We start from the raw sequence: 57325 nt of genomic DNA, 5'->3' as shown, positions 1-57325 counted from the left end.
TGCAATGACTTCACATCCCAACTCTCTCGGCAGGAAACCTGTACATGACCACTCAATGCCCACGCTGTCACTCCACCGCTGTCATCACCAAGGATTTAGCCAGGAAAGTCGGCGCCCTCATCGGCGGATTAGCCGGTGCGGCGACCGGCTGCATCGCGGGCGCCAAACTCGGCGAAGTCATCGATGAGCGGGTTTTGGACAATTACACTTGTCTCGACTGCGGACTGTCGTTTAGCGACCGTCATTCCGCTTGAACTGCTCATCTCCCGCTTGACGCTGCCACTGCCACTGCCACTGCCCATCTGATCCATCGCTAACCCCCTCACTGTCAACACCCCGCACGCCGACTGATCCCTGCTGAGCACTCAGCGGCTTCGCCGTGCGCAAATGAAAAGGAAGCTCTCCATGGCACACCTCGTTGAACAAATGGCTTACGTCGGTACAACGCCCTGGCATGGCCTGGGCAATCAGCTCTCGCCCAAACAACCACTGGAAGTCTGGCAACAAGAAGCCGGCATGAACTGGCAGATCCAGGAGTCACCTGTGCGCTTCATGGCTGATTCCGTCGACCATCTCTGCACCATCCATTCGTTTCCCGAACAGAAGGTGCTCTACCGTTCGGATAATAAGGAAGCCCTGTCAGTCGTCTCGCAACGCTACCAGGTGGTCCAGCCGCGTGAGGTCCTAGAGTTTTACCGGGACCTGACCGAGCGTTCGGGTTATGAGCTGGAAACCGCCGGCGTGCTGAAGGGCGGGCGCAAACTCTGGGCGCTGGCGCGGACCGGACAGTCGACCGCCCTCAAAGGCAATGACGTGGTGAATGGCTATTTGCTGCTGGCAACTTCCTGTGACGGTACGTTGGCTACCACGGCAACACCGACCACCATTCGCGTGGTCTGCAACAACACCCTGACGATTGCGGTCAATGGCGCCAGCCAGGCGATCAAGGTCCCGCACAGCACCCGTTTCAACCCACAAGCCGTTAAACAGCAGTTGGGCATCACCGTTTCCCAGTGGGACGACTTCATGTACCGCATGCGCACACTCGCCGCACGTCCAGTGAAAGCCCATGAAGCAAAGGACTATCTACTGAGCGTGCTGTGTGAGACCCAAACGGGTAACCCAGAGCGGACCGGCACCTCGAATGAACGAGCCTTAACCAAGGTGCTGAGTATGTATGACGGTCATGGTCGAGGGGCGGAACTGGAAGCGGCCAATGGTACGGCTTGGGGCTTGCTCAACGCGGTCACCGAGTATGTCGACCACGAGCGCCGCGCCCGCAGCAACGAATACCGCATGGACACCGCCTGGTTCGGCCAAGGTGCCGCTATCAAACAACGAGCGCTCAACTCCGCCCTGCAACTGGTGGCCTGAAGAGTTCACAGCATAAAGGGAGGCTCACGCCTCCCTCGTGCAATGCGTTATCTCAGTGGTTAACCCTTTCACGGAGCTCCACCATGCCCCTATGCTGCCTGATCTGCGAGTCCAAGGCTGTACTGTCCAAGGAGGCCGCCAACGCGGCCGTCCTGCTCATCGGAACCATAGATAGCTTTCTGCTCGGCGTTCGCCAGGCACACATCCAGGACTCTGGAGTCGACTCGGAAATCAAACATGAAAGCCTGCTCATGCAGTTGCTTGACCTGATCGGCGAGAGCGTTTCCAGCGCGACATCTGGCTACACCGCCATGACGGCCTTTGCCAGGGACGTGCAGAAATATCAGTTCAGCCACTATGACTATCTCTGCTTACGCTGTGGGGCCAAGTTCGATCAGAACGCCAATACCTGAAAGCACCACAGCCCAATCATGCCTTTCCTAGGCGTTCGGCCAGGCGCTCAACCAGATCGAGGATCAGCTGTCGATCATCATGATTCAGAGGGATTAATAACCGACTGATCCGGTTGGCCTGGTCGTCCGGACGCGAACTCGCCTCGGTCAACAGTTCTGCCGCTTCGCAGTCAAAAATTCCTGCGAACTCCAGCAAGCGCCCAATGTTGGGAATCACGATACCGCGCTCAATGCGGGAAACGGCTTCGTTGCCGATTCCCAGACGCTCGGCCACTTCCTCCTGCGTCAAGCCACTGCGAATGCGTTGCTTGGCAATCGCACGGCCCACCACACCCGCCAAATACTTCTGATCAGTCTCTTTCACAACGCCCCCCATCTCGACCTAGATGGTTGGGCATCGCCTCATTGACATGAAGAACTCAAAAGGTTGAAAATCACCCTTAAAGGTTGCTTGTCATTCATTTATACCCGCAGTAAAAAAAAGGAATTTTTCATGCTGGAAATGAAAGGCAGTTACCAATGGTTTTACGAAGAAAAAGGCGAACGTAAAAGAGGGATGGATACGCAGCAGATCATCTGCGCTCATTCAGAACGGCAAGCTGATCTATGGCGGCTTGGTCTGGAGGAACGGAATGCCAGGCTGGGTACGGATCGAAAAGATGGAACTAGGACACCACCTGGCAGTGCTCTCACCACCGCCACTAACAGGAGCTGGTGTCAGCAACACCCTCGCCTGGCTGCTGGCTTTCGCACCTATCATCGGTTATCTGCTGGAGGCGTTTGTCGCCAGCTTGATGGGTAACAGTGGGGCGCAATTGAATCACGCCTTGGCAGACAACCGTTACTGGTACGTCAGCCTGATCCTGAACATCTCATTGTCTCTATTCGATGAAATGCGCCTGAAGCAAACTGGGCACGACACCAGCCGCTTCAAGAGCTGGGCATTTATCGTACCGGTCTATCTGTACCAACGCGCCAAGATGCTGAATCAAAAACTTGGCGTACTTTATCGTGTGGATAGCCGGTTGGGCACTTACGTTGTTTGTCTGACGCCAGCAAACTAAATGTAGTTTTCGATACAGCCATCTAAACTATTATTATCTCCCTTAAGGATCTCGAATGAAACTTCTAACCAACGCCTCATTGCTCGCCGCGTTCGCGCTGATTTCTGCGTGTGGCCGGAGCGAAACCTCACCCATTGAAGTATCTCTTGGCCAGAGCATGGGCCTCCCTGACGTTTACTTACAAGCCATTACTGACAAAGTAACAATTAAAGGCCTTAAGATAAATCGAGGAAGTTGCATGGGTATGGGCCCAAGCCTGCCAGCAGACTTAGTGTTTGGTGAGCGGCGAACAATATCGGTATATGGATGTACTGTGAAAGAAGTTTCAGTTGAAACTGACCATGGAAACTTCACGTATTCTTTCTAGTTTTTTAATATACAGTAAAGAATTCAACCAATGTGCCGACATCCAAGGCAATAGATCAAAAGTTATAACCTAGCGACTTTACTCGCTTAAAAATCAGGTGCTGCCGGAAAGTTCAGGGACTTTACTGGGCATAAGAGAGCACCTTCGCCACAGTTCATCGATATCTAATCGAAAAGGCTTGCAAACCATGCGCAGCGATACTGCAACAATAACGGACGCTCTCGAGGAAGCGATTCTTAACGTCATAGAGGGCGTAGGAAACATCAACATCATCGTTGCAGGAAAAACCGGCGTTGGAAAAAGCACGCTGATCAACTGCGTATTCCGTGGCGAGCTTGCAAAAACTGGCTCTGGTAAACCGGTGACGCAACAAATTGAAGAAATCACGAAGGAAGGCCATCCGCTAACCATCATCGATAGCAAAGGCATGGAGCTTAAGGACTACCAAAAAATCTCCGCCGACCTTGAGTTTTTCATCAAAAAACGCTCCATCAGCGGTGACGAAAACAAGCATATTCATGCGGCATGGCTGTGTATTCAGGAAAGTAGCAATCGAGTCGAAGATGCTGAAATAGAGTTGTGCAATATGCTCAAAAAACTGTCGATACCGGTCATTGTGGTGATTACCCAGAGCATGTTTGGCAAGGAAAATGATTTTATCACCAAGGTCAAGAAAGACCTGAACGCTGCGACTGCTTTCGTACAGGTAAGAGCACTCGCTGGGGAGTTTGAGGATGACGACGGTGAACTTTATAAATTTAAAGAAAAAAACATCAACGCTTTGATTACCGAGACAGCGGGGCTAATACCTGAAGCAAAAAAGCGCGCATTTGCTAACGCCCTTAACTCGCGGCATCAATCGTCGATGAAAATCAAGATTGAACAGGCCGGAAAAGAAGTTTTGGCCGCTAGCACGCTTGCAGCAGTAGCCGCTGCCTCGCCGATTCCGTTCTCCGATGCCATTTTGCTGGTTCCGATTCAGGTAGGAATGCTGGCAAAAGTTGGCGTCACGTTCGGTATGGATGTCAGCACCAGCGCTTTGACAACGTTGGTAATGTCCGCTGTTGGTTCAGGTGCAGTAACCGTGGTGGGGAGAGTGCTAGTAACCGGACTCCTGAAAATGATTCCGGGAGTAGGAACTGTCGTTGGCGGTGTTATTGCAGCAACGACTGCGGCCGCATTGACAAAAGCATTGGGTGCTAGATATATCGCTGTACTGACTGACTTCTGCGAAAAAAACCCAGGCAAAGATCTCGATATAGCTTTGATCGGTGCAGAACTGAAGAGGAAGATGAGTTTCTCTTGACCGTAAGGGATCCCCGTCCATGACCGCTGGAAAATCAGCTCAATAGGTTGATTTTCCAGCCCTCCTTTCCAACCACCACAACTCCACCTACTAGCCAGAAGGAAACGTCTGCATGAACAAGAAATTTTTATTGGCCTTAGTCCTTGGCGGGATGACAATCAATACCGCATGGGCTGGAACTTACGAATGGACATCGGGCTGGGCTCAAGGTAATACAGAGAGCTCGGTCGATGACGGCAATGGCAATACGCTGAACATCACCTGTCCTGGTGAAGATGAGGACGAAGGCGACGTCAGAGCTTACGCGAGCATTGCAGGCCAAGAGTACTCATCCAAAGATACTTCAGGCGCAGACTTCGACGTGATCGTTGACGGCATCCACTACAGCAACCCCTTTGAAACCAACTGCGACGCCTGCTCCTCCATCTTTCCAGCGTTCTGGAAAGCGCTGCGTAATGCCAACAATCTGCAAATCAGCGCCGCAGGCAGAACCGTTAAATTGCCCACCAAAAATATGAAAAAGGTACTGCTTCCCCTCGATAATAAGGAAAATACTTGCCGTTCCACATGGTAACAGTCGCCCATGAACTTCATCGCACGCCGTAAGGTAGATAACTTCGCCGTACGCTTGCCTATGCCGGTGTCGAGCGCCGCAGTTTGCTCAGAGTTCAGTTGCAGTCCCATACAGCTCGATCCATTCCTTTGCACATAAAGAGGGAGGCAGTCGTAGGAGCTGCGGAGCACCACGAAAGCATCTAAACCTTGCACCTAACCGAGCTTCTAGCAGACCAAACTCCACTCACGTCCTAGTAGAACCCCGCAACTGCGCCCCGGCATCCTTCTTCAGCAACTCATACACCACCGTCAGGAAAAATCCCGCGTCGCCTCGTCGCCATCAAAACGATCGAGCAACAGGATATCATCCGGGCCGGCTTAATCGAACAGCGGACGGCCAAAGCCAATCAGATCCGTGGGCTTGTCGCCGAGTGCGGTCTCGTTGCACCGAAGGAATTGCTGATGCTGCGTCGCGCAATACCATACTGGCTAGAAGATGCGGATAACGGTTTGACGGCACGCTTTCGTCGTCTACTGGATGGTTTGTGGGACTACCTTCGTACGCTGGATGGGCGCATATGCAAGCTTGACGGCGAGATCACTGCGTGACGGTGCAACGCCCTTTGAAAATCACCGTACAGAGAATCAGATGCGGCCATTGATGTGAATTAACAAGAATTGGCTCTTTGCAGATCCACTGCACAGCGTAAAACTGACGGAAAAATAAGAGTTAGGTCCAGCACGGCTCAAAAAGCACGGTCCGTATGCCGATCTGAAGGACGTCCTCTCGCACAGCATGTCGTTTTTCAATTCAGTTCAACGCGTTTTTATAATCTCAGGCGCAGACTCGATCACTGCGAGGTTGCATTCTAATTCGACCCCGGTCTTAGGCAACCAAACGCCCACCGTGAATCCACCCCATGCTTGTAGACGCAGCTGAGCACGATTTCCTCGAAACGTGACTTAGATTGCCGACGGCGAGAATGTTGGATGAAGTAGGAACCACGCAAAATCGCCGATCCCGATCATCGCCGACCGTTCGGCTTCCAACGTAAGTATGATCGTGACCCAATCACGGGGTTCCGTCGGTTCAAATGTCGCAGTCAGATGAAATCCGTCGAGACTTGACTGCCCGCCAAACCTACCCAGGTTCGGATCATCGTCAGGACCCAAAATTCGGCCGAGCGATGGCATCTGCGATAGTTGATACTCAGGTTCTACGACAGAGGAAAGAAAAGTGTCGTCATCCGATAATGGTTGAAAGGAGTTAGGACCTCCTCCGATTATCTCGATATTGCCGGCACTCACCTGCCCTTCAAATATTATCGCGGTGTGACTCTGCCGCAGTCTTCCGGACACATCCCGTTTCGGAACAAGGAGCTTGTCACTTTTTAAGACATCAAGATCGCGTGCTAACCAAGTGAATGTCAACCCCGCCCCACGCTGAAGTGGAAGCTCTCGATGCCAGCGGCTATAAAGGCGGTCGAATTTGTTCACAGTAGCCGGCTGGAACCGCGCCTTACTCTCTCTGAAATATTCAGCGATGCCTACTACCACCTCTGCGAATAACTGGTTGGTGTAACTGTAGTAGGGCGAGCCAGCAACTTGCGCTTTGGAAAGATAAGCTACCGCGGCTGCGACGGCTTCGTCCTGTAATTTCTGCGCATCCCGGGTCTCAACAGCAGATATTTTGGCTGCAGTAATTACATAGTAAGCCCGAACTACAAATGCGTCGAAAGTCCAGCCAGCCCGCTCTACAAGTTTTTCTACCCCCCCCGGTGTCAGAATAGTTGGCACATCTGCGAATTTTCCTGAAAAGTCATATCGGGGGCGGAAAGAGATTGGCCGTGGCCATGTCGGGCGCGTAATGGGAAGATCAGAACATGCTTCTTCTCAGAAGCATCGTAACGTCATTGCCATTCAAGCTTCGGCATCGACGACGACCAACGTCGCCGCTGGGGATCTTCCTCTTTTGGCCGCTCTCAGCCCGTCATCATCGACGAGGCTGGGTCGAGGCTTTGTGAAAACGTTTAAAACAGGTTTGACGGTCAGACCTGGAACGAAAATCGCGTTCCTATGCAAATTGCAGATCTAGCTGATTAACCAAACGCTTGCAGATTTTACGTAGCAACGCAGACTTCAAAACGATGGCTGCGTTTCCACAGAGCCTGGCCCCAAAAGAGACCGTTGTGCCAGTGTGTACGACGTGCGCTGGCCTCGGTAGCTATATGGAATGGGTCCGCTATAGGTGCGTGAGAAAGTCACACAAAGGTCACGCACGCTTAATCCCCCTCCTCAGCGCTCTGCCGACCGAAACAATCCACGTTTCTGTATCAAGCTAATTGGCGGATCGAGGAAACGTGGCAGTGAGCGTCGTTCCGCTTCCGATCGAAGACGTCACTGTCACATCACCGTGATGCGCTCTTGCGATCTCTCGAACAATGAATAGACCAAGCCCGAGACTGTGCAGCTCAGCATTGTCATGACTGCCGCGAATCATCGGCTCGAACAGGTTGTCGAGCAGCGCCGGGCGTATTGGCGTGCCAACGTTGTGCACGACAATACTTACTGCGTGGTCCTCACAGAGCGACGAGACGGTTACCCCACCATCCGCAGAGCCGTAGGAGATTGCATTGGCAACGAGGTTGCCTATAAGCTGATAAAGCCGGTCACTGTCCGCGGTGAACTCGCAGTGTCCAACACGCAAGTGGGACAGCTCATGTCCGGGGAAGGTCCGTCTTAACTCGTCCAAGCATCCCGCCACAAGTTCGTGCAGGTCGACCGGCTTGGGGGAAACCGCGATACCTCGTCCAACTTGAGTCAAAGTGAAGTCAAGAAGGTCTGCGACCAAACGCTGTGCCCTCTGCGCCGAGTGAGTGATATGACCGAGTACTTGCCTCTGTTTGGCATCAAGCTCCCCGCGGCCCAGCATATCCGTTGCCATTATTATCGCCGACAGCGGGTTTCGCAGATCGTGGCTGACGATACCAATCATCTGTTCGGCGAAAAGGGCCCTGTCTTCTGCCGCAGCGTAGGTAACACGCAATTTGTCCTGGGCAGCATTCTGAGCGCGTTGAGCCTTGAGGTGTTTTGCCAGATGCCTTTCGGCGACCATCCGCGCATTGAGTAGGTCACGTTCGTATCGATGTCGCTCTTCGGCCCTGAACAATGACAACTCGTGAAAAATACCGGTGGAGTGCTCACACCTGATTGCGCTGAAAATCATCGGGGTTGCACAGCCATTATGATGAACGAGGTCGAATTTCACATCAGCGACCTCCTCCTGAATTTGCATTAGGGATACCCAGTTCTGATAGAAGCTTCTCCCCGTGAGCCTCATAAGGCTCTGAATCTGACGACCGAGTAGTTCCTCTCGGCTGTAACCGATCCAGTGACAGAAGGTGAGGTTAACCCGTTTAATCTGACCGTCTTCTGCGGTGAGCAGCAATCCACGATCCGCATCATCGAAGAGCATTTCGGAATCTGGCAGCGATTCGTTATCTGCTTGCATTTTTTCCTGCTCACAAAGAAGGGGCTGAATTACTGGAAGTAACTATAGTCACCACACTAGGAATTGACCATTCCCTGAGCACTTTTCCGTGTACGGGCGGTGTCCGTGCGCCTGGACTGAGTGGCGGCTAACTTAACTGAGCAATCAAAACCACATTGGTGTAGATCAAGCTGCCATCACTGGTCCGATGCCCGACCAAATGGAACTGGCCGCGTTGGTCGTCGCTCAAATAGACGCGTAATTGGCAATCGGATAGGGGGCCGTATCCCTCAGGCATGATCAAGTCCATTGACTTCATATCGACATCGACCATGACTTCTGACTCATGGCCATTCTGCAGGCGTTCTTCGGCCTGCTCCAGACGCAAATGGACAGGGCCTTCGATGTTAAAATGGACGTCCCCCACCGGGGTGGACTTTTGGTCGTCGCTAATTTTGCACCAGCCTTCGATCGTCAGGGTACTCATGGCAAAACCTCTGATGTAGATTGTTAGACTCTGTAACCCTAGCTTGTTTTTAATTTCATATCTAAACGTTCAATTCAAGGCACGCAACCCAAACGGCCGGTTTTCCGTGTTTTATCAGGGAAATCTTCGTTCCTTCGATGCTGACCCCGGCCATTAATCCTTGTTGGACGAATGTGAACGCGCAGGTATCGTCCTTCAGCGTCGAGCGGGACAGATTCTTAGCGCCCCTTCGTCAACCACAACAACGGTTGGTCCTATACCGATTTCCCAGCCCTTGGTTTCGCGTAAACAATTCACGGCTTTTTCGATCATCAGGAAAGTTGCATAGTCATACGACCGGACACCTGCCTGCAGCTCCCATGACCCGGTTCTGGCGTTGTAATAACCCTTTACTTTCGAGCCCTTAAATAATTCGCCTTGGCGATAGCTGCCACCAAACGCAAAGCCCGCCTTGATGATTTTCGCGATGACGATCGATAGGAAGAACTCCACTGACTGAGTCATTTTGTACTCCGATGCGGCAGACCGGATGTTACCAACGGTCAGTGTCTGCACCAGACAGGATCCGTATCTACTGGAAGTTCTCCGGCTCACCCTAAAATGTGGGAGTTACAGGCTCCGATGGACCAGAAACACCATGAACACTACGACCCGCAGAATGTGAGTGAGTCCACCCATTAAGTATAGCCGTGGCCAGTGCCAGCGGATATTCGGATGCGCCAATGAAACCAACGGTGATCCCATGATTGTCATTCCACATATCTAGACATAAAGCTCATCACGGAATCGTCGTCAGAGGCTGCTTTTGGCCGTTGGTTGCCTGTCGTGAGCGGCCGGTTCGGGTCACCACCTGCCTTCCGTGACAGGCAGGAGTCGGTCAATAGCGAGCGATTCTTGTAGACTGAGTTCCAGTCTCCAAAGGTTCTTAGCAAGGCTCGCGAGGGACAGCCCACGCGCATTCGGTAGAGCATCCCCTCAACCGTCACTCGCAGATCAGGCTTATGGTAAATGGCTTGTTGAAGCAGAATTTTTTCCAGCGTCGACCAAAGCTCGTTACTGAGCATCACATCAATCGGGACATTGCAAACTCGCAGGGTTGTCGGCGTAGGAACCTTAATTCTGCGGTTTTGCTCTTCTTTCTCAGCCTCCCTAGCGCGAAACGTCAACAGCCCCTAGGCTGAATGATCTCTTTGACGGCTCAGCCTGAGGTCAGGGGATCAATGAATACTCAGCGGATTCTCTCCTTTTTTCGGTTGCGTCGACTTGAAACAGGGTTTCGTCTGTGGCGAGACTCGACTCGCAAGTTCGAGTACGAGCCTGCCTTGCGCGCCGAGTTGTTCAGCACCGAGCAGATGGCAAACCATGGCACTCAACTGGCTCGCGAACACATCTTGAGTCCGCGCTCGGCGGCGGACCCGCTACTGGCGCGACTGAGCGATAACGAAGCCCTGCTGGTCAGCAGCTGTGAAACCCTGACCACAGCGACGTTGTCCAGTCGACGCGTCATGCCCGCCGCAGAATGGTTGCTCGACAACTTCTATCTGATCGAGGAACAAATTCGAATCGCGCAAAGGCACCTACCCAAGGGCTACAGCCGTGAATTGCCGCGGCTGGCGAATGGCCCATCGACCGGGCTGCCGAGGATCTACGACACCGCGCTGGAGATTATTTCACACGGCGATGGCCGGGTTGACAGCGAGATCCTGGACCGTTTTGTTGCGGCCTATCAGGCAGTAACGCCGCTCACACTCGGCGAATTGTGGGCGATCCCCATCATGCTGCGGCTGGCGTTGATCGAGAATCTGCGCCGCGTTGCTTCGCGGGTCATGGCGAAATGGAATGATCGTTGTCTGGCCGACGACTGGGCCGACCGGATGACCGAAACTGTCGAGTGCGACCCGAAGAATGTCGTGCTCAGTGTGGCCGATATGGCACGCTCGAAGCCGCCGATGACCAGTTCATTCGTCGCCGAGCTGGTGCGGCGACTACAGGGACAGAGTTCGGCACTGGCACTGCCGTTGACCTGGGTCGAGCAAAACCTGGCTGAGGCAGGACAAACCATCGAGCACATGGTGCAAATGGATGCGCAGCAACAGGCGGCCGACCAGGTTTCCATCGGCAATAGCATCGGTAGCCTGCGCCTGCTGTCGACGACAGACTGGCGCGAATTCGTCGAGAGCTTGAGTATCGTCGAGCAAGTGCTGCGCGAAGATCCATCGGGGGTCTATGTCAGCATGGACTTCGCGACGCGTGACAATTACCGCCATGTCGTTGAGCGCCTTGCGAGAAATAGTACGCACTCCGAGAAAAACGTGGCGCGGGCAGCGATCAAGTTGGCACAGGCCAACGCCGGGGCTGATCACGTCGGAGCTGTTACCAGTCACGTGGGTTTCTACTTGATCGGCAAGGGACTGCCTGCGTTGGAGCAACACCTCGGCGCACACTGCACCTTGGGTGAACGATACCAACGGCTGCTGGGCCGCTCGCCGCTATCCTTTTACCTCGGTTTGAACACGGTGCTGATGTTCCTGTTCGCTGTACCGTTCTTCGCCGCGGCGCAGGCCAACGGCTGGCATGGGCTACTGTTGGTATTGCTCACAATTCCCGCGCTGCTGACTACCAGCCGCTTGGCGCTGGCTCTGGTGAACTGGCTGGTGACCCTCTCTGTGCCGCCGAGCATGCTGCCGCGCCTGGACTTTAGCGCGGGCATCCCCGCCAAGGCGCGCACGCTGGTGGTAGTTCCGACGCTCATAGCCCGTGCGAAGGACATCGAGGAGCTGACCGAGGGGCTGGAGGTGCGCTTCCTGGCCAACCGCGACGAGCACTTGCATTTCGCGCTGCTTACCGACTTCATGGATGCCTCGACCGAAGTTCTGGAGCAGGACGCAGCCTTGTTGGCGCTGGCTCGTGAGCGCATCGATGCGTTGAACCGAAAATATCCCGACAGCAATCACTTTTTCCTGTTCCATCGCGCGCGATACTGGAATTCGGCTGAGCAGGTGTGGATGGGCCACGAGCGCAAGCGGGGCAAGCTTGCCGAACTCAATGCACTGCTGCGCGGCACCGGGCAGGAGCGCTTTGCGCTGATTGTCGGCAACCTCGCAGGGCTGCAGCAGGTGCGTTACGTCATCACCCTCGACACCGATACCCAGCTGCCGCGGGATACGGCACGACAGTTCATTGGCGCCATGGAGCATCCACTCAACTGTGCCGTCTACGATCCGCAGCAGCGTCGCATCAGCGCCGGCTACGCGATCCTGCAACCACGGGTCGGCATCAGCCTGCCCAGCACGGCACGATCCGCCTATACCTGCCTGTTCGGTAGCGAGGCAGGGATCGATCCCTATACGCGCGCCGTCTCGGACGTCTATCAGGATCTGTTCCAGCAAGGCTCGTTTATCGGCAAGGGCATCTATGCGGTGGATGCGTTCGAGCAGGCCGTCGCCGGTTGCTTCCCCGACAACCGCATTCTCAGCCATGACCTGATCGAAGGCTGCTACGCCCGCACGAGCCTGCTCAGCGATGTGCAGTTGTTCGAGGAGTACCCCTCGAGCTACAGCGCTGACAGCCAGCGCCGACATCGCTGGATTCGCGGCGACTGGCAGCTATTGCCCTGGATTCTGCCGCAGGTGCCAACCCAGTGCGCCGGCTTCGAAGCCAATCGCCTGTGCGCGCTAGCGCGCTGGAAGATATTCGACAACCTGCGCCGCAGCCTGGAGCCCGCGGCACTGCTGGCGATGCTGCTGGCAGGCTGGTTCGGCCTGGCGCAGCCGGCAGGCTGGACCCTGACGATCCTCGCCCTGCTACTGATCCCATCGCTGCTTCCGCCGATACAGGCGATGTTCCAGAAGCCCCACGACGTGCCACTCGACCAGCACCTGGCGGTGGTGCTGCGCGCAGCCGGCCAGGATGTCCTGCGCACGGCACTGACTCTTGCCTGGCTGCCGTGCGAGGCGCTGAGCAGCCTGGATGCAATCGCCAGCACGCTGTGGCGGATACTGGTCAGCCATCGCCGATTGCTGCAGTGGAACCCCTCTTGCGAAGTAGAGCGCACCAGTGCCCACGACCTGCCGGAACTCTACCGGCTGATGTGGGCAAGTCCGCTGCTGAGTGGGCTAGTGATCCTGGCGTTGCTCCCTAGCCCCGGCGCATTAGCGCTCGCCGCTCCGCTGGTGTTGCTTTGGATGGCATCGCCGGCCATCGCTTGGTGGCTGAGTAAGCCGGCCACCCGCGCGGCATTCACCCCGACGAACGTCGAACTGCGCTTTCTGCGGAACTTGTCGCGTCGGACCTGGGCTTTCTTCGACAGCCACGTCAGCCAGCAAGGCAACTGGCTTCCTCCGGATAATATCCAAGAAGAGTCCACCGCCGTCATCGCCCACCGAACCTCGCCAACCAACATGGGCATGTCCCTGCTGGCGCATCTGGCCGCTTATGACTTCGGCTATCTGAGTGCCGGGCGACTACTGGAGCGCCTAGACCAGTCGTTCGCGGTCATGAGCCGACTGGAACGGCATCGCAACCATTTCTACAACTGGTACGACACCCTGTCGTTGCAACCCCTGCACCCGCGCTATGTCTCGACGGTGGACAGCGGCAATCTAGCCGGGTTGCTTCTGACCCTGCGCCCTGGCCTGCTTGCATTGGCCGACGATCCGCTATTCGACGCGCGCCAGTTGACAGGCCTGAGCGATACCCTTCATGTACTGCGCGACACACTCCCGGCCGCTGCGCTCGACAGCCGCGAGATGCACGCGTTGCAGGCCGATCTGCGCGCGGCGCTGGCCACTGTGCCGCAATCGCTGCCAGACGCAGCGGACTGCATGCACGGGTTACTCGATCGTGCCGTGGCGCTGGCCGCCGTGCTCAATGCCACACCGGAGAGCGACGTCGCCTTCTGGCTGGCGGCGCTGATCACCCAATGCGGCGACCAGCAGGCCGAGCTGTATCGTTTCATGCTCCCATCGACCATGAATGGCGCGGGAGGTGATGCTGTTACGCCGCTGCCGACCTGGCGCCACTTGGCGCAGCTCAATGCCGATCTGTGGCCCCAGGCCCTGCGTGGGCAGGTCGCCGAAGTGCAGCGTGATGCCAGCCAGCGCATCGCCACCGCCACACGGCTGGCGAAGCTGGCCGAGGACCTGGCGACGATGGATTTCAGCTTTCTGTACGACACACGCTGTAACCTGTTCGCGATCGGCTTCAACGTCGACGAGCATCTGCGGGATGCGGGTTACTACGACCTGCTGGCCTCGGAGGCGCGCCTCACCAACTTCGTGACCATCGCCCTGGGCCAGTCGCCACAGCAAAGCTGGTTCACACTCGGCCGACTACTCACCAGCAACGGCGGCGTGCCGGTATTGCTGTCCTGGTCTGGGTCGATGTTCGAGTACCTGATGCCGCTGCTGGTGATGCCGAGCCCCGAGGGTACCCTACTAGACCAGACCTGCCGCGCGGCGGTGGCCCGGCAGATCGAATACGGCCGCCAGCTGGGGCTGCCGTGGGGCGTATCCGAATCGGCCTACAACACGCGGGACATCAACTTCAATTACCAGTACCGCGCCTTCGGGGTACCGGGACTCGGGCTCCAGCGAGGGCTAGGCGAGGACATGGTGGTGGCGCCATATGCCTCGGCGCTAGCGTTGATGGTGGCTCCGCAGGCTGCCTGCCGGAATCTACAGCGGCTCGCCACCCAAGGCTTGGCTGGACGCTACGGCCTGCACGAGGCCATCGACTACACCGCGGCACGCTTGCCGCGCGGACATGACTCGGTGGTGGTCCGCTCTTTCATGGCGCATCACCAGGGCATGAGCCTGCTGGCACTTGCCAGCGTACTGCTGGACCGGCCGATGCAGCGACGTTTCGAGTCCGAACCGCAGTTCCGGGCCAACGCCTTGCTGTTGCAGGAGCGGATACCGAAAACGGCAGCCGAGTACCTGCATGCTTCCGGCCTTACCACCCCCGATGTGGGGGCACAGCTGGCGACAGCCCAGCTGCGCATCTTCACTGACCCCGACCGTCGCCGGCCCGCTGTGAAACTGCTGTCCAACGGCCGCTATCATGTGATGGTGAGCAGTGCCGGTGGTGGCTACAGTCGTTGCCGTGAACTGGCGGTGACCCGTTGGCACGAGGACATCACCTGCGACAACTGGGGCATGTTCTGCTATCTGCGTGATGTCGCCAGTGGCACCTTCTGGTCCAGTGCCCATCAGCCAACACTGAGGCGCCTGGAAAGTTACGAGGCGATCTTCTCAGAGGCGCGCGCTGAGTTCCGCATACGCGAACGTGACTTCGATACTCATACCGAGATCGTGGTATCGCCGGAGGACGACATCGAGCTGCGGCGCATCCATGTTACTAACCGTGCACGGGTGCGACGCACAATCGAGCTCACCAGCTACGCCGAGGTGGTGCTGGCTCCCGCGATCAGCGATGCGATACATCCGGCCTTCAGCAATTTGTTCGTGCAGACCGAGCTGCTGCAGCCGCTGCAGGCGATCCTTTGCACGCGCCGGTCGCGCTCCAGCGAGGAAGTAGCGCCCTGGATGTGTCATCTGCTGGCGGTGCACCAGGTCGATATCGACTCGATCTCTTACGAAACGGACCGCCGGCGCTTCATCGGTCGCGGCCGCAGTATCGTCCAGCCAGCGGCGATGGACGCCACGCCCGACGATCAGGGTCTGCTCTCCAACAGCGCCGGAGCGGTGCTCGATCCGATCGTGGCGATCCGCTGCCGTATCACCCTCGATCCCGACCAGTCGGCGACGATCGATCTGGTGACCGGCGTCAGCGACAGTCGCGAAGGCTGCCTGCAACTGATCGACAAATATCGCGACCGCCATCTGGCCGACCGCGTGTTCGACCTGGCGTGGACCCATAGTCAGGTGTTACGCCGCCAGTTCAATATCTCGCAGGTCGATGCGCAGCTGTATGAACACCTGGCCACCTCGGTCATCTACGCGAATGCCGCCTATCGGGCAGAGGCCGGCGTGCTGGCCGCCAATCAGCGGAACCAGTCCGGCTTGTGGGGGCATGGTGTCTCCGGTGACCTACCGATCGTGCTGCTGCAGATCCATGCGGCAGAGAATATCGAGCTGGTCCGCCAATCGGTGCAAGCGCATACCTACTGGCGGATGAAGGGCTTGGCGGTGGATCTGGTGATATGGAACGAGGATCGTGCCGGCTACCGGCAACACCTGCATGATCTGATCATGGGCCTGATTGCCTCGGGTATTGATGCCAGCCTGATCGACCGGCCGGGCAGAGTCTTCGTGCGCTTGGCTCAGCAGCTCTCGAACGAGGATCGGACTCTGATGCAGTCGGTCGCCCGCATCATCCTCAGCGACGACCATGGCAGCCTGGCCGAGCAGGTGCACCGGCGTCGCGTGGATCCGCCGCTGCCGCAGTTCGAACAGAACCTCCCGCGCCTGTTCGAAACGACCCCACCGCAGCCCGCCCCCAAGCAGGGAGAGCTGATCTTGTGTAATCCGTACGGCGGCTTTACGGCAGACGGCCGCGAATATTCGATAACTCTCATGCCGGGAGAGGCGACACCGGCGCCCTGGGTCAACGTGCTGGCCAACCCAGGGTTCGGCACGGTCATTTCCGAGAGCGGCAGCGCCTATACGTGGAGCGAGAACGCCCATGAGTTCCGGCTGACGCCCTGGCAGAACGATCCTGTCGGCGATGCCTGCGGCGAGGCGTTGTACCTGCGCGACGAGGTGACCGGGCACTACTGGTCGCCTACGCTGCTACCGCGGCGCGGCCATGGCGCGTACATGACCCGCCACGGCTTTGGTTACAGTGTTTTCGAGCACAACGAAGACAGCATCCACACCGAGCTGTGGGTCTACGTGGCGCTGGATGCGCCGATCAAGTTTTACCGGCTTAGGATACGCAATGACTCAGGGCGCCTGCGCCGCCTGTCCGCAACGGGTTATGTCGAATGGGTGCTGGGCGATTTGCGCGAGAAGTCGGCGATGCACGTGGTCACCGAGTTCGACCCGCTCAGCGGCGCCCTACTGGCGCACAACACCTATTCGATCGAGTTTCCAGGCCGGGTGGCATTCTTCGATGTCGACTCGCCAAGTCTAAGTGTCACCGCCGATCGCAGCGAGTTTCTCGGCCGCAACGGCAACCTCGGGGCACCAGCAGCGATGACACAGGCGCGACTGTCTGGCCGCACCGGAGGTGGTCTTGACCCGTGCGGAGCGATCCAGGTCGGCCTCGAACTGGGCGCTGGTGGCAGCCACGAACTGGTGTTCCGTCTGGGCGCAGAGCGCGATGCCTCGACGGCGAGCGCCTTGCGCCTGCGCTACCGTGGCAGCATGGGGGCGGTCGAGGCACTCGACGCCGTGCAGGCCCACTGGCGTGAGACGCTGGGCCGGGTGCAGGTGGAAACGCCCGATCCGTCGATCGATGTACTGGTCAACGGCTGGTTGATGTATCAGGTCATTGTCTGCCGCTTCTGGGCTCGCAGCGGTTATTACCAGTCAGGCGGGGCGTTCGGCTTCCGTGATCAGTTGCAGGACGTCATGGCCATGCTCCACGCCGCCCCGCACGCCGCACGCCAGCATCTGCTGCTCTGCGCCTCACGCCAGTTCCCCGAAGGCGATGTGCAGCACTGGTGGCATCCGCCGCTGGGGCGAGGCGTGCGTACACTGTGCTCTGACGATTACCTGTGGCTGGCCCTGGCAACCAGCCACTATGTGCGGGTCACTGCGGATCACAGCGTGCTCGACGAACCGGTGGGCTATATCGAAGGCCGCCCGCTGGACGCAGGCGAAGAGTCCTACTATGACCTGCCTACGTGCGCGCCGCTGGACGAAACGCTGTATCGGCACTGCGTGCGGGCCATCGAGCACAGCATGGGGCGCGGCGTCCATGGCCTGCCACTGATCGGTGCCGGCGACTGGAACGATGGCATGAACAGGGTCGGCGAGCAGGGGCGTGGCGAAAGCGTGTGGTTGGGCTTCTTCCTGTACGAGGTATTGCAGCACTTTGCCAAGACCGCACGCGGCTATGGTGACGAGCCGTTCGCCCGGCGCTGCGAGGAGCAGGCGGGCACGCTGCAGGACAGCTTAGAAGTGCATGGTTGGGATGGCGCATGGTACCGCCGGGCGTATTTCGACGACGGCACACCGCTAGGTTCGGCAAGCAACGACGAATGTCGGATCGACTCAATCTCACAGAGCTGGGCGGTACTCTCCGGCGCCGCACCAGACGGACGAAGGCGCCAGGCTATGGACGAGCTTGATCGCCATCTGGTGCGCCGCGATGTCGGGTTGATCCAGTTGCTCGATCCACCCTTCGACCGCTCGGCGCTCGACCCCGGCTACATCAAGGGCTACGTGCCCGGCGTGCGAGAGAACGGTGGCCAGTACACCCATGCAGCCGTGTGGGCAACCATGGCCTTCGCCGCACTGGGCGACAGTGCACGAACGTGGGAGCTGCTGCGCATGATTAATCCGGTTAACCATGGCTGCAGCGCTGAGGCGATAGAGGTTTACAAAGTCGAGCCGTATGTGGTGGCCGCTGATGTGTACGGGGTGTTTCCGCATGCCGGACGCGGCGGCTGGAGCTGGTATACCGGCTCAGCAGGCTGGATGTACCGGCTGATGGTGGAGTCCCTGCTGGGCCTGCAGCGTGAAGGCGAGCGACTCCGCATACGGCCGGTGCTCCCGGCGCACTGGCCTAGCTTCACGTTGCATTACCGGTTTGGTGAAACCATTTACCATATCAGGGTGCGACAAACCGCCGTCGGCGAGGGCCTGTCGCAATTCAGTCTAGACGGCACGCTGCACAGCGGCGAGGACATTCCGCTGATCGACGATGGCCGCGATCATCAGGTAGAGATCAGGCATCCATCGGAAGTTTCCGAAACCTCAGTAACCAAATGAGCTGGTGCTGAATCATCTTCAGATCAGGCTAGTTGACTACTACAACCTGCGCTCAAAAACGGGGTTATGCCGAGATAAGGGAGAAGTTGGATCGAATCCAACTACGTCAGCTCAAAAAGCTAGAGTTGCTCATGACCCCCTTGGATGGCGCGATTCAAATTCTCAGCCAAGAACCAATTGATCAGGAAGCCGGCAGCTAAATCTTCGAGTATCTGTCTCCCCAAGGTTGCCGAGGTAGCGCAGATGCATGCAGTCATCCCTTAGCCATTGGCATTGCCATCAAGGACGACTGCTGATCCATCATCTTCATCATCCCTCCCATGCCCGCGGAGGCCAAAAACTCATCCTTTTCGACGCTAAGCATTTCAATTAACCGCTCGTCAGCCATTCGGCTCAACTGACTGAACATATGTTGCTTTTCCCTGACAGATAAGTGGTGAGCAGACGAAATATTCCTTTCGTTTTGCTAATGGGAGAACAACATGAAAGCAATCGTTTACAACGGCCCGCGTGACGTGAGCGTGCAAAATGTCCCGGATGCCAAAATCGAAAAACCTACTGATGCCTTGGTTCGAGTCACTGCCACCAACATCTGTGGTTCAGATCTGCACATGTACGAGGGTCGGACTTCGTTTGAGACTGGGCGCGTATTTGGACACGAGAATCTCGGTGAGGTGATTGAGGTCGGGGCCGGTGTTGATCGGGTAAAGGTGGGGGATCGCGTTTGTCTGCCGTTCAATATTGGCTGCGGGTTCTGCGAAAACTGCGAGAAGGGCCTGACGGGGTTTTGTCTGACCGCCAATCCTGGTAATGCGGGCGCTGCTTATGGATTCGCAGAAATGGGGCCATATCAAGGAGGGCAGGCTGAATTGCTTCGCGTACCCTACGCCGACTTCAACTGCCTGGTGCTGCCCGAAGACGCGCAAGAGCGTGAAGATGACTACGTGATGCTGTCTGACATCTTTCCTACCGGTTGGCATGCGACTGAATTAGCCGGCCTATTACCCGGTGAGAGCATCGCGATTTACGGTGCCGGCCCGGTCGGATTGATGGCTGCCCACTCCGCCATGATCAAAGGTGCCTCCCAAGTATTCGTGGTCGACAATCATCCAGATCGTCTGAAGCTGGCGGCTCAAATGGGTGCCACACCGATAAACTCCCTGGAGAAAGAAGCGGTGGATCAGATACTCAATCTGACTCATGGCAAAGGCACTGATCGTGGTTGCGAATGTGTGGGTTATCAGTGCTGCGACCGCCATGGGCATGAAGCCAATCACCTGACGATGAACAACCTCGTTGCCTCGACAAAGGCTACCGGTGGAATAGGAGTCGTCGGCGTATTCATACCGAAAGACCCTGGTGCAAAAAACGAACTCGCAAAGGAAGGCAAGATGGCCTTCGACTTCGGTGCATTCTGGTTCAAGGGGCAGCAAATTCGCACGGGCCAGGCCAACGTCAAAGTCTACAACCGCAGGTTGGCACAACTCATTCACCACGGGCGAGCTAACCCCGCGCAGATCATTTCTCACCGCTTGAAGCTCGCTGAAGGGCCAGACGCCTATAAGCACTTCGATGCGCGTGACAATGGCTGGACAAAGGTTGTGCTCAAACCGGCTGATTGAGTGGATGAACCTGATGCCTTCGCTTGCTCCGAAAATACCGAGTAGGTCATAAACCGTGATAGCTAAGCACCGAAAAGGCACGCCCGTGGCGCAGTGCGCGATTAAGGCGGGCTGTCGGTGTGAGGAAAAAATAATGATTACAAAACATCGCAAACTGGTCATCGTACTTTCAGCAATCGGAGTCGTTACCTTCTTGAGCGGATGTGTTCGAGACCCTGACAAACCTTCAGTTTCTCAGCTTGCTGTCAGCGGTACCAAAAGCATGCTGCGCACTGATTCGGACATGCACAAAGTGCTGAATAAATTTGCCAGCTTCGATGGCAAAGCAGTTGAGAAGATCACACCAGCCGAAGCTCGCCAGCAACCGACCATGGCCGACGCCGTTAAAGGGGTACTGGCTGACCAGAAACGCGACAGCACGCCCACGACACTTGTGCCAGGCGTCACCACTCGCGAGATCCAAGTGCCGGGCGCTGCAGGCTCGATGCCCGCGACTGTGTATACACCAGACGGCACAGGGCCGTTTCCGGTAGTGTTGTACTTCCACGGAGGCGGGTGGGTTTTCGCCGACCGCAAAGTTTATGACGGCGGCGCACGAGGTCTAGCGAAGCAGGCTAACGCTGTCGTTGTTTCCGTGGACTATCGACTCGCCCCGGAGAACAAATTCCCCGCCGCACATGAAGATGCCCTAGCTGCTTACCGTTGGCTGACAACCAAAGCGTCTTCGGTGAATGGTGATCCGAAGCGTCTTGCGCTTGCTGGCGAGAGCGCAGGTGGGAACCTTGCCGTTGCGACGGCGGTAGCGGCTCATAAGGCGGGGTTGACTGCTCCGAAGCATGTGCTGTCGGTTTATCCAGTAGCCCAGTCAAATACCGACACTGAGTCGTATTTGAAATACGCCGATGCGATTCCCCTCAACCGTCCAATGATGCTGTGGTTCATTTCGCAAGTCATTACCAGCCAAGCTGATGCCAAAGATCCGCGCATCGATCTTGTGCATGCCAATCTACAAGGTCTGCCTCCGGTCACATTGATCAACGCCGAGATTGACCCGTTACGTGACGACGGTGCTCAGCTGGAACAGGCGCTGCGAAGCGCAGGAGTGAGCGTTGAACGCAGGCTCTATCCAGGAGTAACCCACGAGTTCTTTGGTACTGCAGCTGTGGTGCAAAAAGCCCAGGAAGCTCAGATCTATGCCGGCGAGCGTTTGAAGGTTGACTTGGAGAAGTAGTGCGTTAAAAAACTTCATTGATCGGCGCAAAGTCCACCTGACATAGGCAGCTTTGCGTTCGAGCAATTCAAATTAGAAAAGTGCTTTCGCCTCTGCGGATTTTCCTGAAAAGTCATATCGGGGGCGGAAAGAGATTCACCGTGGCGTACTATTCATCCGAACGAAGAGCCGCATTGCTCAAGATGTTGCCACCTCCGCTTAACCTGTCGATAGCCAAGGTTTCCCGGCGCGAAGGGGTGAGCGAAATGTCTTTGTACAACTGGCGCAAGCAGGTCAGTTCAGAAGGAAACGTAGTGCCCGAAAACAAGCAATTGGCCCAGAACTGGTCAGCCGAAAAGAAGTTTGCTGTTGTCCTTGAGGCCGCCGGTTTGTCCGAGATCGACCTGGGAGAGTATTGCCGACGCCAAGGCCTTTACCCGGAGCAAATCCTCGTCTGGCGGCAAGCGTTTATCAGCGGCCAGAAGTCTGAACAGGACCAGCAAAAAGACGACCGCGAACAAGCACGTAAAGACAAGAAATGCATCCAGGAACTTGAGCGTGAACTGCGCAGCAAAGACAAGGCGCTGGCCGAAGCCGCCGCGCTGTTGGTGCTGCGAAAAAAGCTCAATGCCTACTGGGGGTTCGACAACGAGGACAACTGACGCCCTTGCCAGACCGGCACTTGCTTGTGCACACACATGACAGGTAGCCCACTGAACGTGTGGCCGTAATGTATGCGCGAGAGTGCGGAAGGAGGGGTGGCGCTGGAGTCAGTGAATTGTTTCATAACGGATCAACCTGCTGGATTGGGTCATATCTATCTCAATAGGCTTTTTTTAACTGATCTACCTGGGGCTGGCACTGATCAGGGTCATAGCCTTGATTGTCAGCAAGGCTATGTGACTGCCCCATATAGACTTTTCGGTCTATATGGGAGCGTACTGATAGCGTCGATCAAATGCCCTCTGGCTTCATTTGAGGGCCAACGAGCACGCTCAAATCCGACTGACGCCACAGCCATGACTGCCATCCCCAAAGACTTTAGTAGCTGCTTTGCAGAGATAGCTGCTGCAGGTTAGCCGGGAGGGGGGCTATCCCCTACTGCAACCAAACACATGGCATCGATTGCCGTACACCTTGGTCGCGGCCTTGCAGAGGTAGCTCACGCGAAGGAAGTACCGATCCATCTCCTCTGGATCATCCTGAGAGAGGTGGTGCCCAGCGTTATCGGGGATATGCACCAAGCCATAGGCATCGTCGACAGGAATTCTCAACGCACTGGCCCAGGCAGCATTTAGGCGGCTGTATGTATTCTGCTGTGCCGAGTGAAAGCGTCCCACGGTGTGGTACGCATCCCAGTTGAGCAGTAAGACGAAGTGATAATGCAGTCGACCCTCTTGCCCAATCTCCCTGACCCAGCACCAGCGCACCTCTGTCTGATGAGCAGTATCGTTCAGGCGCACGGAGCGCCCCCGTGCTGATTGAATTCTGTGGGTCAAGGAGTCGACGTATTTGGAGATGACTGATTACGCTGCCTTATTCAGATAGCAGATAACCGCTTGGGCAAATCAGAGCCAGCACGATGGTGCTGATCCGTAGACTTTTCAAACCGTTGCTCTGTGAATACGACCAGTGCGGTAGGCTCTCGCCCCAACAGGCTTCATGCGCAGATATTGGTTGTCCTTGGTCAGGTAACTCACGGCATTGATGACCTTTCGACATGCCTCGCTGTCAGCTCGCTTGATCACCCCGATTCCGAGCTCGTCACCATATCTGTCCTTGTCATCGTTGCAGCTGAAGAAGTAACCCAGGCCACAAGTGATCTGCTCCCACAACTCGCCAATCTTTCTCGCTTTAGCAAAATCGCTGCGTACCCCAGCACCGTTGAAGAAGAAGGCTGCATGGATATGAAAGCCTTTATCCTCTCCGTGCTCAACTGAGCAGATATAGCCTGTCTCATGCTCGAAGATGGGATTACGCTCCCGCGCACGAATGAGCTTATCCAAGTCATTGAACACATGCTCAATGCGCAAGCGTGGCCAAGCCATCGCTCGATAATGCAGATCAACACGGACGACCACCGTGCGTGAGTAACGATCAAGCACCTGGCTGACGTACTCGCTGAGCGTGGCTTGCTTGCGACTAGCCTCGTAGCGGCGGTCATCCGCCTTGCGCTTGTACCTCTTGCTGCTGATTAGCTGACGAATCCGAGCAACCAGTACGTTCATGGCATGATAGAAATCCAGATAGGCCGTCCCTTGCACATTCAGGCAGGTCACTCCAGCAGGACTACGCTCCAAGCCAATGTCCTGACAGGCTTCCCAGAAGGCTTGCAGGTGCTCGCTATAGCCGTAGGGGTGACGATCATCGAAGAGATCGAACATCTGCTGCATGGAGTCGACGTATTTGGAAATCCTGGTCCGTTGTACACGTTCGTATCCAGATTGAGTTTGGATGATCTCGAAAGCCGGCTTGTCAGTACGCTCAATGGACTGAACGAGTCGTTCGATCCTGATCGAGGCTTGAGACTGGGAGAAGCTGGCGAAAACGGTAGTGTTGAATGAGTACATGATTGAGTACCTGGTTGGTTGGATGCACACCAGATACTTAGTGAGTGTGTTTTAACTGCTGAGACGTTCTCTGCTTGAGACTATTGAAAGGGGGTAGCTTATTGGATATGGCTATAGTTGACTGTAGATATGCCTATGCCTATATCAATAAAACCAGCTTTGTCAAGGGAGGTACTGCCCGGAGAAGCCGGGCAATGGAAAGCGATAGAGCCCTGCCTATCGAGACTTTTTGCTATGAGTCGACCGAGGGTGTTGTCTGAGATGCCACCATGGCAGCCGGCTGATGTGGCATATAGGCCATGACCGGGGAAGCCCCAGTCATGGCCTATTGAGACTGCCGGGAGCGCGCATCCAAAGCTCACTCCGGATGCCTGCGAATCACGCAGCGCTTCCCTCGTGAGCATCACGCGCCTCGATTCGGGCCATGACCCAGCCCATCACTTCGCTTTCAACCCACGCTACAGCTCTCTCACCCAATGACACTGACTTCGGAAAGCCCCCTTCTTCGATGTACTTGTAGATCGTGGACCGACCTAGGCCGGTGGCGTGCTTGACGTCTTTCAGGCGAATTAACCTCATGAACTGGCTCCTCTGTATTCCGTTCAGAGGATTCGGGTGGCCTGTAAGAAAATACCTACGGGTTCTTCACTTTGCTGCCTGGCCGGGTCAGCAAGCCAAATCGGTATCGATCCTCAAGGGGAATATCGGACTCGCAGGGAAAGAACTGCGGCTCCACCCTATTGTCAGCATTCGGCTCAATGACTACGCCGCCACGCCAGCCATCTGACGAGCGGGGCAAGGCAAGCAATGTGAGAAGAAAATAACCAGACCTCAAAAGTCTAGGGATGATGACGAAATCCATTGCCCCAAACGGAACCCCTGATACTTGGTCAAATAGCTCAGTAATCCAGATCGCCAAGCTATAAGCACCATGATAGAGCTCATCGACTAAAATGCCGCACCGGTCTCTGCCGAATACTTTCAGACAATCATCACCAGAGTCTGAGAGCCGAGCCGGAGGCCGAAAGTCATTACGAATCCGCGCCTGTAGCTCTTGATCATCAATCCACTGACTAGAAGGGCAGTTAACAAGCACAGACCAATATTTGGAGAGCAGATGAGCGGCGTACTTCTCCAACATGACCTGTAAAAAATGAAAGAACGAGGGTTGCTGGTCCTTACAGAGGCTAAGAACCTCTCCGTATGGATAATTCTGATGTGTCGTGGGATTTTGACGAGTATTCCTACGGATCGTATCCGCATGCTGCGCTCTAGTGGGAAAATCAAGTCTCGTCGTGCAAACCAAAACTGAAGTGGCATTGTCCCCGCCTGATAGCTCTGGATGGTTCAGATTGAGGAAGTAGATGCTTTTCATTTTTTCGAAAAGAACCGAGCTGGTTGCACCGGGCACATAGGTTCTTATCAGGCCCAGGTCAATCAGGCACAGCACTCTATTCTTCAATCGTTCTTTACTGAGCCCCGTGATCTTGCATAGAGCTGAAAAGCCCAGGCCACTGACCACCCCTAGACGGTCAGCGCGACACAACAGCACGCTCAGCAACAGGCTATTCACGATACTCAACCGGCCGGGCTGTCTTTTCCTCCGTGCGTCGGCCGCCAGATCCACACCCTCATTATGCTCCTCGGCTTTTTCGCTTGCTTGGGCAGCCTTCCTATTTTCGTGCTTCAGCAGCCTGCTGACAGCTTCCTCATGGTCCGTGGCTGGCTGCGCGGATGCTTTATTGAGTTTGTTGTGAAAGTCATCCGTGAGTTGGTAGCTCCTTTTTGGTCGCCCCTTACCCGCAGGAGTGGATAAAAAGGTCATCACGCCGCGCTTATCCAACTCTTTTAGCGACGCAGTCACATGGCGATCAGAGAGCCCAAACTGCTTCGCCAAAGCCTTCACACCAAGCTCCACCGGCTCTTCTCTTCCGAAGTGCTGAATGAAGCGCACCAGGAAATATTTATCCTCTGGCTCAAGCCCTTTCACTTCATAAAACAATGCAGATAGAAACACGCCAATCCTCCATAGGCCCAGGACAGAATATGGCTATTTTATCGCAATAAATACAGCCTGTTTTCAATACTTAGTCATGATGCTGAAACGTGACGATAAACGTGATGAAGTAACGTGATGAATAAGGAGCTATAGTTTCACAAAATGACGCTAAAAATTTGGGGAGGGGGTTTGGGTATGAGTCGGAGGTCGCTTGGACTTACATGGCTTGATAGCAATGATCACAAGCAGCAGAAATGGGCTCACAAATATCTGCAAGGGAAAGACGAAATAGACCAGCAACATCGCTCCTCAACGATCGATCAGCTCCTTCGGATCGGCGAGAGACTGGAGGATTCAAAAGAGGGCATATTGATCATTGGCCAGATGAGAGGCGCATGGCGGCAGGTAAAATGCAGCGCTTCAGATAAAGACCGAAAGACCTATGCCTTCAAGCTCAAAATCGATGTAAAAAAAGATCTGGTATGGCTCGCCAAGAAGAACAAGATCACTGCAGCCGACATGCTCAGCAGGTTGATCTCTATGGAGCAGGATGCTCATGTAAGGTTTGAGGAGAAGCTCAACGAGGTAAAAAAGACGCACAAAGAACTGCTGAGCCGCTCCAGAAACGTCACTGCCCACTACAGACAGATCAACGGGACTCTAAAGGAGTTGCTGCACGTCAGTGTGGCGCAACTGTGTCAATCTGAGATTCTGCTGGAAGATGCCTCAATCTCGACAGAGAGCATCACCGAGGATCAGCAGCGCAGGATAGAAGAGCTACGCAAGCAAACAATGGCCGAAGTTGGCGCAGATATAACAGGTGAGATTAGGCTTCGACGCTCAGGGCTCCTTGATCGCCCCATAAAAGGAAGCAATGCCAACCGCCAAGTAGCGAAAGAGGCAGAGCCCAAAACCACGCGCAGCACACTAAAGCACCAGGCGGACTTGACTGGCCAGAAGCCAGCCACCCGTCAACAGACCCCAGAAGCAAAGCCAAAGCCCAGCTCGACGCTCGTAAGCGATAGCGCCAGCCCAATAATCAAACATCCTGCCAGTGAAAATCTAGAGGCGCAGCCTAATAAGAATGTCTCATCTCACATCAAGACAGGCGGAGCACTCCAGGGCGCCCAGATAGCCACACAAAACCCACCCGGCAGCTTTAGGGTCTATGTAACTACAGGGGCAGATGGAGTCATGAACTTATTTATAAAGAAGCATCCCGCCAGGGCGAGGGCTGATTAGAGTCAGGCTGAACGCCTCCTTGGGCAGGCCGCCCAACTGCTCCTCCTGGGGCCGCTCGTGAAAGCCACGGTGTATCCCTGGAGAGTCTGTTTTGAGCTGGCAGGAAGGGCCAACCTTGCATCGGCACTGACCCCTATTCGGTATCGATGGCGATTCAATACAGTGATTGCGACATGACGACGATAGCGTACTGACTGAGCGCAGCCGTAACGCCTCAGGGTGCTAGAGCGGGCATGTCATCATCCACCATTATGATTTTCTAGACCTAGCGCTCACACTGCTGCATCCATGCCCCTTAAAAGGCCGTAGAGTAAAATCACGCAAAAAGAGAGCGGGGGAACATATGGGGGAACAGAAACAACAGAAAGCAAAAAGGCCCCATAAAATGGGGCCTTTAGGTACAAATATGGCGGAGGCGATGGCCCGCTACTGGAGGACTCAATCTCAGCATAGTGAAATACCCCCACTTAAATGATGGGGGAACGCCAGAGAGTCAGCAAATCTCAATTCACTACCAATTCACTACCAAAAAGCAAAAATCGCAAAAATGAAAAAGCCCAATCTTTTCAGACTGGGCTAAGTCATTGAATTATATGGTCGGGACGGAGTGATTCGAACACTCGACCCCTAGCACCCCATGCTAGTGCGCTACCGGACTGCGCTACGCCCCGACTAGGCGTGAATCTATTATCGCAACCTGCGAAAAACGATTAGAAATATACCCTAACCGTTTGAATTATGGAAGTATCTGGACAACCGATTCACTTGCGCAATACCACCAATACATCTTCCAGCTCTGAAATCATCTGGTGGATCATTTGCTTGTATTGCGTGGTGTCGTCCTTTGCCTCATCACTGGACATGCGCAAACGCGCACCGCCGATGGTGAAGCCCTGCTCATAGAGCAAAGCGCGGATCTGTCGGATCATCAGCACATCCTGTCGCTGATAATACCGGCGGTTTCCGCGTCGCTTGACCGGATTGAGTTGAGGAAACTCCTGCTCCCAATAACGCAGAACGTGCGGCTTTACCGCGCAGAGCTCACTGACTTCACCGATGGTGAAGTAGCGTTTGCCTGGAATGGGCGGTAGCTCGTCGTTATGACTTGGTTCCAGCATAAGCCTCAACTCGGGCCTTCAACTTCTGCCCTGGACGAAAGGTGACCACACGGCGAGCCGTAATCGGGATTTCTTCTCCCGTCTTTGGATTTCTACCAGGCCGCTGGCGTTTATCGCGCAGATCGAAATTGCCAAAACCGGACAATTTGACCTGCTCGTTATCTTCCAGAGCGTGCCTGATTTCCTCAAAGAAAAGCTCTACCAGTTCCTTGGCTTCTCGTTTGTTCAGGCCTAGCTCTTCATACAGACGTTCGGCCATCTCAGCTTTCGTCAGAGCCCCCATACGCTACTTCCTTAACGTGGCGTTTAACCTTTCCTCGAGCGAGGTGAGGATTTTATGCGTCGTCGCATTTACCTCATCGTCATTAAGAGTGCGCGATGGATGCTGCCAGGTCAAGCCAACTGCTAGGCTTTTTCTATGCGGATCAATGCCTTTACCCTGATACACGTCAAATAGCCTGAGGTCCGTGAGCCATTCGCCTGCGTTTTCACGAATAACATCCAGCACCGCCGCTGCCGGAACATCACGATCAGCTACTAAAGCAAGGTCCCGACGAACTTCCGGGAAGCGCGAAAGCTCCTGGAATTTCGGCAAACGACCTTGAGCCACTTCCGCCAGCACCAGCTCAAAAACGAAAACCGGACGGTCCAGACCCAAGGTTTTCACCAATTCTGGATGGAGCGCACCCACATACCCAACTTCCCGACCATCACGCTCAATGCGAGCGGTCTGGCCTGGGTGCAGCGCGGGATGATGCCCCGGCGTGAAGCTGAACGCTTCCAGCGCACCGGCGAAACCGAGCACTGCTTCGACGTCGGCTTTGACATCAAAGAAATCAATCGCATCATGGCCTTGTGCCCAACCTTCAGGCAGTCGGCTGCCACAAATGACACCAGCAAGCATTGGCTCTTGCTTCAAACCTTCCAATTGACCGACAAACCGCAGACCGCTTTCAAACATGCGCACACGATCTTGCTGGCGATTGAGGTTGTACTGCAGGGCCTTGACCAGACCTGGCCACAAAGAAGAACGCATGGCGGCCATGTCGACCGAAATCGGGTTGGCCAAGAGCAGAGGCTCTACGCCCGGATTGAACAGCGCGAACCATTTTGGATCAATAAAGCTGTAGGTGATCGCTTCCTGATAACCACGGGCAACCAACAAGCGACGAAGCGCAGGCAGATCACCCTGCGCTTCCGCCTTGGCTTGAGGCGCCAGGCGTGCCTGCGGGTAACGAACCGGCAGGCGGTTGTAGCCATACAGCCGCGCCAGCTCTTCGATCAAGTCGACTTCCAGACTGATATCGAAGCGATGGCTTGGTACTTCTACCCGCCATTGCCCAGCTGATTCAGAGGAAACCTTCAGATCAAGACCGGTGAGCAGGCGCTCGACCTCAGCCGAATCCATTTCCATGCCCAGCATCTGGCTGATCCGTTCAGCGCGAAGAATGACCGGAGCAACCGAAGGCAGATACTGTTCGCTGACAGCTTCTACGATCGGACCCGCTTCGCCGCCAGTTATTTCCAGCAACAAGCCTGTCGCCCGCTCCATGGCTTCGCGTGCAAGCTGCCAGTCCACACCGCGCTCGTAACGGTGAGAAGCATCCGTGTGCAAGCCATAAGAGCGCGCTTTGCCAGCGACCATAATGGTGTCGAAGAACGCGCTCTCCAGAAAAATATCGTGAGTCTTGGCGCTGACGCCACTGTGTTCGCCCCCCATAACGCCGGCAATGGCCAAAGCGCGCTGATGGTCCGCGATCACCAGGGTGTCGGCACGCAGGCTGACTTCCTGACCGTCGAGCAGAACAAGCTTCTCGCCATCTTCTGCCATGCGGACGCGTATGCCGCCGTTGATTTCAGCCAGGTCGAATGCGTGCAGCGGCTGACCCAGTTCGAGCATCACATAGTTAGTGATATCGACTGCGGCATCAATGCTGCGCACATCGGAACGACGCAGACGCTCCACCATCCACAGCGGCGTCGGACGGGACAGATCCACGTTGCGCACCACGCGGCCCAGATAACGTGGGCAAGCAGCAGGCGCCAGCACCTCGATAGGACGCACTTCGTCGTGCACAACCGGCACTACAGCCACCTGAGGACGTTTGACTTCAGTGGCGTACAACGCGCCCACTTCCCGTGCCAGACCGGCTACCGACAGACAATCGCCGCGATTAGGCGTCAGATCGACTTCAATGCTCGCATCGTCCAACTCAAGGTAAACACGAATATCCTGACCCACTGGCGCATCGGCAGGCAGCTCCATCAAGCCATCGTTGCCCTCGCCCACTTGCAGCTCGGCTGCGGAGCACAGCATGCCGTTCGACTCAACGCCACGCAGCTTGGCTTTCTTGATCTTGAAATCGCCGGGCAGTTGAGCCCCAATCATGGCAAACGGAATTTTCAAACCAGGACGCACGTTGGGCGCGCCACACACGACCTGAAAGGTCTCTGCGCCATTGCTTACTTGGCACACACGCAGCTTGTCGGCGTCTGGATGCTGTTCGGTGCTCAGCACCTCGCCTACCACCACGCCAGTGAATTCACCGGCGGCCAGCGTAACGCTGTCAACCTCAAGACCGGCCATAGACAGACGAGCGACCAGCTCGTCGCGGGAAACTGGCGGGCTTACCCAGCCACGCAGCCATTGTTCACTGAATTTCATCCTGCTCTCCAAATAGATTCGTTACGGGCGTGCGACCTAGCGAAATTGCGCGAGGAACCGCAAGTCGTTGTCGAAGAACAGACGCAAATCATTGACGCCGTAACGCAGCATGGCCAAACGTTCAACACCCATACCGAAAGCGAATCCCTGGAATTCTTCAGGATCTATGCCGGACATACGCAGTACGTTCGGATGGACCATCCCGCAACCCAGGACTTCCAGCCAGCCAGTTTGCTTGCACACACGGCAGCCTTTGCCGCTGCACATGACGCACTGGATATCGACCTCAGCTGATGGCTCGGTGAACGGGAAAAAGGACGGACGGAAACGCACCGCCAGTTCTTTTTCGAAGAACACTCGCAAGAACTCTTCGATCGTGCCCTTGAGATCAGCGAAGTTGATATCGCGATCAATCAGCAAGCCTTCGACCTGATGGAACATCGGCGAATGGGTGATATCCGAATCACAGCGATAAACCCGGCCCGGGCAAACGATGCGAATAGGCGGTTGTTGCGTTTCCATGGTCCGCACTTGCACCGGAGAGGTGTGGGTGCGCAGCAGCATGCTCGCATTGAAATAGAAGGTGTCATGCATCGCCCGAGCCGGATGGTGGCCAGGGATGTTGAGCGCTTCGAAATTGTGGTGATCGTCTTCGACCTCGGGGCCTTCGGCGATGCCGTAGCCAATATGAGTGAAGAATTGCTCGATCCGCTCCAGCGTTCGGGTAATCGGATGCAGCCCACCCGAGGTCTGACCACGTCCCGGCAGGGTCACGTCAATGCACTCCGCCGCGAGCCTGGCGGTCAGTTCCGCCTGCTCCAACGACGCTTTACGCGCATTGAGAACCTCTGTGACACGCTCCTTGGCGAGATTGATGAGTGCGCCGACTTGCGGACGCTCTTCAGCAGGCAAATTACCCAGGGTCTTCATCACCTGAGTCAACTCACCCTTTTTACCAAGGAAGTGAACCCGGATTTGCTCCAGGGCATTGATATCTTCAGCGTGTTGCACGGCCTCAAGTGCTTGAGAGACCAGCGCATCCAGGTTTTCCATTTACAGACTCCAGATACGAAATAGGGGAAGAGCTTAAAAGGCTCTTCCCCTATTTATGACGTTTAACACCGAACCCGGAAACCGGGCCCGGTGATTGTCGGGGACTTAGGCCAAAGTGGCTTTAGCTTTCTCGACAATCGCAGCAAACGCCGCTTTTTCGTTCACTGCCAGATCAGCCAGAACCTTACGGTCGATCTCAATGGACGCTTTTTTCAGACCGGCGATGAAACGGCTGTAGGACAGACCGTTAATACGAGCACCAGCGTTGATACGAGCGATCCACAAAGCGCGGAACTGACGTTTTTTCTGACGACGGTCACGGTAGGCGTACTGGCCTGCCTTGATTACCGCTTGCTTGGCTACACGGAATACGCGTGAACGCGCGCCGTAGTAACCTTTAGCCAGTTTCAGAATTTTTTTGTGACGTTTACGGGCGACTACGCCACGCTTTACACGAGCCATGATCTATTTCCTCTATTCTTGACCAAAATTAGCAAAGGCGCAGCATGCGCTTCACTTTTGCCACGTCAGACGGATGCAGCAAGCTGCTACCGCGCAATTGACGCTTACGCTTGGTGGACATTTTGGTCAGAATGTGGCTTTTGAAAGCATGCTTGTGCTTGATGCCATTAGCGGTTTTCAAGAACCGCTTAGCTGCACCACTCTTCGTTTTCATCTTTGGCATGTTCGGTACTCCGCATTCAGTTGATAAACATAACCGCAAGGCCTGCCGTGCCCTGGTGGTTACTTCTTCTTTTTCGGGGCGATGACCATGATCAGTTGGCGTCCTTCCATCTTAGGATGCTGTTCGACCGAACCGTATTCAAGCAAGTCACCTTCAACCCGCTTCAACAGTTCCATCCCCAGCTCCTGGTGGGCCATCTCACGACCACGGAATCTTAACGATACCTTGGCCCTGTCCCCATCACTCAGGAAACGTACCAGGTTGCGCAGTTTTACCTGGTAATCCCCTTCCTCCGTCCCTGGACGAAACTTGATTTCTTTAACCTGAATCTGCTTCTGGTTTTTCTTCGCAGCGGCAACCTGTTTCTTCTTCTCGAAGATCGATTTGCCGTAGTCCATCAGCTTACAAACAGGGGGTACTGCATCGGCGGAAATTTCCACCAAATCCAGTTTGGCCTCTTCAGCCTTAAGAAGCGCGTCTTCAATTGACACAATCCCAAGCTGCTCACCCTCAGCCCCAATTAACCGAACCTCGCGTGCCGAGATATTCTCGTTGATCGGGGCCTTCGGTGCAGCTCGTTTATCTTGTCTCATTTCACGCTTAATAATAATTACTCCGAATCATGGCGACCACGCCGGGAAACCGCTTGAGCGAGAAATTCAGCGAATTGTGCGACCGGCATCGAGCCTAGGTCAGCACCTTCACGTGTCCGCACAGCGACAGTTTGCATTTCGACTTCCCGATCTCCAATCACCAAGAGATAAGGAACCTTGAGCAAAGTATGCTCGCGGATTTTAAAGCCGATCTTTTCATTTCTCAAGTCAGACTTGGCACGAAACCCGCTTTGAGCGAGAGTTTTTTCCACTTCAAGGGCAAAATCTGCCTGTTTATCAGTGATATTGAGGATCACTGCTTGAGTGGGTGCCAACCAGGCCGGGAAAGCGCCTTCGTAATGCTCGATCAAAATACCGATGAAACGCTCGAAGGAACCGAGTATCGCACGGTGCAACATGACCGGGTGCTTGCGACTGTTATCTTCCGAGACATACTCGGCGCCCAAACGGATCGGCAAGTTGAAATCGAGTTGCAATGTACCGCATTGCCATACCCGACCCAGACAATCTTTTAGCGAAAATTCAATCTTGGGGCCATAAAAGGCACCCTCGCCCGGCTGCAGATCATACGGCAAACCAGCGCTGTCGAGTGCGGCCGCCAATGCGCTTTCGGCGCGATCCCACAACTCGTCGGAACCTACGCGCTTCTCGGGACGCGTGGACAGCTTGAGCTCGATGTCCTTGAAGCCAAAGTCAGCGTACACGTCCAGCGTCAATTTGATGAACGCGGCGGATTCTGCCTGCATCTGCTCTTCAGTACAGAAGATGTGAGCATCATCCTGAGTGAAAGCACGCACACGCATGATACCGTGCAATGCACCTGATGGCTCATTGCGGTGGCAAGCACCGAACTCCGCCAGACGCATCGGCAACTCGCGATAGCTTTTCAAGCCCTGATTGAACACCTGTACGTGGCACGGGCAGTTCATCGGTTTGATGGCGTAGTCGCGGTTCTCGGACTCGGTGGTGAACATGTTGTCGGCATAGTTAGCCCAGTGACCGGACTTTTCCCACAGGGAACGATCGACCACTTGTGGAGTTTTGATCTCCAGATAACCGTTCTCGTGCTGAACCTTGCGCATGTATTGCTCAAGAACCTGGTACAGGGTCCAGCCGTTCGGATGCCAGAATACCATACCCGGCGCTTCTTCCTGGGTGTGGAACAACCCCAAACGCTTGCCAAGCTTGCGATGATCGCGCTTTTCAGCTTCTTCGATCCGCTGGACATAGGCAGCCAATTGCTTCTTGTCTGCCCAGGCCGTGCCATAGATTCGCTGCAACTGCTCGTTCTTGGCATCACCGCGCCAGTAGGCGCCAGACAGCTTGGTCAGCTTGAACGATTTCAGGAAGCGCGTATTCGGCACGTGCGGACCACGGCACATGTCGACGTATTCTTCGTGATAGTACAGACCCATGGTCTGTTGATCGGGCATGTCTTCGATGAGACGCAGCTTGTAGTCTTCATCGCGAGCAGTGAACACTTCGATCACTTCGGCGCGCGGAGTGACTTTCTTGATGACGTCGTAATCTTTTTCGATCAGCTGCTGCATACGCTGCTCAATCGCCGACAAATCGTCGAGCGTGAACGGACGCTCATAAGCGATATCGTAATAAAAGCCTTCGTCGATTACCGGACCGATGACCATTTTGGCCGTCGGGAACAACTGCTTGACTGCATGACCGACCAAGTGAGCGCAAGAGTGGCGAATGATCTCAAGCCCCTCTTGATCCTTGGGCGTGATGATCTGCAGGCTGACGTCGCCGTCGATTAGATCGCTGGCATCGACCAGCTGGCCATTGACCTTGCCAGCCACGGTGGCTTTAGCCAGGCCAGCGCCAATGGATAGCGCGACTTCGGCTACGGAAACCGGATGATCGAATGAACGCTGACTGCCGTCGGGAAGAGTAATGGTGGGCATGGCGCCTCCTCTCCTAGTGGTGACCCCTACCAAAGGTCACGTGGGTTGGGATGAGCCAGTACAAGATCCGGTGGTATGCCTGCCTCACAGTGGCAGGAGCCCTAGGGCCAACCGTTTAACCGAACCAGAGTGACTGGAGTGAAAATAAAATAGCTACAGGTGCGACCTGTCGAGAAACCCTTGAGACGTCGCGGATGTTCAGGCGCCGCATGCTATCACACATGTTTGACAACAGCACTTCAACTTGAGCCCAATCGGTTGCCGCGAACAAATGAAATGATCCGGTGAACTTGAGGCGACCAACACCCCTCAAATAATGAGTGGATGTTGTGACACAGCCCCCTCATTACAAGGAGCATTCAACCATGCGTCTTTATCGCTTACTCACTCTCGCCGCCCCTATCGCCATGTTGTTGCCCCTGAGCGCCCAAGCCGCCTGGCCCCCTGGCGCGCGCGATCAGTACATGAACGAGTGCATCGCCACCGCCACTCAAAGTGTCGATAAGGCCACCGCCCAGACGCATTGCACCTGCGGCGCGAACGTCATCGAGAAAAAATTCAGTACGGCAGAGACGAAGGAGTTAAACAGCCAGACTGCCGAAGGCGGGGCGTTACGTGCGAGATTGCTAAAAGAAATCGATGCGTCCTGCACAGCCAAAAAATAAACGTGACAGCTTGGCAAAACTGGAAATCCCCGGCCAATTTCAGCCATTTCCCGACAGTCCAAACAGCAAAAATGGATTTTTTTTACGGGTGACTGAAATTGGCCGCAAGCAAGATAAATCAAGGCCTCCGGGCGCATTAGCCAATGAGCGGAGCGTATTGCTTTCGCAAACTGTTTTGCGAAAGACTTCTACATCCAAACATTTCGACTATGATAGCCCGGTGTGCCCAGTTGGCCTGAGCAGCACAGCACTACTGAAAAATTATGTTCTTGGAGATACACCATGTCTAATCGCCAAAACGGCACCGTAAAATGGTTCAACGATGAAAAAGGCTTCGGCTTTATCACTCCTGCAAACGGCGGTGACGACCTGTTCGTACACTTCAAAGCTATCGAAAGCGACGGTTTCAAAAGCCTGAAAGAAGGCCAAGCCGTTTCCTTCGTACCTGAAAAAGGCCAGAAGGGCATGCAAGCTGCTCAGGTTCGCGCGGAGTAATTTCCCCGGACTAAAAAAACCCCGTCCATGTGACGGGGTTTTTTATGGGCAAGACAAAGGTCTCGTGCATTCAGCCGCAGTTGACTCGAGTGATTATCGAGCGGTCATCTGCGTTCAGATTCAAGCGATCCGACCTGTATTCCAGCGTGACCATGTCACTGGGCTTAAGCACGCGGGCATTCTGCGCACCCGACTTGACGCGAGCCTGCTCCAGCAGTTCCGCGGAGGCCTTCTGACCAATGGCAAATTCTGCTGCAGCTGCATTGCATCGGCCAGCCCCTGCTTCAGCCGCCGAAACCACAGGCTCTTTGGGCTCGGACATACTGCTGCACCCAGACAGCACGAGCGCAGCGATAACGGAACCCAATGATGCGAACTTCCAAGGCATATGCGACCTCCTCACTAAATAAATATTAACCAGAACATGTGCGACAACGGTTGCGATGCGTTTGTTGCAACGGTTACCCGCGACCCCGCTCCGACAGTGGATCAGTGGATCAGTGGATCAGTGGATCAGTGGATCAGTGGATCAGTGGAAGTCTGCCCCAGTCGACAAACAGGCGCGCAGCCAAATCATGTCAAAACGTTTTCAGTACACGTCTACATAATCAAAACGTGGGTTAGCCCAGTTGTCTTTGAGTGCATTGAATATCTGCATGACCCAGACACTATCACTGGCCGCCACCGGACCAACGCACCCGGAGCCTGCCGACCAGGTCTCCAAACGAAACAGCAGCCCGTCAATGGCTACGCCACCCACATGGGAAGATGAAATCCAGGCAATACCCGCCTTGCTCACACGCAGCTGGTTGTGGACATCATCGTTGGCTGCAGCAATAAGCTGGCGCACAGCATCAAGGGTAAAGCTAACGGGGTTGTTCAGATCAATTTGCACGTCGGCGTCCTCGGAAATTTGTCGACAAGTTTGGCATGAGCGTCGGCCCATGCCTAAGTCGCAGTGCCAAATGATGTCGGAAATGGTTTACTTGCCCGCCGCTGCGCAACAGCTCACCGATGGGTGCCACACGCGCAATGGCTTTTTTTCGGACAATACGGGACACAAATGGCAATCGTATCAATCGACGCTGACATCAAGGCCAAATGGCCCCAAGGGCAATGTTCTTACAGTCCGGGCAGCCCGGAAGAACTGGCAATCATAGCGATAGACTTGCTGTTCAAAGCATTGGGCACCGCAGCCGCCCAGGCATTCGTCAGCCAGGTCTTCGAAAAATACCCGCACGACCATTCCGCTGCCGATAGCAGCGAGTGAGGACTTGCGGCGACCTGAGCGGGACTTACTTCAAGCGACCCAGACGCGCGGTCAGCAGGTTGAAGAACCCTTGGGCGTCGCCATTTTTGACCCAGAACACGTTCTTATCTTGCTTGAGCGTGTCGTACCAATCGGCAAGCGTCTGACCGAAGGTGATGCCTTCGCGACTATCGATGACCACATTGATCTGCTTCCCGGTAAACAACTCCGGTTTTAGCAAGTAAGCGATCACACTGGCGTCATGTACCGGCCCACCGGGTAAACCGTAATGCGCCATGTCCGCTTTGACATACTCATTGAGAATGCCGCAGACCAGCATGCCCGCCTGATTATTCAAACCCGCGATCTGCTTGAGCCTTTGTTCGCTGGTGAGGATTTTATGGGTCACGTCCAGCGGGATGTAGGTCAGTTTTACGCCGCTGGCAAGTACGATTTGTGCGGCATGAGGGTCGGCATAGATATTGAACTCGGCCACCGGACTCATGTTGCCGCCATTGAAATGCGCGCCCCCCATGACCACTATTTCTTTGATACCTTGCGTGATTTCCGGCGCCTGCATCAGAGCCAACGCCATGTTGGTCTGCGGTCCAAGCATTGCGAGGGTGATGCTGTGCGGGGCTGCCTTGCTCAAGGTTTCGATCAGGTAATCCACCGCATTGCCCTTGGCCATGCCCACCTTCGGCTCATGCACAGCAACACCCGGCAACCCCTCCTTACCGTGCATGTTCTCGGCATAAATCGGTGTCCGCACCAGCGGTTTTGACGCCCCGGCGTATACCGGCACCTCTTCGCGCCCAGCCCATTCACGCGCAAGCCGGGCATTGCGCGAGGTTTTATCAAGACGCACATTGCCCGCCACAGTTGTGATTGCCAGTACGTTCAGCTCATCAGGCGATGCAAGGGCCAGCAGCAGCGCTACCACATCGTCGGCCCCAGGATCGGTGTCAATAATCAGGTCATGCCTTTCGACAATTTGAACGACAGCGGCACTTAGTAAAGACACGAATATCACGCTCCGAAGCTGGTGCAGGTATTGGCATCGCCGCGCACAGGAAACTTCCGGTTCCGAAAGTGATGCACTTAGAACGTTACCCCAGCGACCAAAGCAATGTTGGTGTAGGGCTTACATTCGCCCGTCCGCACGATGGCCCGGGCCTTGCAACTCAGGTTCTTCAGTTCGTCATGGCTGACAAGGCACTGCTGGCCCAGCTCGCCCTGCAAACTCAAACCTTCAATGACCACCAATGCCGGTGGCTGTTTGAGCAGCATTTCCTCAGCCAGTACATGTCTCTCGACCTGCATTTCCGTAAGCACCACGCGCAACACGCTGACAAAGTCCGGGGTTCCTTGTGTGAGTGCAAGATCAATAAGCTCGACACCCGGCGGCACCGGCATTCCGGCGTCGACGATCATGACAATGTCGCCATGGCCGAGGGAAGCAATCAACCGCGACAGGGCGATGTTTAGCAAAGGTTTTTTTTTCATGGCTGATGGAAGCCCTGTACGTCATTAAGAGTAGGAATAGAGGGCTGAGCACCGGCACGAGTAACCGATAGCGCGCCTGCAATCTGACCAAACCGAATCGCTTCCACCTCGCTTTTTCCTTGCGCCAATGCCGCGGCAAACCCGCCCACAAAGGTATCGCCAGCGGCGGTGGTATCCGCCGCTTGAACCCTGGGCGCAGGAAAATGCTCGACGTGCTGACCGTCGGCGAACAGTGAGCCTTGGGCGCCCAGCGTAATGATGACTTTTGTGGCGCCAGCTGCCAGAAGCCGGGTCGCGGCAGTTTCTGCCGATGCCAGCGAATCAACCGGTAAACCGCTCAACGCAGCCGCCTCGCTTTCGTTGGGAATCAGATAATCGATCAGCGAATACCAGTCAGCAGGCAACGGCGCGCTGGCCGGCGCAGGGTTAAGGATGACGATTTTACCCAACTCACGGCCGCGCTTGAGGGCATAGGCCACCGTATCCATCGGCACTTCAAGCTGACAGATGATCACATCGGCCTCAGCCAGCTTCGCATCAAATGCTGCAACGATATCCGGCGAAAGCCGACCATTGCCCCCGGCCACGATGACAATGGCGTTCTGACTGCTGGCATCTACCACGATCAGCGCAACACCACTTGAAACATCGGTCACCGTGATTACGGCCTGACAATCGATGCGCTCGACCAACAGGCCTGCACGCAGTTGCTCGCCATAGGCGTCATCGCCAACGCAACCTATCATGGCGACACTCGCCCCCAGGCGCGCAGCGGCTACGGCTTGATTGGCGCCCTTGCCTCCCGGCACAATCGCGAACGAGTCACCCGCTAATGTTTCCCCAGCACGAGGCAGGCGCTCGGCACGGGTGACCAGGTCCATATTCAAGCTGCCCACTACCACTACTTTTGCTTGCATGCGTCAGCACTCTTTAATCTGTTTCAGCGAAAGGCGTTGAAGATATTGGCTGGGGGTGCCGTGGACTCGCGAAGGACAATGTCGGGCTTCACGATCCGATGCTCGACAGCCGTGGCAGCGGGCGCAGCGATACGCCGCAACAATATCTCGGCGGCCATTTCACCCAATTTCAGGATCGACTGCCCAACAGTGGTCAGCGCTGGATACACGTAGCGACTCATCTGAATATCGTCGAACCCAATAACCGACAAATCACAGGGGACGCGAATGTTGCGCTCGGCGGCAGCGCGCAAAACGCCGATGCCAATCATGTCGTTACCCGCAAATATCGCGGTCGGCGAATTTTGCGTCAGGAGTTCCACTGCAGCCTGATAACCAGCAGGACTGGTGAAGTCGCTTTCCACCACCCACTCGTTCGGTACAGGCACCTGAGCTTCATGCATGGCGCGACGGTAACCCGCCAGGCGCATCTGGGCGACGCTCGTTTCCGCTGGCCCACAAATGCAGGCAATATGCCGATGACCGAGCTCAAGCAAGTGGCAGGTCGCCAGGTACGCGCCCAGCTCATGATCGATGCGCACCAGATCGGCAACAATGCCTTCCAGATCTCGGTCGACAATAACCATCGGCGTACGCACGGCGGCTAATCCAGCCGCCAATCCTGGATCGCCACCCACCGACGAGACAATCAAACCATCGACACGTTTTTCCAGGAGCACGCGCAGGTAACTGCGTTGTTTTTCCGGGTTGTCATCGGAGTTGCACAAGATCACGCAAAACCCGTTGCGCTCGCAGTAGTCCTCAATCCCCCGCGCCAACTCGGCAAAGTACGGGTTGATACCGTTAGGAATCAGCAGGCCGATGGTCGACGTCGCCCTGGCTTTAAGGGATCGAGCCACGGCACTCGGCACATAGTCGAGTTGAATGATCGCCGCCTCGACCTTCCGGCGGACGTCGTCGCTGACCGGGCGCGACTTGTTCAGCACATGGGACACCGTCGTGTAGGAAATTCCTGCCAGCGCGGCTACATCTTTGATCGTGGACATATCAAGCCTTCCGACGTGCGCGATTGCTGCGATAAGTATCAAGCACCACGGCGACAACGATTACCGCGCCCGTGATGATGCGTTTGGTCGGTTCGGTCGCTCCGATCTGTGCCAATCCAGCAGCAAGTACCGAGATAATCAGGACCCCGAAGAACGTACTGATCACGGAGCCGCGCCCACCCATCAGGCTGGTGCCCCCAATAACGACCGCCGCGATCACCTGCAATTCCAGACCGGAGCCAGCGTTAGGGTCTGCGGCTTCCAGACGCGAGATCTGGAACAACGCTGCGACCCCGGCCAGCAGCCCCATCAGCGAAAACACCAAAATCTTGTAGGGTTTTGGATTGATGCCGGCCAGACGAACCGCTTCTTCATTAGTGCCAATACCGATCAGGTAACGGCCGAACACGGTGCGGGTCAGCACGGCTTGGGCGATGAAGATGATCAGCAGCGCAATGATGAAGGACGGAGAGATCCCGAAAGCGACCGGGTTCGATAGCCACGCGAATGCATCATCGATATAAGCGGTTCGCGACCCCGTCATCTGGTAGGCCACACCACGGGCCATTTCCAGCACGCCGAGGGAAACGATAAACGATGGAATGCGCCAAGCCACCGTGATCGAACCGGTGATGGTGCCCGCGACGGCCGCGCAGGTCATGCCCAGCAAGGCTGCTGGCACGACGCCCCAGCCCCAGCCGAGGATTGCCACACTGACTGCAGAAGCTGCAAGTGCCAGAACAGATCCCACCGACAAGTCGATGCCGCCGATGATCAGGATGAAAGTCATGCCCACCGCCAGCACCATCAAGTCCGGTATCTGGTTGGCCAGGGTGCTGAAAGTCTCATAAGACAGGAAGTGATCACTGAGCACGGAAAACAACGCAATCATTGCGAATAACGCACCGGCCAGTCCCAGGTAGGTGCCGAGTCCGAAATAATGACTGCTGCGCTTGCCCGACGAAGGCAATGTTTGGGGTGCGGCTGAAGTTTTCATCAGTTATTCCTGGGAGCGACTTCAGTGAGCCGCGTATCACGTTTTGGGTAGCCGGCAAACGCGGCGGCAAGCAATTCATCCTGGGTCCAAGTGTCGCGTTCGAAGGTATCGATCAAACGCCAGGCCGATAGCACCCCGATACGATCACAGATCAGCATCAACTCACGCAGATCACTCGACACGACGACCAGCGCCCTGCCCTGGCGTGTCAACTCTCCCAGCAACGCATAGATATCGAATTTGGCGCCAACATCAATGCCTCGGGTCGGCTCATCGAACAGCATCACTGTGCAGTCACGCTCAAGCCAGCGACCGATGACGACTTTTTGCTGATTGCCACCAGACAACTCGGAGACACATTGCATCGGACTGGCGCTGCGAATGCGCATGGCATCGACCTGACGCTGGGCCAGACGCAGTTCATCATGACGATTGACCACGCCGGCTTTGGAAATTGCCGGCATATTGCCCAGCGCGATATTGGCGCTGATCGATTGGGTCAGTAGCAGACCTTCGCCCTTGCGATCCTCGGTAATCAGCGCAATACCCTGCTTGACGGCATCGACTGGCGAATGGATGGTCACCGACTGCAGGGGACTGCCAATCTCGATACCGCCCGTGTCGGCGATGTCAGCACCGTAGATCAGGCGCAGAAGCTCGGTGCGCCCGGCGCCGATCAATCCGGAAATACCGAAAATCTCGCCGCTACGCACCTCGAAAGAGACATCACGCACCTTGTCCGCGCGACCCAGGCCTTTAACCGCCAGGGCAACGTCGCCAATCTGACGTGGACCGAGGTCGATCTGCTCACCCAGTTCACGCCCGACCATCAGCGTGACCAGTTGCTCGCTGCTGTAGTCAGCCATCGGTTCGATACACACCAACCGGCCGTCACGCAGCACGGCAATACGCTGTGCAACCTGGGCCAGTTCTTCCAGCCGATGAGAGATATAAATGATCGACACCCCGCGGGCTTGCAGGCGAGTGATCTGCTCGAACAGCATCTCGACTTCTCGAGACGTCAACATCGCGGTGGGTTCGTCGAGAATCAGGACATGGCAGTCACCGATCAGGTTACGGGCAATCTCGATCATCTGTTGATGCCCAATCCCCAACTCGCCGACCAGAGTGTCTGGGTCGATAGCATCCAGCCCGACCTGAGCCATGGCCTGAATAGCATCAGCGCGCAGTTGCTTGCGATTGATCCAGCCCGCGCGACTCGGCAGGTTGTCCAAGAATAGATTTTCCGCCACGGACAACGTGGGCAGCAGATTCAACTCCTGCATGACCATGCGAATACCCAGCTTTTCCGCCTGGGTTCGACTGCCGGGTTCGTAGGCCTGTCCCTGAAATTGCATCTGCCCGGTTGTGGGCGAGACCAGCCCGCCGATAATCTTCGACAGGGTACTTTTACCGGCGCCATTTTCGCCCGTCAGGGCCAGCACTTCCCCGCGCAGAAGCGTCAGGTCGATGTCGCTGAGAACCGGTTGGGCGTAGGTTTTACCGACGCCGCTGACAGATAGAACAGCCGCCTGAGCAGACACAGACATAACACTCTCCACGCGCCCGCCACGATGAGCGAACGCTGCATGCGGGAAACTACTTCTTGGTGATCAGTTCAACTGGCGTTTCGATCACGCCATTGGCGGCGCCCTCGACAGTTTCACCCTTGAGCATTTTCAGCGCAGTCTGGATACCGAACACCGCCTGTCTGGCCGCGAACTGATCGGCAGTGGCCAATATGCGGCCGTCCTGCAGCATGGGCTTGATGGCGTTGATGTTGTCGTAACCAACCACTTTTACTTTACCTGCCTTACCTGCCGCCCGAATCGCCGAGACCGCGCCCAGCGCCATGCTGTCGTTACCGGCCAGCAATGCCTTGAGATTCGGGTACTCGTTGAGCATGGCCGAAGCTACGGCGTTGCCTTTATCGATTTCCCAGTTACCCGATTGCGTGGAGACAATATTCATCTGCGCGGCATCCATGGCATCCTTGAAACCCGCTGTGCGTTGCTGGGCATTAGTGGTGGTCGAAACGCCTTCGATAATGCCGACTTCATCGCCAGCTGCTAACTGCTTGGCCAGGTAGTCACCCACCAGACGTGCACCTTTGTGGTTGTCCGGGCCTACGAACGGCACGCTGATGCCTTTGCTTTTCAGCACATCGCCATCCAGTTGGTTATCAATGTTAACCACGATAATACCGGCATCCCTAGCCCTCTTGATCACCGTCACCAGCGCCTTGGAGTCCGCAGGAGCAATGACCAGCGCATTGACTTTCTGCACGATCATCTGGTCGACGATAGCGATCTGGGCACTGGTGTCCGACTCATTTTTGATGCCATTGGAGATGAGATCAAAATCAGCCGAATGCTCTTTCTGGTAGGCCTTGGCGCCGTCTTCCATGGTCAGGAAGAACTCATTGGCCAACGACTTCATCACCAGCGCGACTTTGGGCTTTTCCGTGGTTTGAGCATGCGCAGCAGAAAGCGGCAGGATGGCAGAGGCTGCGGTGAGCATAGCGACAGCGAGAAGACGTGCAGCGAATGGCAGCTTCATGAGTTCACTCCGATCTTATGATTATTTTTGCATCGATTGCGCGCACGCAAACGTTTGCTTTGCCGGACTATGAGAACGGCGGCCATTTTTGTCAACCGCCACGGCGCGCCGCCATACGGGATAATAAAGTTGCAGAGCGCTATTCCTCCATTCTGCTTTCGGATAGCCGAACAGCAAAGTCTCCAATGTTCGGAAAGCCGAATACCAACACTCCCACCTATAAAAATAAATAGTTATAAATCAGTATCTTAGATCAATACATAATGATCAATTCTGTTGGTATAGATCATGCTCTTGTCTAGTGCGGCCCGGGTCAGGTGAGCCTGCATCAGGTTCGCAAGGCTCATGAATCAAGCACTCCCATAACAAGAGAAATAAAAATTGAAAACTATATTCCATAGCTTTGTACCGAGCGCCCTTGCGCTGATGCTGCTGTTGCCGACAGGCGTTTCAGCCAAAGAAGCAGAACAACAACAAAAGCTCGCTAACGTCGTCATTCTTGCCACTGGCGGCACCATCGCTGGCGCTGGCGCGAGCGCTGCCAACAGCGCGACTTACCAGGCGGCCAAGGTCGGTATTGATAAATTGATTGCGGGTGTGCCGGAGCTGAGCGCACTGGCCAATGTGCGCGGCGAACAAGTCATGCAAATCGCCTCGGAAAGCATCACCAACGAAAACCTGCTGCAACTGGGTAGACGTGTCGCCGAACTGGCCGACAGCAAAGATGTGGACGGCATCGTAATCACCCACGGCACCGATACCCTGGAAGAAACGGCCTATTTTCTCAATCTGGTAGAGAAGACCGACAAGCCCATCGTTGTCGTAGGCTCCATGCGTCCAGGGACAGCGATGTCTGCGGATGGCATGTTGAACCTGTACAACGCGGTTGCCGTTGCGGGCAGCAAAGAGGCACGTGGCAAGGGTGTTCTAGTGACGATGAACGACGAGATTCAGTCGGGTCGCGACGTCAGCAAAATGATCAATATCAAGACCGAAGCCTTTAAAAGCGCATGGGGTCCGTTAGGCATGGTAGTCGAAGGCAAGTCCTACTGGTTCCGCTTGCCCGCCAAGCGTCACACCATGGATTCGGAATTCGACATCAAGCAAATCAGCACGCTGCCTAAAGTCGATATTGCCTACTCCTATGGAAATGTCTCGGACACTGCTTACAAGGCACTGGCCCAGGCCGGCGCAAAAGCGATCATCCACGCAGGCACTGGCAACGGTTCAGTATCGTCCAACGTTGTACCGACCTTGCAGGCCTTGCGTAAAGACGGGATCCAGATCATCCGCTCATCCCACGTTAACGCTGGCGGTTTCGTACTGCGCAATGCGGAACAACCTGATGACAAATACGACTGGGTCGTCGCCCACGACCTGAACCCTCAAAAAGCCCGCATTCTTGCAATGGTCGCGCTGACCAAGACCAACGACAGCAAAGAGCTGCAACGGATTTTCTGGGAGTATTGATCATTCCTGCACCTGCCCGCTCTGCGGCACCGCGCAGAGCGGGCAGGTGCGACTGCATCTTGCCGCCAGACCTTAGCGCGCTTTGTTCCTACACTTCAAGACAGAGACTCGACAAACAGTTGCGAAAATTCTTACGCTGAAATACTGTATGCGCATACAGCTAACCAAGGATCTCCTCCGTGGCAAAGAATTCTGCAGCAGCACCTTCAGCCCCCAGCTCCTACGAACGACTCGGCATCCGGGTTCAGAAAGTGATCAACTCACCAACCGCGCAAAAGGCCCGGGCAGCACTGATATACCGATTGACCGACGAGGTAGAAGACGAGTGGAATCAGTTACTTGAAGAAATAGCGGAGAACGACAACGTCACCCTCGCCTACCGCGATGACGGTGGCGTGCAGATATTCTGGACCGTGCCGAAGGAAGATTAACGGCATGATTGTTCGAATAATTGCCCTGCTGACCCTAAGTTTCTGCATCGCTGCCCATGCCGACGCACCTCGCACCTTCAGTGAAGCAAAAAAGATCGCCTCGGGCCTGTATGCCCCGCAGTCGACAGAGTTCTATTGCGGCTGTAAATACAGCGGTAACCGGGTCAATCTCGCCGCTTGCGGTTATGTTCCGCGCAAAAATGCCAACCGCGCCAAGCGGATCGAATGGGAGCACATTGTACCTGCCTGGCAAATTGGCCATTTACGTCAATGTTGGCAAAACGGCGGCCGGGGAAACTGCACAAAAAACGACCCTGTTTACCAACGCGCCGAAGCTGATCTGCATAATCTGGTGCCCAGTATTGGCGAGGTGAACGGTGACCGAAATAACTTCAGCTTCGGCTGGCTTCCGGTTCAGACAGGGCAGTACGGGTCTTGCCTGACGCAGGTGGATTTCAAAGCAAAGAAAGTGATGCCTCGTCCGTCAGTTCGCGGAATGATCGCCAGAACGTATTTTTATATGAGCAAGCAATACAGCCTGCCCTTGTCCAAACAGGATCGCCGACTCTATGAGGCCTGGAACAAGACTTATCCTGTCGATGCGTGGGAAATTCAGCGCAATCAACGCGTGGCGTGTGTGATGGGCCGAGGCAATGCCTTCGTTGGCCCCGTTAACCTGAAAGCCTGCACATAACAGCAAAAAAGCCCGGCACGTGTGAAAGTGTCGAGCTTTTTTCGCGGCTGGACCAGATTTTATGGCGCCTCAGCCGCATCCTCTTCCGCCTGAATGCGCAGAGAACGCTGGATCATCAACTCCGAGGCGTAATCAGCGGCCAGCTCGGCAGCATCAAGCGGTTCGATGGCACCACGACTGATCAACCCGGTCAAGGCAGAGGCCGCAAACATATCCCAAATGTCTTGTTCATCATCAAGCAGTGACATGTGTACTTCCTCATTTGAATGTAGACGGCACTGTAACACCAGATGCTGACTTCACCGTCCGACTTCCCCTCAGAATCACCAAGAGCCATAAGCCACTCAACCGTTTCAGCTTTGCGCAGGCAGAGTGCCACTGATCGGATAGGCATTCTAATTGATACAAAGTAGTGCAAAACGGTGTAATTATTTTTGCGGGGTTAATCCCCACTAAAGTACGGCAATCCTGAGCCCGATATCGGGGATACACACTTCACCAAGCAATGGCATCCGCGCCGTAGCCGCTTGAAATTGTTTGCATGCCTACATCGACGTAGAAATGAAAAGTAGTGCATTACGCCTTCTGCGTGGATGCCCTACGGGTACAAGGGAACGTGCATATTTTCAGAGACGTGATACGTCTAACGAGCGGAGGGGCGATATGGATCAGTTGAAAGCGTTCGAGATTAATTATCATTTCAAGGGGCAGTGTCGGCATTTTTTTCATGAGGCCCTGCACCTGTGCGAAAGCGATGCATTGCACTTCGCTACGCTGCATGCGGGGGTAGGAAGCGTCAACGACAATGTAGCGGCAGGACCCGTTCGGCTGGCACTCCGCCAGGCTGAAGGTCTTGGTGTAACCGAAGTTCAATGGCGGCGAGCCACGTAGACTTGGTGTCCTCCCTGCACGATGCGGCTCTGATCATCTATGAGCCGGTCAGAACTGCATCGCATCAGGGGAACGGGAAGCGGGTTACAGCGGGTGTCTAATACTCGTCATCCCGACAACTGTGACTTTATTGGTCTGCCCATGTGCGTGGAGCCGCAGGACGGTCAAACAGGCGCATATTCACCGGTGCCCTCGGGCCATGGTGTCAGCAGTTCAAAACCGGTCTCAGTGACAGCAACCATATGCTCCCATTGAGCGGAGAGGGATTGATCGCGGGTCAGTACGGTCCAGCCATCGGGCAGCACCTTGGTCCCAGGCTTGCCGACATTAATCATCGGCTCAATGGTAAACACCATGCCCACCTTGAGCTTGAGCCCTTGCCGTGAGCTACCGTAATGCAGCACCTGCGGTTCTTCATGGTAGTTACGACCAATGCCGTGTCCGCAGTATTCGCGCACAACACTGAAGCCCTCGCGGTGCGCTACCGTCTGAATGGCATGACCGATATCGCCCAAGGTCGCTCCCGGTCGGACAGCGTGAATCCCGGCAAGGGTTGCCTCATAAGTGGTATGCACCAAGCGCTTCGCGGTCGGGCTGACGTCTCCCACGAAATACATCCGACTGGTATCACCAAACCAACCGTCCTTGATCACAGCCACATCAATATTGACGATATCCCCATCTTTGAGAATATCCGACGCCGATGGGATTCCGTGGCATACCACAGTGTTCGGCGAGATACAGGTGGATTTGGTAAAGCCGTGATAGCCGATGTTCGCTGGAATAACCTTTAACTCATCAACGATATACGCGTGACAAATCTTATCCAGCGCTTCAGTGCTGACACCCGCTTTGACATGACTGCCAATCATCGCGAGCACATCTGCAGCCAACCTTCCGGCAACCCGAAGCCTGACCAGATCATCTTCAGTCTTAATGCTGACAGCCGCACTCATTACAACGCCTCCTGCAAATTTTCCATCGACGGAGAGAGACCGAACGGGGTTACCGACAGGACCGTGCCACCAGCATTTTCGGCACGAATGAGCAATTGGCAGATGTCGCTGTAATTGAGTGCAGGATGCAGTTCAGCCATCATGCCGATCTTCATCCAATGCTCAGCTTGAGCGTTGATAGAGCGGCTTAACGCTGCGCTCGCGGTCCGAGCATTGGCATGCATGTGTTCCGAAATTTTTACCAGGCCCACAGGATCACCTCAGGAAAATAATATATGAATCATATACGATTCATATATCAACGATCAAGAGCGAGGAGCAGGTAGAGGACGCGTTGCAGATGAAACAGGATGTAGCAACACAGTGAGACACTGCTATTCAGTCAGGCATTCCGATAGCGACAGCGCCAACTGGCTGATCGCATCCTGGTCCAGGTCGGTCAGTGCGCGGTAGTGAATGATTACATTTCGTTCCGCATCACTGAGACTGTCGATGCGCAACGGTGTTCGGCACCCGGAGAGGAGATAGAGCACATCGACACCCTTGACACCCAGCGCCGCCAAATAGTCCGAGCGCGGGGTACGCTCGCCACTTTCATACTTGCCTTGTGCATTGGCCTCTACACCGCCAATTGCAGCAAATTCCTGCTGAGAAAGCCCTAGGGTCTTTCGCTCTTCCTTCAACCGCGAACCAAGATGATTCATTTGGGTTTACCTAAAGAGGAATGTCACTCATAACGATACGCTCACTTTACTTGCGACGTTGAATAATCAGGCGAGCACGGCATGCAGCTACCTGGCAGTCGGCCGCCTTCCTCCATCAGAACACAGGGCAATCGCTGGACGCTTCGGTAGCGGCGTGCGGTCAGCCCCCGAATACCTCCATCAAAACAGCCCGACCAATGGAGATTCTAATTCCATGGTCTGAACAATTCAGGCCCGGCAATAATCAATTTTCAGAGGTGTTATCGGGGCCGCTGGCGTTTTGAAGCGACTACACGGAGGCTCACTCGTCAGCGCATGACCAAGTCTTCGTCGGGTTTCGTGGGCCGCGGCGAAATAATTTCGAGTGTAGCCAGATTCACCAGCGTGAAATAACCGCTGCCATTAAAACGCCAGCCACCCGTATCAATGTGGAAAACGTTGCCCAACAGTTCGGGTCGGCTCAAGGGAGAATGACCGACAAACAGGGCGCGCACATCGGGTATTCCACTGGAATCTCTGAGGCGAAGGCGCTCACGTGACCATTGGCAGTATTCCTCGAGACGCCCCGAATCCGGCAGATGCCCCAAAAGCGCGCCACGAAGCATTGCCCAGGTAGGTGTCGGACAGTCGGCATGCACCATGCCTATCAACCCTGACGGGGTATCGACTTCAATAGCGATGGGCATCTGCTTAAAATATGCGACGAACTTCTGCTGCTCGCTAGGGGCAAGCCTGAGAAACCAGGCGCCCCCGCTTGCCCGATACATCGGATAATCAAGATCGCTGTGCTGCACATGCTTGATAGCCAACGCTTCATGATTGCCCTGCACCGCAAAAAACCAAGGCTGGGCCAGCCAATCGAGAACCCGTTCACTTTCAGGGCCACGATCAACCACGTCTCCCACGCTAAACAAGCGATCGACCTCCGGAGCGAAACCAACTGCTTCTAACGCGGCTTGCAACCGAGTGAAATGCCCATGGATATCACCCACGACGAAGTCACGGCCCTGCGTGTTTCTTTCAAAGTGTTTGAACCTGCTCACGCCGCGCCCTCCCCTTCGTCGATCAAAATGCCCTCTTCGCCAGGCAATTCCTCAACGCTCAGAATGACCGGTCAGGGCTTAAGCGGAAACTCTTCGTCCTGTTCTGACAAGCTTTTCCCGTCATCGGGATGCTTCCAGTCTTGCGAAGGAGGAGTTTCGTCTTCGACAGGGAGGCTGTTGTCCGGATCAGGCATTCCCGATCCGGAATCAGGAGAGTGATCGCCTCTTTGTTTTTTTTGATCAGTGTTCATATGCACCTCGCTATAGAACGAACCCACGGTCGTCGCTTCGCCAAAAGACACTGACACATTGCGCCCCGATTCTTTAGCAGAATAAAGCGCTGAATCAGCACGCTCAATAAACTGCTCAATATTCCCATCGACGCCTGGAAAGCAGGTATAGCATCCAAGGCTTATGGTGAGGTTACCGAGCGGGTTACGTTGATGAATAATATGTTCACTCATAACCCCCAGTCTGATTTTTTCCGCGATGACAAATGCGCCCTTCTCATCCGTATCAGGCAGAAGCACCGCGATTTCCTCGCCCCCATAGCGCACAGCAAGGTCTGCTTCCCGCTGCAAAGACTCACGGACAACACGTGCTACTGCGGCAATGCAGTGATCGCCAGCAACGTGACCATAGGCATCATTGAAGCTTTTAAAATAATCGATATCTAACATGATAAGGCTCATTGGGAGGGTCGTCCGTGCGCCTCGCTTAAACTCAGCGTTTAAGGTTTCCTGAAAAAGCCTACGGTTCGCAAGACCTGTCAGACCGTCGTGCGTTGCCATAATCTGCAAATCGTCTTTCGCGCTGCGTAAATCGGTTTCGACACGCTGACCGTTCCGCAACTGCTGTATGAATAACACCCCGAACAGGCAATTGATAATGAGCACGGCCCCAATGATCGCGGCAGATTTGTACACATTTTTTTGCCATTCGTTAAGGATAGAATCTCTAGAGATGGCGGCTACCACTACCAGCGGATAGGTTTTCAACTGTTGGTATCCACAGAGCCTTACGGTCTGGTCAACCACTGACGTTATCATTGCGGTGCCGGAACTGGACCGTGGCAGATAGTTTTTAAATATATCCCCTTGCGCGACAGACGTCCCGATCAACGCGTCGTTGAACGGACGTCTGGCCAAGAGCGTCCCATCGGTTAGCGCAATAAACATCGCACCGTTTTTGTTGATATCAAAACCTTCAAAGAACTTATCGAAATAAGACATCTTGATGGCCGCCAACACCACACCGTTAAAATGACCTTCTCGGTCATTCACCCGACGGGAGATAGTAACAACCCACTCGCCCGTCGCTCGACTGCGGATCGCATGGCCGATCCGCGGGTTTGGATCATCATTATTTTGATGATAGATGAAATAGTCTCGATCAGAGCTGTTCATCTCAGCAGGGATGCCAGTAAACGAAGTCACGACCCATTGACCATGCTTATCAAAAAAGAATAGTCCATGCAGCTGTTCAATCGCACTCACACGATCGACAAAAACCTCATGCAAACGGTCTATTTGACCGGGGCCATAACCGTCAGCTTGCAGCCATCCTACCAATCCGGCCAGTACAATATCGGCTTCGTCAAAGGTGTCCTCCGCCTCCTGCGCCATCGAGCGCGCAAGGTTTGAAGACGATATCTCAGCTTGCGCCAGCTCGTGGACCTTGGACTGCTGCAGTTGAAGCAAAGACAAACCGATGATGGATGAACAGACCACGATGATGAATACCACCGCGCATTTCAGCATAGGTATGCGTTTTAATTCTTCAGCGGGCAAAGCATTTATGAGTGGAGGCACTGACTAATCCTGATAATACGGTGTTGCCGTTTAATGAAACATAAGCCTGTAACAGTGGAACCAGCCCGCCTGATTCCGGATCAATTATAGGCTTGTGTGGCCATCAGCTGCATGATGCGAATTTTTTTTGAGACCTCGGTACCGTGAGTAAGCCGAAAAGAAAATTATGTCGCGACACCCTTCGATGATTCGCGCAATCTATTGCACAACCGCGAACGCATCGCAGCCTAATTTTTTCATCTGGACGTCAAATGATCCCCAACGCAGAACTCTACAATCCATCCACCGAATATGCCGACAAACTGGTCACACGCATCGGGCAGACACCTGCATGGATCGCAAAACGCATCGGCGTCACCGACAGGCGCATACGCTACATCCTTGATGGCTCACGAACCGTCAAAGGGGTAACCAGCCCTATTCAGATGACCTATACAGAGCAGTTCGCCCTTGAGTGTCTTGTGGCCGAGGTTAAAACCAAAAACAAATAATCCCGCCGCACGGGCCTCTCCGGGGTTGGAGCCCGTTTGCCTCACTTACGAGCGCCCATCGTTTTCAGGCTCGATATTCCAGACATTCAGCGCCCATTGATCGACCCCAGCATGTCGCCGGGGTCTACGCTCCAACCTGACAATTGACTGCATACCCGACGACTCAACTGGAGGCTCAAATCGGATGTCGCTTGCGCTGGTTTATGCAGAAGCTGGTGACATTGGAATTTGCCAGGCTTGCCCTCCGCTGAAGAAGCTTGAGCTCTACCTGCTTGCATCGTGTATCCATCGAGGATTCTTGCTGCAGGAACAGTTCACAGTCCGTATCTGCGGCTCTGGCGATTTCAATCAGCCTCTGCGCTTTAATCGGATCTTCAGGTTCGTACATTGTTCGCCCCTGCTTAAACCGCGCGCCCCTCTATGCAGTCCTACTCGTGAGCCATGATAGTTGCGCTCTCACATACACATATAAACACTTCTGAACCTTATTGAGCCATTTTATACACTTAATAATATTTGTCTGAACCTCTGCATGGTACAGAAATAAAGTCGCGCCAAAGTTGCTTAAAAAAAGAGATCGACAAGAGGTGCGCAGACTGCACACCGAGTAAGGGTCATGCTCACTCTTGAGAAGCACAAAAAGTGAATTCGTTCATGTCAGCGATGCTGTTGCACATGGGGATTAACGTGTGAGCGGATGGCCGAACGGAACGCTGAAGCCAGCCGCATTACGGTGGCCACCGCCACCGTAATGCTGAGCGATTACCGAGACATCCTCGCCTGCGTCTGAGCTACGCAGGCTGAAGAATCGGCCGTCCGGGGTGTCCCAGTAGCAGGCGGCGAAAGGCTCGCCCGCACACATCAGGTGCCCTGCATCGCTGGTCAGCGTATACGGGAGGTTTGCCACCGGCACGTCATGGCCGCCGATCACCATCCGGCGCTTGGTCACGCCAACCAATTCCGCGACATCCTTTTGCAGCTTACGCTCGATAGCGATGCCGTCTGATCGAAGCATGGCTAGATCAGACTCGATCAGCCTGTCCCAGACGTCGAAGTCATAGGGGTAACTGAAGACGCTGGCCTGTATCTCGCGGGTGCCGTCCAGCTTGAACAGCCACAAGTCCCGATCCTCGATGTGATTGATTAGCGCGGGGCGAGGTGTTTCTGGAAAAAAGAAGTCCCAGGCAATGCCTGCGCCCGAGCGGTTCATATCAAACAGTGCGCCTATGTGGGGGGAACCTGAGCTGATGCATTTGCTCCGGCAATCCGTTTGGAACTGCGCATAGGTGTTGCCAGCAAACGGTAGGGACTTGAGATCGTCCTGTGCCGTCTTGTGATGATCCAGGATCAAAACAGAAGCCGCAGCTTCGCCCATCGCTATCAATACCTCGGCAGGGTACGAAAAATCCACAATCACGACATGCTTGCCCGCAACGTCCGGCACCGGCTTGCCGTAAATGCCAGCATGAAACTCGATGTCGGCGCCCAAGGCTTTACGGACAACCCAGGCGGCGCCAAAACCGTCTGCACAGTGACCGTGGTAAATGCAAAGGATGGGGCGCTGATTATCGGGCATGAAGAATTCTCGTCTGGCGGCACCGGCTGCACGTATTGTAAGTGAATACCCTGCAGTGATGACGTGTGGTGTTCGGTGCGGCGTTTGAGCTCGGATTTGATCCGTATGCTCTGGCACTATAAGCCAAGCTTGATGTGGCCACCTGCGTTAAGGGGGCCTCCCGGTAGTCCGCTACTCGGTGATGCTCTCTTGATGGTTCAACTGCATTGGGCTTGATTTTTCACCTATGTGGCTCCAATGACTGTGAAGCTTTCGGGATGGCAACCAAAAATAAAAGCCTGACGCTATGATAGAGCGGACAGGGCAGGTGGTGATGTAAACAGAATGGATCAGGAGGATTCGGCGTTACCTTTCGTCTCTTTCTCATCGGAGTCAAAAAGCGTGCTAATCAAACGCTTGATGTCGTTCTGGACGTCTTCTGGCAAACCGTCCAACTCTTCCAGAACCTTAGCTTCCAACGCAGTGATGCTGTCGACCGACCTGGCTTTCCTGACGCCGGTCACCACGAACAATATGTCTACGCCCACGGCTGCGATCAAGGAGAGATAGGTCGCGTTCGGGAAGCGCTTGCCTCTTTCGTACGCACCTTGCGCATTGGCTTCAATTCCGCCAGCGGCGCCCAGGCCGGCTTGAGAAAGACCGAGTCTTTTTCGTTCTTCTTTTAGTCGCAAACCAATGCCATTCATGTGACCTCCTTTTGAAGCCGAAGCAAACATTCATAGGAGGTTAGCGCAAACCTCAGCATTACATGCATAGCTTGTCTGACGCAGGTACAAGCGATGGGCGCAGCCTCCAGGCTGACAGTGTCACACAGTGAATCATTGATCTATTTAATGGTCGTATTACTTGTTGATCGCCCCATGACTAAAAGTCACTGGCAGCGACAACTCTTCGCAGGGGTTCTGTCCTTGCTTTATCGGACGATAAAATGAAACGAACAGCTATATTTATCTTGGTTATTTCGGGCTCCCTTCTGCTAGGAGGCTGCTGGCCGTACTGGGAGGATGGAGGAGGACGTGGTCGTGATCATGACCGCGGTCATGATCACGAACGTGGCGATGATCGGGGATATGACCATGACCGCGGGCGTGATCGCGATGGTGGAGACCAGGATTATCGCCGGTAAGCTGCTCCAATAGCGCGAACCCGTTTTGCTGTCCGTCCCAGTATCCCGCAAAGGCTTCTGGCGGCTGCAATCCGGGTAGGTGCCAGTCGGGTTAACCGAGAGACTTCCACTTCCACCGGATGATCCATAGGCCTCCCGGGTACCTATGGCCGCAGAAATATAGTTGAGCATCTGGATGCATGTTCAGACTGTATAATCCCTGAAAAGCTCCTCTTTGATAATCAGCAACGCGTCATCGTAGTAACGCTCACCGCGAGCCTCACTTAGCGGTATGGACCTGACGCTTCCCTCACCACCAAGAGGCGTATGCTCGCAGGTGATAAAGAACTCTGCGGTTTCTGCCCTGAATTCCAAGTAGTAAAACAGCTCACGTCCCTCTCGATCCCAGTAACCTATTTCTCTTCGCATCAGTTTCCACCGCAGGACTGTAAAGTTTCCCATTCTACTGGCCGCGGCCACTGCGCCAAAATTCGCTCATGACTGAATGTAGCTTTCGAGCTATCTGTACGCAACGAATCACCCTCACCTACTCCGAAACAATTAGATGGCCCGCCATTGATCGGGCCGTCTGTACTAGCCCCCCCCTTCGTCGCCTCGACATTGATTTCGCGTCACCCCGCTGCGCACACTGATCCTACTGAAGGATCAGTACCCATGTGTGAAATAGAGAGCCCGCCCAGCGCGGGCTTTTTTGTGGGTGCGTCAGGCATGACACGTTGCGCGCAAGCGTAACCAGTTTGGCTGTGGTGACCACGCGGGTGACTTGGAGATGAAAGTCCTCTACACACCCGGCAAAGGGAAGTGTTAGCCAAAGGCAAGGGTGTCGCGGGCGATTGCGAACCGGAAGGAAGCCCGAGGCAAATTACCTTGGGATATCTGAACGTTTGCCACTGTACTACCGAGCGTCCCGAGGCGACGGGATGAGCTGGCATCAACCGCCGAGGCTAAGGGTGGCGAGGATGAGCCTGCATCGCTTGCGCGACCGTCTCAGGGACCTGCTACGCAGTGCTCGGGACCACAAGATGGCGAGCGTCATCAGGCGGATA

The 57325-nt window shown here is 55.1% G+C and carries 56 protein-coding genes, 1 tRNA gene and 5 pseudogenes (1 of these 62 running past the window's edge); 23 read left to right on the top strand and 39 right to left on the bottom strand.

Features of this window, described 5'->3' with window-relative positions; translation table 11 throughout:
* Nucleotides 1–44: 44 nt before the first annotated feature.
* The 3 genes from QN399_RS10195 to QN399_RS10185 all read left to right on the top strand — a co-directional run bounded on the left by QN399_RS10195 (nt 45) and on the right by QN399_RS10185 (nt 1787).
* Nucleotides 45–254 carry a hypothetical protein gene (locus tag QN399_RS10195; protein WP_322178706.1) on the top strand — a complete coding sequence of 70 codons (210 nt, stop codon included), beginning with the start codon at nt 45–47 and terminating at the stop codon, nt 252–254.
* A gap of 151 nt (nt 255–405) precedes the next feature.
* Nucleotides 406–1374, top strand: coding sequence for a DUF932 domain-containing protein (locus tag QN399_RS10190; protein WP_322178705.1), 969 nt, complete (start codon nt 406–408; stop codon nt 1372–1374).
* An 83-nt stretch (nt 1375–1457) separates the two neighbouring features.
* Entirely contained in the window at nt 1458–1787 is a 330-nt protein-coding gene (locus QN399_RS10185) for a hypothetical protein (protein ID WP_322178704.1), read from the top strand.
* 16 nt (nt 1788–1803) lie between these two features.
* On the opposite strand, the gene QN399_RS10180 is transcribed toward QN399_RS10185, so the two are convergent.
* Nucleotides 1804–2151: a helix-turn-helix transcriptional regulator gene (locus tag QN399_RS10180; protein ID WP_322178703.1), complete on the bottom strand. Its 348-nt coding sequence runs from the start codon at nt 2149–2151 to the stop codon at nt 1804–1806.
* 295 nt (nt 2152–2446) lie between these two features.
* Here QN399_RS10180 and QN399_RS10175 point away from each other — a divergent pair, with 295 nt between their 5' ends.
* From QN399_RS10175 to QN399_RS10160, 4 genes are all read left to right on the top strand, one after another.
* Nucleotides 2447–2851 (top strand): DUF4339 domain-containing protein, encoded by a 405-nt coding sequence (locus tag QN399_RS10175; RefSeq protein WP_322178702.1) that lies wholly within the window; start codon nt 2447–2449, stop codon nt 2849–2851.
* Nucleotides 2852–3405: 554 nt separating this feature from the next.
* A complete protein-coding gene (locus QN399_RS10170) occupies nt 3406–4524 on the top strand; it encodes a GTPase (RefSeq protein ID WP_322178701.1) in 1119 nt (372 codons plus the stop codon).
* A 112-nt stretch (nt 4525–4636) separates the two neighbouring features.
* On the top strand, nt 4637–5098 hold the full coding sequence (locus QN399_RS10165) for a hypothetical protein (RefSeq protein WP_322178700.1): 462 nt from the start codon (nt 4637–4639) through the stop codon (nt 5096–5098).
* A 443-nt stretch (nt 5099–5541) separates the two neighbouring features.
* The gene (locus QN399_RS10160) at nt 5542–5688 is read left to right on the top strand and encodes a hypothetical protein (RefSeq protein ID WP_322218159.1); all 147 of its coding nucleotides are present in this window, start codon (nt 5542–5544) and stop codon (nt 5686–5688) included.
* 207 nt (nt 5689–5895) lie between these two features.
* Here the strand turns inward: QN399_RS10160 and QN399_RS26810 are convergent.
* The 6 genes and pseudogenes from QN399_RS26810 to QN399_RS10135 form a co-directional block, all read right to left on the bottom strand.
* Nucleotides 5896–6030: pseudogene (locus tag QN399_RS26810) on the bottom strand (pYEATS domain-containing protein); the annotation flags it as partial.
* A gap of 12 nt (nt 6031–6042) precedes the next feature.
* On the bottom strand, nt 6043–6876 hold the full coding sequence (locus QN399_RS10155; RefSeq protein WP_322178699.1) for a hypothetical protein: 834 nt from the start codon (nt 6874–6876) through the stop codon (nt 6043–6045).
* A gap of 541 nt (nt 6877–7417) precedes the next feature.
* Complete coding sequence (locus QN399_RS10150; protein WP_322178698.1) at nt 7418–8590, bottom strand: PAS domain-containing sensor histidine kinase; 1173 nt, start codon at nt 8588–8590, stop codon at nt 7418–7420.
* Nucleotides 8591–8717: 127 nt separating this feature from the next.
* Nucleotides 8718–9056 carry a hypothetical protein gene (locus QN399_RS10145; protein ID WP_322178697.1) on the bottom strand — a complete coding sequence of 113 codons (339 nt, stop codon included), beginning with the start codon at nt 9054–9056 and terminating at the stop codon, nt 8718–8720.
* Between the two features lie 61 nt (nt 9057–9117).
* A pseudogene (locus QN399_RS10140) lies at nt 9118–9530 on the bottom strand (YSC84-related protein); the annotation flags it as partial.
* Nucleotides 9531–9949: 419 nt separating this feature from the next.
* Nucleotides 9950–10120 (bottom strand): annotated as a pseudogene (locus QN399_RS10135) (transposase); the annotation flags it as partial.
* Nucleotides 10121–10276: 156 nt separating this feature from the next.
* Here QN399_RS10135 and QN399_RS10130 point away from each other — a divergent pair.
* Entirely contained in the window at nt 10277–18955 is an 8679-nt protein-coding gene (locus QN399_RS10130) for a glucoamylase family protein (RefSeq protein ID WP_322178696.1), read from the top strand.
* Between the two features lie 253 nt (nt 18956–19208).
* Here QN399_RS10130 and QN399_RS10125 read toward each other — a convergent pair whose 3' ends face one another.
* Nucleotides 19209–19364: a hypothetical protein gene (locus QN399_RS10125; RefSeq protein WP_322178695.1), complete on the bottom strand. Its 156-nt coding sequence runs from the start codon at nt 19362–19364 to the stop codon at nt 19209–19211.
* A gap of 73 nt (nt 19365–19437) precedes the next feature.
* On the opposite strand from QN399_RS10125, the gene QN399_RS10120 reads away from it, so the two are divergent.
* From QN399_RS10120 to QN399_RS10110, 3 genes and pseudogenes are all read left to right on the top strand, one after another.
* Nucleotides 19438–20577, top strand: a complete 1140-nt coding sequence (locus QN399_RS10120) for a glutathione-independent formaldehyde dehydrogenase (protein ID WP_322178694.1) — start codon at nt 19438–19440, stop codon at nt 20575–20577.
* Between the two features lie 133 nt (nt 20578–20710).
* The gene (locus QN399_RS10115) at nt 20711–21808 is read left to right on the top strand and encodes an alpha/beta hydrolase (protein ID WP_322178693.1); all 1098 of its coding nucleotides are present in this window, start codon (nt 20711–20713) and stop codon (nt 21806–21808) included.
* A 140-nt stretch (nt 21809–21948) separates the two neighbouring features.
* Nucleotides 21949–22478 (top strand): annotated as a pseudogene (locus tag QN399_RS10110) (transposase); the annotation flags it as partial.
* 400 nt (nt 22479–22878) lie between these two features.
* Here QN399_RS10110 and QN399_RS26805 read toward each other — a convergent pair.
* The 4 genes from QN399_RS26805 to QN399_RS10095 all read right to left on the bottom strand — a co-directional run bounded on the left by QN399_RS26805 (nt 22879) and on the right by QN399_RS10095 (nt 26374).
* The gene (locus QN399_RS26805) at nt 22879–23307 is read right to left on the bottom strand and encodes an inovirus-type Gp2 protein (protein WP_369125019.1); all 429 of its coding nucleotides are present in this window, start codon (nt 23305–23307) and stop codon (nt 22879–22881) included.
* Between the two features lie 84 nt (nt 23308–23391).
* The gene (locus QN399_RS10105) at nt 23392–24357 is read right to left on the bottom strand and encodes an inovirus-type Gp2 protein (protein ID WP_322178692.1); all 966 of its coding nucleotides are present in this window, start codon (nt 24355–24357) and stop codon (nt 23392–23394) included.
* 378 nt (nt 24358–24735) lie between these two features.
* Nucleotides 24736–24936 carry an AlpA family transcriptional regulator gene (locus QN399_RS10100; RefSeq protein WP_322178691.1) on the bottom strand — a complete coding sequence of 67 codons (201 nt, stop codon included), beginning with the start codon at nt 24934–24936 and terminating at the stop codon, nt 24736–24738.
* 55 nt (nt 24937–24991) lie between these two features.
* Nucleotides 24992–26374 carry a hypothetical protein gene (locus QN399_RS10095; RefSeq protein ID WP_322178690.1) on the bottom strand — a complete coding sequence of 461 codons (1383 nt, stop codon included), beginning with the start codon at nt 26372–26374 and terminating at the stop codon, nt 24992–24994.
* 144 nt (nt 26375–26518) lie between these two features.
* On the opposite strand from QN399_RS10095, the gene QN399_RS10090 reads away from it, so the two are divergent.
* On the top strand, nt 26519–27598 hold the full coding sequence (locus tag QN399_RS10090; protein WP_322178689.1) for a hypothetical protein: 1080 nt from the start codon (nt 26519–26521) through the stop codon (nt 27596–27598).
* 594 nt (nt 27599–28192) lie between these two features.
* On the opposite strand, the gene QN399_RS10085 is transcribed toward QN399_RS10090, so the two are convergent.
* The 9 genes from QN399_RS10085 to thrS form a co-directional block, all read right to left on the bottom strand.
* A tRNA-Pro gene (locus QN399_RS10085) sits at nt 28193–28269 on the bottom strand.
* A 90-nt stretch (nt 28270–28359) separates the two neighbouring features.
* Nucleotides 28360–28716 (bottom strand): MerR family transcriptional regulator, encoded by a 357-nt coding sequence (locus tag QN399_RS10080; RefSeq protein WP_219061984.1) that lies wholly within the window; start codon nt 28714–28716, stop codon nt 28360–28362.
* Nucleotides 28697–28999, bottom strand: coding sequence for an integration host factor subunit alpha (gene ihfA / locus QN399_RS10075; protein ID WP_002553164.1), 303 nt, complete (start codon nt 28997–28999; stop codon nt 28697–28699). The genes QN399_RS10080 and ihfA overlap by 20 nt, the downstream gene beginning before the upstream one ends.
* Nucleotides 29000–29002: 3 nt before the next feature.
* A complete protein-coding gene (gene pheT, locus QN399_RS10070) occupies nt 29003–31381 on the bottom strand; it encodes a phenylalanine--tRNA ligase subunit beta (RefSeq protein ID WP_322178688.1) in 2379 nt (792 codons plus the stop codon).
* A 36-nt stretch (nt 31382–31417) separates the two neighbouring features.
* A complete protein-coding gene (gene pheS / locus QN399_RS10065) occupies nt 31418–32434 on the bottom strand; it encodes a phenylalanine--tRNA ligase subunit alpha (RefSeq protein WP_322178687.1) in 1017 nt (338 codons plus the stop codon).
* Between the two features lie 105 nt (nt 32435–32539).
* Complete coding sequence (gene rplT / locus QN399_RS10060; RefSeq protein WP_047275143.1) at nt 32540–32896, bottom strand: 50S ribosomal protein L20; 357 nt, start codon at nt 32894–32896, stop codon at nt 32540–32542.
* A gap of 28 nt (nt 32897–32924) precedes the next feature.
* Nucleotides 32925–33119 carry a 50S ribosomal protein L35 gene (gene rpmI, locus QN399_RS10055; protein ID WP_003442181.1) on the bottom strand — a complete coding sequence of 65 codons (195 nt, stop codon included), beginning with the start codon at nt 33117–33119 and terminating at the stop codon, nt 32925–32927.
* A gap of 59 nt (nt 33120–33178) precedes the next feature.
* A complete protein-coding gene (gene infC / locus QN399_RS10050) occupies nt 33179–33730 on the bottom strand; it encodes a translation initiation factor IF-3 (protein ID WP_172668659.1) in 552 nt (183 codons plus the stop codon).
* Nucleotides 33730–35652 (bottom strand): threonine--tRNA ligase, encoded by a 1923-nt coding sequence (gene thrS, locus QN399_RS10045; RefSeq protein WP_322178686.1) that lies wholly within the window; start codon nt 35650–35652, stop codon nt 33730–33732. The genes infC and thrS overlap by 1 nt, the downstream gene beginning before the upstream one ends.
* 365 nt (nt 35653–36017) lie before the next feature.
* On the opposite strand from thrS, the gene QN399_RS10040 reads away from it, so the two are divergent.
* From QN399_RS10040 to QN399_RS10030, 3 genes are read left to right on the top strand one after another with little or no spacing between them, the layout of a single operon-like run.
* Nucleotides 36018–36317, top strand: coding sequence for a hypothetical protein (locus QN399_RS10040; protein ID WP_322178685.1), 300 nt, complete (start codon nt 36018–36020; stop codon nt 36315–36317).
* Nucleotides 36292–36627: a hypothetical protein gene (locus QN399_RS10035; protein ID WP_322178684.1), complete on the top strand. Its 336-nt coding sequence runs from the start codon at nt 36292–36294 to the stop codon at nt 36625–36627. The genes QN399_RS10040 and QN399_RS10035 overlap by 26 nt, the downstream gene beginning before the upstream one ends.
* On the top strand, nt 36600–36812 hold the full coding sequence (locus QN399_RS10030; protein WP_322178683.1) for a cold-shock protein: 213 nt from the start codon (nt 36600–36602) through the stop codon (nt 36810–36812). The genes QN399_RS10035 and QN399_RS10030 overlap by 28 nt, the downstream gene beginning before the upstream one ends.
* Nucleotides 36813–36882: 70 nt before the next feature.
* Here QN399_RS10030 and QN399_RS10025 read toward each other — a convergent pair whose 3' ends face one another.
* Nucleotides 36883–37200, bottom strand: coding sequence for an I78 family peptidase inhibitor (locus QN399_RS10025; protein ID WP_322178682.1), 318 nt, complete (start codon nt 37198–37200; stop codon nt 36883–36885).
* A gap of 201 nt (nt 37201–37401) precedes the next feature.
* Nucleotides 37402–37707 carry a hypothetical protein gene (locus QN399_RS10020; RefSeq protein WP_322216875.1) on the bottom strand — a complete coding sequence of 102 codons (306 nt, stop codon included), beginning with the start codon at nt 37705–37707 and terminating at the stop codon, nt 37402–37404.
* A gap of 168 nt (nt 37708–37875) precedes the next feature.
* Between QN399_RS10020 and QN399_RS10015 the strand changes: the two genes are divergently transcribed.
* On the top strand, nt 37876–38082 hold the full coding sequence (locus QN399_RS10015) for a hypothetical protein (protein WP_322178680.1): 207 nt from the start codon (nt 37876–37878) through the stop codon (nt 38080–38082).
* Nucleotides 38083–38107: 25 nt separating this feature from the next.
* Here the strand turns inward: QN399_RS10015 and QN399_RS10010 are convergent, their stop codons facing one another.
* From QN399_RS10010 to QN399_RS09980, 7 genes are read right to left on the bottom strand one after another with little or no spacing between them, the layout of a single operon-like run.
* Nucleotides 38108–39112 (bottom strand): nucleoside hydrolase, encoded by a 1005-nt coding sequence (locus QN399_RS10010; RefSeq protein ID WP_330200900.1) that lies wholly within the window; start codon nt 39110–39112, stop codon nt 38108–38110.
* 50 nt (nt 39113–39162) lie between these two features.
* Nucleotides 39163–39567 (bottom strand): D-ribose pyranase, encoded by a 405-nt coding sequence (gene rbsD, locus QN399_RS10005; RefSeq protein ID WP_322178679.1) that lies wholly within the window; start codon nt 39565–39567, stop codon nt 39163–39165.
* The gene (gene rbsK / locus QN399_RS10000; protein ID WP_330200897.1) at nt 39564–40484 is read right to left on the bottom strand and encodes a ribokinase; all 921 of its coding nucleotides are present in this window, start codon (nt 40482–40484) and stop codon (nt 39564–39566) included. The genes rbsD and rbsK overlap by 4 nt, the downstream gene beginning before the upstream one ends.
* 23 nt (nt 40485–40507) lie before the next feature.
* Nucleotides 40508–41530, bottom strand: coding sequence for a LacI family DNA-binding transcriptional regulator (locus QN399_RS09995; protein WP_330200896.1), 1023 nt, complete (start codon nt 41528–41530; stop codon nt 40508–40510).
* 1 nt (nt 41531) lies between these two features.
* On the bottom strand, nt 41532–42527 hold the full coding sequence (locus tag QN399_RS09990) for an ABC transporter permease (RefSeq protein WP_330200895.1): 996 nt from the start codon (nt 42525–42527) through the stop codon (nt 41532–41534).
* Entirely contained in the window at nt 42527–44077 is a 1551-nt protein-coding gene (locus QN399_RS09985; RefSeq protein ID WP_330200894.1) for a sugar ABC transporter ATP-binding protein, read from the bottom strand. Before QN399_RS09985 ends, QN399_RS09990 begins: the two co-directional genes overlap by 1 nt.
* A gap of 49 nt (nt 44078–44126) precedes the next feature.
* Nucleotides 44127–45086, bottom strand: a complete 960-nt coding sequence (locus QN399_RS09980; protein WP_330200893.1) for a sugar ABC transporter substrate-binding protein — start codon at nt 45084–45086, stop codon at nt 44127–44129.
* 381 nt (nt 45087–45467) lie between these two features.
* On the opposite strand from QN399_RS09980, the gene QN399_RS09975 reads away from it, so the two are divergent.
* From QN399_RS09975 to QN399_RS09965, 3 genes are all read left to right on the top strand, one after another.
* A complete protein-coding gene (locus QN399_RS09975) occupies nt 45468–46556 on the top strand; it encodes an asparaginase (protein ID WP_322178673.1) in 1089 nt (362 codons plus the stop codon).
* Between the two features lie 179 nt (nt 46557–46735).
* Nucleotides 46736–46987, top strand: a complete 252-nt coding sequence (locus tag QN399_RS09970; RefSeq protein WP_322178672.1) for a DUF1654 domain-containing protein — start codon at nt 46736–46738, stop codon at nt 46985–46987.
* Nucleotides 46988–46991: 4 nt separating this feature from the next.
* The gene (locus QN399_RS09965; RefSeq protein WP_322178671.1) at nt 46992–47681 is read left to right on the top strand and encodes an endonuclease I family protein; all 690 of its coding nucleotides are present in this window, start codon (nt 46992–46994) and stop codon (nt 47679–47681) included.
* 59 nt (nt 47682–47740) lie between these two features.
* Here the strand turns inward: QN399_RS09965 and QN399_RS09960 are convergent, their stop codons facing one another.
* Nucleotides 47741–47929, bottom strand: coding sequence for a hypothetical protein (locus QN399_RS09960; RefSeq protein WP_219062004.1), 189 nt, complete (start codon nt 47927–47929; stop codon nt 47741–47743).
* 415 nt (nt 47930–48344) lie between these two features.
* Between QN399_RS09960 and QN399_RS09955 the strand changes: the two genes are divergently transcribed.
* The gene (locus QN399_RS09955; protein WP_322178670.1) at nt 48345–48572 is read left to right on the top strand and encodes a DUF6555 family protein; all 228 of its coding nucleotides are present in this window, start codon (nt 48345–48347) and stop codon (nt 48570–48572) included.
* A gap of 164 nt (nt 48573–48736) precedes the next feature.
* On the opposite strand, the gene map is transcribed toward QN399_RS09955, so the two are convergent.
* From map to QN399_RS09930, 5 genes are all read right to left on the bottom strand, one after another.
* Nucleotides 48737–49528: a type I methionyl aminopeptidase gene (map, locus tag QN399_RS09950; RefSeq protein ID WP_322216896.1), complete on the bottom strand. Its 792-nt coding sequence runs from the start codon at nt 49526–49528 to the stop codon at nt 48737–48739.
* Complete coding sequence (locus QN399_RS09945) at nt 49528–49779, bottom strand: ParD-like family protein (RefSeq protein ID WP_322178668.1); 252 nt, start codon at nt 49777–49779, stop codon at nt 49528–49530. The genes map and QN399_RS09945 overlap by 1 nt, the downstream gene beginning before the upstream one ends.
* 123 nt (nt 49780–49902) lie before the next feature.
* Nucleotides 49903–50232, bottom strand: a complete 330-nt coding sequence (locus QN399_RS09940; RefSeq protein WP_322178667.1) for a helix-turn-helix transcriptional regulator — start codon at nt 50230–50232, stop codon at nt 49903–49905.
* A 308-nt stretch (nt 50233–50540) separates the two neighbouring features.
* Nucleotides 50541–51275, bottom strand: coding sequence for a metallophosphoesterase (locus tag QN399_RS09935; RefSeq protein ID WP_322178666.1), 735 nt, complete (start codon nt 51273–51275; stop codon nt 50541–50543).
* 71 nt (nt 51276–51346) lie between these two features.
* Nucleotides 51347–53035: a diguanylate cyclase gene (locus QN399_RS09930; protein WP_322183097.1), complete on the bottom strand. Its 1689-nt coding sequence runs from the start codon at nt 53033–53035 to the stop codon at nt 51347–51349.
* Between the two features lie 302 nt (nt 53036–53337).
* Here QN399_RS09930 and QN399_RS09925 point away from each other — a divergent pair, with 302 nt between their 5' ends.
* The gene (locus tag QN399_RS09925) at nt 53338–53577 is read left to right on the top strand and encodes a hypothetical protein (protein ID WP_322178665.1); all 240 of its coding nucleotides are present in this window, start codon (nt 53338–53340) and stop codon (nt 53575–53577) included.
* A 175-nt stretch (nt 53578–53752) separates the two neighbouring features.
* Here QN399_RS09925 and QN399_RS09920 read toward each other — a convergent pair whose 3' ends face one another.
* The 3 genes from QN399_RS09920 to QN399_RS09910 form a co-directional block, all read right to left on the bottom strand.
* Nucleotides 53753–53965: a hypothetical protein gene (locus QN399_RS09920; RefSeq protein WP_322178664.1), complete on the bottom strand. Its 213-nt coding sequence runs from the start codon at nt 53963–53965 to the stop codon at nt 53753–53755.
* Between the two features lie 294 nt (nt 53966–54259).
* Nucleotides 54260–55153: a phosphohydrolase gene (locus QN399_RS09915; protein WP_322178663.1), complete on the bottom strand. Its 894-nt coding sequence runs from the start codon at nt 55151–55153 to the stop codon at nt 54260–54262.
* 329 nt (nt 55154–55482) lie between these two features.
* Entirely contained in the window at nt 55483–55839 is a 357-nt protein-coding gene (locus QN399_RS09910; protein WP_330200892.1) for a helix-turn-helix transcriptional regulator, read from the bottom strand.
* Between the two features lie 330 nt (nt 55840–56169).
* Between QN399_RS09910 and QN399_RS09905 the strand changes: the two genes are divergently transcribed.
* Nucleotides 56170–56292, top strand: a complete 123-nt coding sequence (locus QN399_RS09905; RefSeq protein WP_330200891.1) for a hypothetical protein — start codon at nt 56170–56172, stop codon at nt 56290–56292.
* 898 nt (nt 56293–57190) lie between these two features.
* Nucleotides 57191–57325 (top strand): annotated as a pseudogene (locus tag QN399_RS09900) (group II intron reverse transcriptase/maturase); its annotated part runs 12 nt beyond the window's last position; the annotation flags it as partial.

Origin of the sequence: Pseudomonas sp. 10C3, assembly GCF_036346185.1 — a bacterium.
In the GTDB taxonomy this organism is placed as follows: Bacteria; Pseudomonadota; Gammaproteobacteria; order Pseudomonadales; family Pseudomonadaceae; genus Aquipseudomonas.
The sequence above is the reverse complement of the archived record's forward strand: the minus strand, read 5'-3'. Positions and strand labels throughout refer to the sequence as shown.

Coding starts and splice junctions, on each gene's coding strand:
- pheS (WP_322178687.1), bottom strand. CDS start 32,434: ATGGAAAACCTGGATGCGCTGGTCTCTCAAGCACTTGAGGCCGTGCAA.
- rpmI (WP_003442181.1), bottom strand. CDS start 33,119: ATGCCAAAGATGAAAACGAAGAGTGGTGCAGCTAAGCGGTTCTTGAAA.
- QN399_RS10130 (WP_322178696.1), top strand. CDS start 10,277: ATGAATACTCAGCGGATTCTCTCCTTTTTTCGGTTGCGTCGACTTGAA.
- QN399_RS10030 (WP_322178683.1), top strand. CDS start 36,600: ATGTCTAATCGCCAAAACGGCACCGTAAAATGGTTCAACGATGAAAAA.
- QN399_RS09915 (WP_322178663.1), bottom strand. CDS start 55,153: ATGCCCGATAATCAGCGCCCCATCCTTTGCATTTACCACGGTCACTGT.
- QN399_RS10090 (WP_322178689.1), top strand. CDS start 26,519: ATGACGCTAAAAATTTGGGGAGGGGGTTTGGGTATGAGTCGGAGGTCG.
- QN399_RS10150 (WP_322178698.1), bottom strand. CDS start 8,590: ATGCAAGCAGATAACGAATCGCTGCCAGATTCCGAAATGCTCTTCGAT.
- QN399_RS09990 (WP_330200895.1), bottom strand. CDS start 42,527: ATGAAAACTTCAGCCGCACCCCAAACATTGCCTTCGTCGGGCAAGCGC.
- QN399_RS09920 (WP_322178664.1), bottom strand. CDS start 53,965: ATGTACGAACCTGAAGATCCGATTAAAGCGCAGAGGCTGATTGAAATC.
- ihfA (WP_002553164.1), bottom strand. CDS start 28,999: ATGGGGGCTCTGACGAAAGCTGAGATGGCCGAACGTCTGTATGAAGAG.
- QN399_RS10120 (WP_322178694.1), top strand. CDS start 19,438: ATGAAAGCAATCGTTTACAACGGCCCGCGTGACGTGAGCGTGCAAAAT.
- rbsD (WP_322178679.1), bottom strand. CDS start 39,567: ATGAAAAAAAAACCTTTGCTAAACATCGCCCTGTCGCGGTTGATTGCT.
- QN399_RS09980 (WP_330200893.1), bottom strand. CDS start 45,086: ATGAAGCTGCCATTCGCTGCACGTCTTCTCGCTGTCGCTATGCTCACC.
- QN399_RS10100 (WP_322178691.1), bottom strand. CDS start 24,936: ATGAGGTTAATTCGCCTGAAAGACGTCAAGCACGCCACCGGCCTAGGT.
- QN399_RS10115 (WP_322178693.1), top strand. CDS start 20,711: ATGATTACAAAACATCGCAAACTGGTCATCGTACTTTCAGCAATCGGA.
- QN399_RS10185 (WP_322178704.1), top strand. CDS start 1,458: ATGCCCCTATGCTGCCTGATCTGCGAGTCCAAGGCTGTACTGTCCAAG.
- QN399_RS10165 (WP_322178700.1), top strand. CDS start 4,637: ATGAACAAGAAATTTTTATTGGCCTTAGTCCTTGGCGGGATGACAATC.
- rplT (WP_047275143.1), bottom strand. CDS start 32,896: ATGGCTCGTGTAAAGCGTGGCGTAGTCGCCCGTAAACGTCACAAAAAA.
- QN399_RS10195 (WP_322178706.1), top strand. CDS start 45: ATGACCACTCAATGCCCACGCTGTCACTCCACCGCTGTCATCACCAAG.
- QN399_RS09930 (WP_322183097.1), bottom strand. CDS start 53,035: ATGCTGAAATGCGCGGTGGTATTCATCATCGTGGTCTGTTCATCCATC.
- QN399_RS10145 (WP_322178697.1), bottom strand. CDS start 9,056: ATGAGTACCCTGACGATCGAAGGCTGGTGCAAAATTAGCGACGACCAA.
- thrS (WP_322178686.1), bottom strand. CDS start 35,652: ATGCCCACCATTACTCTTCCCGACGGCAGTCAGCGTTCATTCGATCAT.
- QN399_RS09995 (WP_330200896.1), bottom strand. CDS start 41,530: ATGTCCACGATCAAAGATGTAGCCGCGCTGGCAGGAATTTCCTACACG.
- QN399_RS09965 (WP_322178671.1), top strand. CDS start 46,992: ATGATTGTTCGAATAATTGCCCTGCTGACCCTAAGTTTCTGCATCGCT.
- QN399_RS09955 (WP_322178670.1), top strand. CDS start 48,345: ATGGATCAGTTGAAAGCGTTCGAGATTAATTATCATTTCAAGGGGCAG.
- QN399_RS10125 (WP_322178695.1), bottom strand. CDS start 19,364: ATGTTCAGTCAGTTGAGCCGAATGGCTGACGAGCGGTTAATTGAAATG.
- QN399_RS10160 (WP_322218159.1), top strand. CDS start 5,542: ATGCTGCGTCGCGCAATACCATACTGGCTAGAAGATGCGGATAACGGT.
- QN399_RS10025 (WP_322178682.1), bottom strand. CDS start 37,200: ATGCCTTGGAAGTTCGCATCATTGGGTTCCGTTATCGCTGCGCTCGTG.
- QN399_RS10190 (WP_322178705.1), top strand. CDS start 406: ATGGCACACCTCGTTGAACAAATGGCTTACGTCGGTACAACGCCCTGG.
- QN399_RS10040 (WP_322178685.1), top strand. CDS start 36,018: ATGCGTCTTTATCGCTTACTCACTCTCGCCGCCCCTATCGCCATGTTG.
- pheT (WP_322178688.1), bottom strand. CDS start 31,381: ATGAAATTCAGTGAACAATGGCTGCGTGGCTGGGTAAGCCCGCCAGTT.
- QN399_RS09910 (WP_330200892.1), bottom strand. CDS start 55,839: ATGAATGGCATTGGTTTGCGACTAAAAGAAGAACGAAAAAGACTCGGT.
- QN399_RS09925 (WP_322178665.1), top strand. CDS start 53,338: ATGATCCCCAACGCAGAACTCTACAATCCATCCACCGAATATGCCGAC.
- QN399_RS09985 (WP_330200894.1), bottom strand. CDS start 44,077: ATGTCTGTGTCTGCTCAGGCGGCTGTTCTATCTGTCAGCGGCGTCGGT.
- QN399_RS10105 (WP_322178692.1), bottom strand. CDS start 24,357: ATGTACTCATTCAACACTACCGTTTTCGCCAGCTTCTCCCAGTCTCAA.
- QN399_RS10080 (WP_219061984.1), bottom strand. CDS start 28,716: ATGCTGGAACCAAGTCATAACGACGAGCTACCGCCCATTCCAGGCAAA.
- rbsK (WP_330200897.1), bottom strand. CDS start 40,484: ATGCAAGCAAAAGTAGTGGTAGTGGGCAGCTTGAATATGGACCTGGTC.
- QN399_RS10175 (WP_322178702.1), top strand. CDS start 2,447: ATGGAACTAGGACACCACCTGGCAGTGCTCTCACCACCGCCACTAACA.
- QN399_RS09940 (WP_322178667.1), bottom strand. CDS start 50,232: ATGAATCATCTTGGTTCGCGGTTGAAGGAAGAGCGAAAGACCCTAGGG.
- map (WP_322216896.1), bottom strand. CDS start 49,528: ATGAGTGCGGCTGTCAGCATTAAGACTGAAGATGATCTGGTCAGGCTT.
- QN399_RS10015 (WP_322178680.1), top strand. CDS start 37,876: ATGGCAATCGTATCAATCGACGCTGACATCAAGGCCAAATGGCCCCAA.
- QN399_RS10170 (WP_322178701.1), top strand. CDS start 3,406: ATGCGCAGCGATACTGCAACAATAACGGACGCTCTCGAGGAAGCGATT.
- QN399_RS09960 (WP_219062004.1), bottom strand. CDS start 47,929: ATGTCACTGCTTGATGATGAACAAGACATTTGGGATATGTTTGCGGCC.
- QN399_RS10035 (WP_322178684.1), top strand. CDS start 36,292: ATGCGTCCTGCACAGCCAAAAAATAAACGTGACAGCTTGGCAAAACTG.